Raw genomic sequence first — 41,630 nt, 5'->3', positions numbered from 1 at the left:
CTTTCTTTTTAAATTCAAAATTATATTTAGTCATAAAAATACCGACCTCCAAAAAGTTAGATTTTTTGGTCTAACTTTTTGGGGTCGGTACAAAATCCCAATTTAATTATGGTGGGAACTAATATTTTAGAAAAAAATACGGAATTTACTGCTCTAAAAATAGTACCTGAAATGACTGCGGAAATTAGAGAATACTCTAAGTTTAGAAATCCCTTTAATAATCCATCAAGTATGATGAGGAAAGACTATATACTAAAAGTAGGTAACTATAGAGAGTTTAGATATTTAGAAGATTACGATTTAACTATGAGACTAATACATGATAATCCAACGAAAGAATTTTTGAATATTCAGGAGCCGTTAGTAGTTATGCAAACAGATGATTCGAGTTATCTTCGTAGAGGTGGGTTGCTTTATGTTAAAACGGAATTTTTCTTACAGGTAGATTTTTATAAACGAGGTTATTTAACAAAATTTGAATTGTGTCGAAATATTTTTGTACGTAATATTGTAAGAGTGATGCCTAATTCTATTAGAAAACTTATTTATCAAAAGAAAATGAGAGAAAGTGTTGAGGTTAAAAGTAGAAAATGAAGAGAGTAATTACTTATGGAACATTTGATCTTTTACATTATGGTCATATCAATCTATTAAAACGAGCAAAATCTTTAGGAGATTATCTTATAGTTGGATTATCTACAGATGAATTTAACGATAAAGAAAAAAACAAAGAATGCTATTTTGATTATGAAAATAGAAAATCACTTTTAGACGCTGTTAGATATGTAGACCTTGTTATCCCAGAAGAAAACTGGGAACAAAAAATTTCTGATATACAAAAATATAATGTTGATGTTTTTGTAATTGGCGATGACTGGAAAGGTAAATTTGACTATTTGAAAGATTTTGGTGTAGAGGTCGTTTATCTTCCGCGAACAAAGGAAATATCTACATCTAAAATAAAAGATGATTTGAATCGTAGGTGATAGAATGAAATATCGTGTTATACATGTGACGGGTGGAGTTAGAAATACTATTAGTGGAGTACAGAGTTTCATAAAAAATCACATTGAAACAGATGATGAAGAATTTGAATATATGGTTGGTGAATCTAATGGTGATTCTCACTTTCCTTTTAATAAATACTTAGATGAAAAAGGAATTAAAAGAATAGTATTCCCTTCTTTGAAAGTCTCTAATATGATGCGTTATGGTAGAGAATGTAGAGAGTTCTATGAAAATAATAGAATTGATGTTCTACATGTACATAACCCTATTACTGCTTTCATTCATAATTATTATGCTAAAAAACATGGTGTTAAGGTACGTATTTATCATAATCATAGTAGTCAATTTTCGGATACTATTCTAAAAAGTGTTCGCAATAGACTTTTAGTTTTTTTAGCCTTAAGAAATGCTACTCATCGTGTATCATGCGGGGAATTAGCTGGAATTAAAATTTTTGGTAATAAAAATTTTCAAATAGTTTCAAATGCGATTGATATTAATAAATATAAATTTTCATTGAAATATAGAGAAGAGATTCGAGAGGAATTTCATATAAAGGGAAATCAAAAAGTAGTAGGAATGATAGGTATATTAAATCGATTTAAGAATCAGAACTTTTTGATTGAACTTGCTAAAAAATTACCTAAAGTAACCTTCTTGTTTGTTGGAGAGGGACCTGATCGAGTGTTACTGGAAGAGAATAGTAAAGAATTGACTAATGTTATCTTTACAGGGAAAAGAGATGATGCATATAAGTTTTATTCAGCTTTTGACATTTTCGCATTTCCATCTCTTTACGAAGGATTTCCGATGGTTTTGATTGAAGCACAATGCTCAGGTGTTAATATTATAATGAATGAAACTATTGATTCAACAACTCAGATTGTTAATAATATTTGCACTGCTTTGCCATTAGATAAAAATATATGGATAGATTATATTGAAAATGCGCAAGTAGTAAATAATAAAAGAGAGTTTGATGAACGATTAAAGGCTTTTGATATCAATGAAAATATAATTAATCTGAAAGAAATTTATCAGAAAGGTTTGAAGAAGTAATATGAATAAAAATTTAAAAACATTATTTTTCAAAATAAGTGATGTTACTTCTAAATTAAATACATTAATTCCTAAAAAAAGAAATAGAATAGTTATATATTCAAACTGGGGCTTTAGAGATAATATTAGAACATTGTATCAATATTTAATTGATAATGGCTACCAAGATAAATATGAAATAGTATGTGCTTCAAATAATTTTTATCATTTACAGAAGGATAGTGGGGTGAAGTTTATTTCTATTTACCGTGGAGTATACTATTTTTTAACTTCGAAATACTTCTTTTATTCTTTTGGGAAATACCCAATTAAACCTTCGAATAAACAGATGGTGGTAAATTTATGGCATGGAATGCCTTTGAAAAAAATTGGTAATCTTGAAGCTGGATTGGAAAATATTGATTATAATTTTTTTACAAAACTAGTATCATCTTCTGATTTATTTACTCCGATTATGAAAGCAGCATTTAATGCTAAGGATAAGCAAATGTTGCTAGTAGGGAATATTAGGAATGATGAGTTATTTGAAGAAAAAAAAGATAAGAATATTATTTGGATGCCAACTTATCGTAATTCAAAGAATTATCATGATAGTCAGGATGCAATTATTTTCTCGCTTGATGATTTAGAATTTAATAGAATGAATAATCTACTGGCAGGATACGAATATCATCTTTATATTAAATTGCATCCGTTAGAAGAATCTCATTTTAAATTTAAAAACAATTATTCAAATATACATATGTTGTCAGAAGACATTATTAGTCAAAATTACGGTACTTTGTATAAGTTTCTTGGAACGACCAGTGCGTTGATTACAGATTATTCCTCTGTATTTCTAGATTATTATTTATTGAACAGACCTGTTGCTTTTACCATAAACGATTATGAAGAATATAAAGAAAAAAGAGGATTTGTCTTCGAGGATGTAAAGAGTTTAATGGTAGGTCCAACTATTAGTAATTTTGATGAATTATTGAAGTTTCTTCTTAGTCTTATGAAGTCCGAAGATGAGTTCTATATTGAAAGAAATAAGGTCAATTCAGTAGTAAACTCAATCCAAAAGGATTTCACTAAGACACTTTTAGAAAATATTGGAATAGAAAAATAGTTTATTTTAGATAAATTTAGTTTTGAAAGGATATAATATATGATTAGTGTGATAGTTCCCGTTTATAATGTGGAAAAATATTTAGAAGAATGTCTAGATAGTATCCAAAATCAAACGTATAGTGATATTGAAGTTATATTAGTTAATGATGGCTCAACAGATAAATCAAAAGTAATATGCGATAGATACTGTGAAGATGATAATCGTTTCCAATTATTGAATCAAGAAAATCAAGGATTGAGCGCTGCACGAAATAGTGGTGTAGCAGCTTCAACTGGAGAATTTATTGCATTTGTGGATAGCGATGACATTATTTTACCGAACTATTTAGAAACCTTATTGCACTATATGCGGGAAGACGTAGATATTGTGGAAAGCCAATTTACCGTATCTAAAGAGGAATTTCTTGCTGAAAGTTATAAAGAACTAACAATTTTATTCGAAGGAAACTCTCAAGAAGCAGTAAAAATTTTCCCTAAACATGTTTTAAATGTTAATGCAGTTACAAAACTTTATAGAAGATCAATTGTTGAAGCTGTTCCTTATATAGATGGGGTAATCTTTGAAGATGTTTATTGTGGAATTGGAATGTTAAAATATATTCGAAAAATCATTAAGATAGATTATAAAGGTTATTATTATAGACAACGTCAAGCTAGTATCATGCACCGAACCTTTACTCCTAAAAATTTAGATATCTTTACAGTAAGTGACAAACTAATAGAGATGTATTCTGATAGGGAAGAACTCCTTCCTTATATCGGAAGCTATTTAGTTCATGTGACAACTATGCATTATCAAGACTATATTCGAAAAGGTAATCCATATGCAAAAGTCTATAATCAAAAATTAGCAGAGTATGTAGCTATAACGAAGAAAAATCGAGAATTATCAAGAAAATCACGTATGATTCGCCTCTATAATATTTGTCCAAAATATTATAACTCGATTATTTTCCCTGTTTATCATTTTGTGTGGAAGTTGAAGAATGGTATTAAAGAGGTTACTGTCGATGATTAATACAATAAAAGAAGAAAAAACTATGATGATTAGTGTAATCGTGCCTGTCTATAATGTTGAAGAATATTTAGAAGAGTGTTTAGAGAATATTCAAAATCAAACATTTAACGATATTGAAGTTATATTAGTTAATGATGGATCCATTGACGGCTCTAAAGAAATTTGTGAACGATTCTGCCTGCAAGATAGTCGTTTCAAATTAATCAATCAAGAAAATCAAGGACAAAGTGTCGCAAGAAATCGTGGCTTTAAAGAATCTAGAGGGCAATATATTATGTTTGTAGATAGTGATGATGTTGTTAAAGAGGATTTAGTAGAGGTATTATTTTCCTATATGAAGGCGGATGTGGATATAGTAGAATGTAAATTAACTCAAAATATAGAAGAATTAAAGAAGAATAAACCGATTCGAGTTATTTTCGAAGGTAATTCAACTGAAGCGATTATAAAGTGCATAGCCATTAAGGAAGTTAAGTTTTGTCCAGTTGCAAAACTATATAGAAGAGAACTTGTTGAAAAAGTCCCATTTTTAGAAGGTGTTATTTACGAGGATGTTTATACTGGAATAAATTTATTAAAAAATATTCGAAAAATGATAGTAGTTGATTTAAATGGTTATTATTATCGTGTTCATCCAAATAGTGTTATGACGACATCATTTAATAAGAAGAATTTAGATATTTTTTCTGTAGGAGAAAAATTAATAGAATCTTTTCAGGATAACGAATACTTACTACCATATATTGGATACTTTATGTTTTATTTAGGTCTTAGTCATTATCAAAGAGATGGTATTACTAAGGTGAGTCCTTATGTTAATCGGTATGAGAATTTTATTCGAGAGTGTGCTTTTTTGGCAAAACAATCTAAAGAAGTTGTTCGTAAATATCGTTTACTAAGACTATATTTAATAGCGCCGAGATATTTTACAACAATAACTCATCCGTTCTATAAGTTTATTTATAAAAGATGGAGCAATTTTAGAATACTTTTGAGAAAACAATAAAATCAAGAATTGTAATCGAAATTTTATCTATCAAGATAAAATTTTGAACGAATGGAAGAAGGTGATGAACAAAGATGATCAGTGTAATTGTACCAGTTTATAATGTAGAAAAGTATCTTGAAGAGTGCTTAGATAGTATTAAAAATCAAACATTTAACGATATTGAAGTTATATTAGTTAATGATGGCTCTACAGATAATTCACTAGAAATTTGTGAGAGATATTGTAGCCAAGATCCTCGTTTTCACTTAATAAATCAAGAAAATAAAGGACAAAGTATCGCAAGAAATATAGGAGTTGCTGAGTCTAGGGGAGAATTAATCGTTTTTATCGATAGTGATGATATTGTAAAGATTGATTTGTTAGAAAAACTAATTAATTATATCTCTGATGGAATAGATATTGTAGAGTGTAATAAAACAGAGAATTTTGAATGTTTAAATGAAGAAGAAAAAGAAATTAAAATTAAAGACTTTGAGTCGAATGAAGCGTTATATCAATGCTTTAATTATAAGATAAGTTGGAGTCCTGTAGCAAAATTGTATCGTCGTGAAATAGTAGAAAAAGTTCCATTTTTAGAGAATTTGATTTATGAAGATTTTTATACTGGAATAGTCTCTTTAAAATATATTAATAAAATTCGAAAAATTGATTATATTGGTTATTATTATCGATATCATACTTCTAGTACGATGAATCAGAAATATTCAGAAAAGAATCTTGATATTTTTAAAGTTGGAGAAAAACTATTAGAGGACTTTAGAGAAGATAATTGGTTACCTTATGTAGGGAATATGTTATTTTTAGTCGGTATTGGTCATTTTAAAAAGTATCAGATAAAAGTTGAACATCAGTATTATCAGTTGTATATTGATGCAATTAATAAATATGTTGAAATAGCTAAAAAATCACCAGATATTTATAATTCTAGTAAACTATTGAGATGGTATAGTTTTTCACCGAAATATTTTTTTAGTTTATTTTATCCTTTATATTTAAAATATTTATATATTAGAAAAAAATGGAAACTTTAAATAGGAGGTTATCTATGATCAGTGTAATTGTACCTGTTTACAATGTTGAAGAGTATCTTGAAGAATGTTTAGATAGTATTCAATGTCAAACTTATAAAAATATAGAAGTTATATTAGTCAATGATGGTTCAACAGATTCATCTAAAGATATTTGTGAGAAATATTGTGAAAAAGATAATCGCTTCAAGTTGTTTTGTCAACCAAATAAAGGATTAAGTGCTACTCGTAATCGTGGTATGAATGAATCTAAAGGAGAATTTATCTCATTTGTTGATAGTGATGATATTCTTAAAGAAGACATGTTGGAACAATTGATGAAGCAAATGAGTGTTGAAGAAGTTGATATTGTAGAGTGTTGGTATACGAATGATAAAAAAGAATTAGATTTACCTTCCCCAAAAGATGCAGAGATAATTTTTAAAGGGAATTCTAAAGAAGCTTTAGTCTCTTTATGTAAAAATAATATGGTTCGTTTGAATGCTGTTGCAAAACTATATCGAAGACAATTAATTATCAGTTTTCCATTTTTAGAAGGTTTATTTTATGAAGATGTTTATGGTGGAATTGGAATTTTAAAACATATAAATAAAATGGTGAAAATTAACTATATAGGTTATTATTATCGTGTACGCTCTGGGAGTATAATGAATCGAGAATTCAATACAAAGAATTTAGATTTATTTACTATTTGTGACAAAGTAGAGAAACTTTACAATGATGATAAAAAAGCTCTAAGTTACGTATATCGTCGTTTATTCAATCTAGTTTTAATGCACGTAATTGACTACAAAATTTTTGAAGGTAATCCTTATAAAGAAAAATATAGCATTTATTTAAATAGATATGCAAAAAACTCTAGAAAATCTTTATTAATTTATGCTTATTTACTATTTCCTAAACACATCGTTACTATTTCACGTATTCTTGGAGGATTACAATGGCGCTGGGAAAAATATGTCGTTAAAAAATATCGAAAGGGGTAAAATAAAGTGAAGTATTTTTTAAAAGAAACATATGTTAAAGCAAATCATGCAGGACCAAAAGCAAGAATGGATGCTGAAGCAATAATGGTAGATGTTGGTTTTGAAGAATATTATTTATCAGAAAGTAGAAAAAACAATGTTTTAAACAAAGATGATATTATTATTCTTCAATTTCCATTATTGTGGAAATCACTAAAAAAACAAATACGTATGGGGTTTTTAAAGAAAAAAAACTTTAAAGCATATTTGCTCATTCATGATATAGAATCACTTAGAAAAAATAAAATTAGAACTTTTTCTGATTTTAAGCACTCTATCATACATTTTTTACAAAATAAAACAGTTTTAGAAAGAGTAGATGGAATTATTGCACATAATAATAAAATGAAATTTGAATTAGTAAAAATGGGCATTAATTCAGAGAAAATTGTAACATTAGAGATATTTGACTATTTAATTCCAGATCTTGACGAGAATAAAATTTATGATAAAAATAAAATCTTATTGGCAGGAAATTTTGATATTCGTAAAACAAAATATGCTAGAAGTTTACCTAAAAAACCTGAATTTGAAATTTATGGAATTAATTTTGAACATGATAATCTCCCAAATAATGTTCACTATAAGGGGGCGTTTTCGCCGGAGGATATTCCTAATCATTTGCAAGGTGGTTTTGGATTAGTTTGGGATGGTGATAGTAGCGATACTTGTAGCGGTATGTACGGGGAGTATTTAAAAATTAACAATCCTCATAAAGCCTCTTTATACTTGGCGTCTAACTTTCCAATTATTGTGTGGAGGCAGTCGGCTCTTGCTGATTTTGTAATAAGAAATAATTGTGGAATTATCATTGATTCATTGTATGAAATTGCTGGCATTTTAGAATCTATGAATGAAGAAAAGTACCAACAGTTGATAGATAACTGTAAAAAAATTGGAGAAAAAATTCGTCAAGGAGATTATCTAAAAAAAGCCTTGGAAGAATGTGAAAGGAAATTGTAGAAAATATGAAACTACAATTATTAAAAGAAAAAATAAAGAGATATATTAAAATTTTAAAACACTATGGTTTTAAATTAACTATAATTTATTATCTAGGTCAACAATCTGAAGAAAAATATTTTAACTTTAGAAAAAAAATGATTTTAAATTTTGTAAATAATTTACGGAAAAAAGCTGATATTAATAATATTACAGATAAGGATGATATGGTTGAAAGGGATTTCCCTAAAATTGTTTGGACAATGTGGCAACAAGGAGAAGCACAAATGCCTGAGACAGTTAAAGCGTCTATTAAAACGATAAAAGCTTTTGCCGAAAGAAATGAGTGTGAATTTTATTTATTAACAGATGAAACTCTTGCGGAGTTTATAAATATTCCAATAGACATAACAGAAAAATACAAGAAAAAAGAATTATCAGCTGCGCATTATTCAGATATTGTTCGTTTTTATTTATTATATAGATATGGTGGAATATGGATGGATGCAACACTCTTTGTATCACCTTATACTACTATAGATGAGCTTGAAGGTGATTTTTTTACTTTAAATCATCCACCATTACAGGAAGGTGGCATGGGATATACTGTTGGTGATTTTAAATGGTCTGGTTTCTTTTTAGCTGGAAAAAAAGGAAAATCATATTTTAAAAACATTCGAGATTTATATGTGTACTACGTAAGGAAATATCCTATTTTTATAAATTATTTAATAATGGATTATTTTATTTTATCAGAGTATAATGTTAATAGATATTTTAGAGAATTAGTAGATAAGATTCCTACACTAGAGTCTGCTGAAAATTTATGGTTTTTAAGAGATCATGCTAATGATATTTTTGATCAACAAGAATGGGATAATGTGTTAAGAACGACTCCTATAATGAAAACAACTTATAAGATTAATGAAAAAGAGCTAATTCCTCAAACTTATCTATATAAATTATATCATGATGAACTAAATGAGTAGAGGGATTACATGAAAAAAAGTAGAACAGATTATGCAACTTTAAATACAAGTATCGCGCTTGCAATCCAACCTTTCCAAGCACTTATTGGATTTGTAAGCCGGACAATATTTTTAAATATTCTTGGAGTAACTTATTTAGGTTTAAATAATTATTTATCTAGCTTAGTATCAATGTTATCCTTAGCTGAATTGGGGATAGGTGGTGCTATGACCTATGCTTTATATGGACCACTGGCTAGAGAAGAGCATGCTAAGATTAATGCTTTTATGACTTTATTTAAAAAGTTATATAGGATGATCGGGATTGGTATTTTCATAATTGGAGCTATTTTAGCATTATTTTTACCGTATATAATTAAGGATTATCCGATAAATCGCGAAGTATATATTATTTACTTTCTTTTTGTTTTTAACTCTTCTTCGAGTTACTTTTTCTCGTATAAAAGAACATTGTTGTATGTGGATCAACGTAATTACATCATGACTTCGATTGATTTTAGTCTTTATGTTCTTCGTATTCTTCTACAGATTGGAGTCCTAATCTATACTAAGAATTTTGTTATATATCTTTTAGTAGGCATATTCATGAATATAATTGGTAATTTTATTATGTCTAGCATTGTTGATAGAATGTATGATTATTTGTTTAATGAAGAAGTCACTTCTATTACTCAAGAAGAAAAGGAAAGATTTGTTAAAAATATAAAAGGTAATATTGTAGGGCGTATTGGAGAAACTATTGTTTTTCAAACTGATAGCCTTCTAATGGGGGCTTATATTAGTTTAACTGCTATAGGTCTATATGGGAATTATATTTTTGTACTTGGATTTTTATCTCTATTAGCAAGTACAACAATTAATCCAGTTATATCCTCAATAGGTAATTTAATTCATTCTGAAGATACTACACTTATATCTAAACTAGACTTTATAAAAAAATTTCAGTTTATTGTCTTTAGTATGGTTTATCTTTTTAGTATGGGATTCTTAATCTTTATTAATCCATTTATAACGATTTGGTTGGGTAAAGATTTCCTATTTAATATAGAAGTTGTAGTTCTTATAGTTGTTAATTTTTTCTTAACAAATTATAGAAGGCCTGCGCTTATTTTAATATCAGTATATGGACTAAGTTATGAACAAAATTATAAAACTATTTCAGAAATTATATTAAATATAGTTTTTTCGCTTTATTATCTTGTTGTCTTAGATTTAGGTGTAGCTGGTATTTTATTAGGTACTATTTGTTCAACGGTGGTAACTTGTATATGGTATGAGCCGTATAGCGCGTTTAAGTATGGGATCAAATCTTCAGCAAAAGAATATTTCAAAAACATGATTAAACATTTTGCAGTATTTACGATAAGTATTGTCTGTATTATCTTATTAGATGTTTTTGTATTTTCTAAGCAGGAGCTTATTATTTCTATAGTGATGAAAATAATCTTATATCTTGGATTATTTAGTATATATATTTATATATATAGAAATCATGAAGCAGGAAAATTAATTGTACGTATGATGCGAAAAATATTGTTTTTAAAGAGATTAAGGAGAAAATAAATGAAAAGAGTATTAGTTTGTGGGTTAGTTCCCGATATTGGGGGATTAGAAAAGATTGTTGTAGATTTTTACAATAATGTAAATACAGATGAATTTGAATTTGAATTTTTACTTCAAGGTCCAGAAAATGTTGAATTTAGTGATCATTTTAAAAAATTGTGCAAAAATCCTATAATCGTTCATAGAATACCTAAGTTAAGACCAAATATAAAACTAGCATTGAAAGAGTGGGATAAGTTCTTTAGAAATAATGCCCATCGATATGATATTTTGTGGTCTAATCAAAATGGATTGACTCATCTTGAATTTTTAAAACTTGCTAAAAAGTATGGTATTAAAAAGAGAATTGTTCATGGTCATTGTGCAACTGCTGATAAATTTTATCGTTTTATTCATCCTGTTAATAGGCTTTTTGTTGGGAAATATGCAACAGATTTTTGGGCGTGTGGAGTAGAAGCGGCTAATCATTTTTATCACGGCAAGGAAAGAAAAAAGGCACTAGTTATTAATAATGCAATAGAAGTAGAACAATTTTTATATAACGAAGAAGTTCGTGACAAATTGCGAGAAGAATATTGTATTCCAGAAAATTGCCTTGTAGTTGGACAAGTCTCACGTTTGTATGAAAAACAAAAAAATCAAAGTTTTTGTGTTAAAGTATTTTCCGAATTAGTGAAGAAAGAACCGAATTCAAGATTAGTGTTCATTGGACGAGGCGATACAACATTTTTAACAAATCTTGCTAAAGAATATAATGTTGAAGATAAGGTGGTTTTCACTGGATTAAAAAGCAATGTTGGAGAAATGTTAAATCTATTAGACGTATTTTTCTTCCCATCTAATTTTGAAGGATTACCAATCGTTTTAGTAGAAGCACAGGCGAATGGATTACCAGTTGTAACAGCGAGTCACTTACCAGATGCTGGCATCTTAGAAAATTATAATAACAGTTTATCATTAAAAGATGAATGGAGGCTTTGGGCAGACAAGATTCTTTCTGTTAGAAATTCGCGTGTATTAAATAATGAATATATTTATAAAAAAATTAGTGAACATGGTTATGAAATTAAATCTGCAACAAGACAGTTAGAAAATTTATTTAATGAGTAATTAGTAAATTGATTATAAGATATACTTGAATCCGAATTATTATTTTGATGAAAGTTAATTTTATAATCTTTTTATTTTCTGTCTAATTACGGTTGATATAGAAAAATCATTAGATGTATGGTAATATTATAAGTGAAATATAATAAATAAATTATATATAGAAAACGTATCATGAAGTATAGGAGTTTAGTTATGGGTAATAATAATAATCAAAGATATAATAATAACGAATCTAACAGTGGTTATAAAGATCAAGATCAAAATTATTATGATAATTATCAAAACCAGGACTTTTTGGATTATAATGAATCTAATTATGACCAAAGTCAAATTTATAATGAAAATTATCAAAATCAAAATATGTATAACGATCAATATAATCAAAATACTAATTTTAATGACAACTTTCAAAATCAAGATATGCAGGGATATAACGATTATTTTAATCAGGGAACAAATGATTACGATATAAATTATCAAGATCAAAACATGAATTATAATACTCAGCAATATCAAGAAAGTTATAATGTTTATAATGATAACAATCAATTTGCTACAAATAACCAAGAATATTACGAACAAAATGATAATAATTTTAATCAAGTATATGAAGAATATGCTGAACCTAAGAAAAGAACAGGCATAATACTTTTAGTTAGTTTTCTAATCGTTGGACTTATAGCTATCTCTGGTTATTTTGCTTATAATAAATATGTAGTAAATAAAAAGGCAGTAGTTGATCTTAATCAATATGAAATAGAATTTAAACCGTATGGAACTGATGGGGATGGAACTGCAGCAGCAGATATTAAGAAGGTCCCAACAGTAGAAAATGCAGATGGAAGTGTAACACAATTTTTACAAGAACCTACGATTACTTATAGTAAATCAAATAATTTAAAAAATGGAGAAAAGGTTGAAGTTACAATAAGTCTTAGCAAATCTTCTGCTGATGCTAAAAAACTTGAGCTTAAAGGTGAATTTAAACGCTCTTATACTGTAAGAGGATTAAGTGAAAAATCTAAAGATAACAATAGTAGTAAAGACAGTAAGTCTAATTCAAGTAGTATAGTACTTAGAGAAGATAGTTCGGTAAATACAAAAGAATTGACTGATACACAAGTTGGTAACTGGGCGAGAGCTATGTATATTAAAGATTTTGCTCGTAATTCTTCTGCATCTGATTTTTCATATGATGTTTGGTTAGGTAGTGATCATTTAGCTTATGCTAATTTAAAACGTAATGGAAGTGTTGTTGGGAAGTATAGAGTTAATGCAAGAGGTGAACTTGAACAATATGATAATGGTGGTTGGTCTATAGTTAGTAGTACATATATATCTTAAATATTAATTTAATCAAAATATTTTCATATTCATTTTAAAATTATAAAAACTAATAAAACTGATAACTAAAATATAGATAGCGTATTCTAGTTATCAGTTTTTTTGTAAATTTTTTTATAAAAAAAAATAAATAACTCTTGTAATTAATTATATTTAATGAGATAATATTATATATAATGCAAATAGAGTAAGAGGAGATATATACTTATGACAAAGATACTAGCTATTAACTCAGGAAGTTCATCTTTAAAATTTCAATTATTTGAAATGCCTGAAGAAAAAGTTATTACAAAAGGACTAGTTGAAAGAATCGGTATTGAAAATAGTGTATTCACTATCGAATTCAACGGCGAAAAAAATAAAGAAACATTAGATATTCCAAATCACGATGTAGCAATCGAAATGTTACTTGAAAAATTAACTAAATTAGGAATTGTGAAAGATGTTAAAGAAATCGAAGGAGTTGGACACCGTGTTGTTCATGGTGGAGAATTCTATGATGCTTCTGTATTAGTTAATGATGAAGAGTTAGCTAAAGTAGATTCAATCGAAGACTTAGCGCCTTTACACAACCCAGCTAATATTAAAGGTGTTCGTTCGTTCCAAAAAGAATTACCTGGAGTTCCAAATGTATTAACATTCGATACAGCATTCCACCAAAGTATGCCAAGATCAACTTACATGTATGCTGTACCAAGAGAATTTTATGAGAAATACGGAGTTCGTAAATATGGTGCTCACGGAACTAGCCATAGATACATTGGGGAAAAAGTTGCTGAAGTTTTAGGAAAAGATCCAAAAGAACTAAAAACTATTTCTTGTCACATCGGGAACGGAGCTTCAATTTGTGCTATTAAAAATGGTAAATCATTTGACACTTCTATGGGATTCACTCCACTATCAGGATTAGTAATGGGTACTAGAACTGGTGATATTGATCCAGCTACTATCCCTTACATCGCTCAAAAAACTGGATTATCTCTTGAAGAAATCGTGCGTATTTTCAACTTCGAATCAGGATTAAAAGGAGTTTCAGGATTATCTTCTGATTTACGTGATGTTGAATCTGTAAGAAATACTAACCCACATGCTGCTGAAGCAATCGATGTTTACATCAACAGAATTAAAGAGTATGTTGGAGCTTATGCTGCAGCTATGAACGGAGTAGATGCTATCGTATTTACTGCTGGTGTTGGTGAGAATGCTACATGGGTACGTGAAGAAGTATTAGAAGGATTAACTTTCCTAGGTGTACAAGTTGATAAAGAAAGAAACAATGTACGTGGAAAAGTTGCAGAAATTTCTACAGCAGACTCTAAAGTTAAAGCATTTGTTATTCCAACAGATGAAGAAGTTATGATTGCTAGAGATACTTATAACTTATCTAAATAATATAAGAGATTAAAAGGGCTGGGGTTTCTCCAGTCCTTTACTATTTTGAAAGGATAATATGGAAATAAATAACTTTAAAAAGAAATTTAACAGTGCCATAAATATACTGGAAAAATTCAATGAGGCAGGTTATGAAGCATATTTAGTGGGTGGTTGTGTTAGAGATTACTTACTTAATGATGATTTTTCTGATATAGATATTACTACTAATGCTTTACCTGATGAAGTTAAACAAATCTTTAAAAAAAGTATAGATACAGGAATACAACACGGAACGGTTACAATATTGATAAATGGTGACAGTTTTGAAGTAACAACTTTTAGAACTGAAGATGATTATATTGATCATCGTACTCCAGAAAAGGTGGAGTTTGTTAGTGATTTAAAGGAAGATTTAGATAGACGAGATTTCACAATAAATGCTATGGCTCTTGATAGTAAGGGGAAATTGTATGATTATCATTGTGGAGAGAAAGACTTAAGAAATAAAATAATAAAAACTGTTAATAATCCTAATGAAAGGTTCTTTGAAGATGCCTTAAGAATGTTAAGAGCATTCCGTTTCTCCTCAAAACTTGGCTTTGAAATTGAAGAAAATACCTTAAAGGCTATAAAAAATAATGCGGAGCTTATAAAATTTGTTTCAATTGAGCGTATAGTAAATGAATTTAGAAAACTATTGACTGGAAAAGGCAATAAACGTAGTTTGGAATTATTATTAGATAGTAAATTGAATAATTATATTCCTTTTCTAGATGAAGTTTCTAAAATAATTGATTTTTCAAATTATACTTTTTGTCAAAGTTTATACATCCTATCTAATATTAATGATATTTCTTTTGAAAAGTTAAAAGAACTAAAACTATCTAATAAAGAAATTAAACAGGTTAAAATATATGAAAAAATTAACAAGGACTTTATTAGTAATGTTCCTTTAGAAATAATTTTATATAACTATGATATCGAAGATATTGCTTTTATAGCTAGTTATTCTAAGTATTGTGATATGGAAGATATAAAAAAGATTAAACTACCAATTGAATCTTTTAATGATATAGCTATAACTTCAATGGAAATCATTAGTATAATAGATAAGCCTGCAGGACCGTGGATAAAAGAAATCATTAAGAAACTAGAAGAAGATATTATATTATATAAAATAGATAATACAAGAAAAGACATACTAGATTTTTTAATGAAAATAAGAGATAATAAATAGATATAATGAAAGAGAGGTGAGGGAATATATGAATAAATTATTTTGTGTAGTGGATATTGAATTAACTGAGGAAAAAGAAATAATTCAGTTTTCTGCAACAAAACTGGATCAAAACTTTAAAGAGTTAGAGTCTATTAATTATTATATAAAACCTAAAAAACAAGTCTCACCTTTTGTTACTGAGTTAACTGGTATTAATAATGATATGTTAAGCGAAAAATTATATTTTGAAGATGTTGCCAAAGAATTATATGATTTCATAAAAGAAGATATACTTGTTTGTCACGGCTTACCATCTGATTATGTAATTTTAAAGAAAAGGTTTCATGATGTAGGAATAAGATATCATGCTAAAATGTCTTTAGATACGGTTGAACTAGCTAGATTATTTTTGCCAACTCAGGAAAGTTATAGATTATCTGATTTATCTAATTCTCTTGCTCTATACTCTGGTGATGGATATCATAATGCCGCTATTGATGTACAAGTAACAGTAGAATTACTAAAAGAAATTTCTAAGAGAATAGCAAATATAAATTCAAACAATTTTAAAAAGATTGAAGTACTTTTAGAAAAAATAGATTACAATACTCTTAAATTTGCTAGATATTGCAAAAGAATAATTAGAGGAAAGAAAATAAAAAAAGAAGACTTCATTAATTTTGATGGTGTAGATTTTAAAAAAGTATCATATGAAGTCAATGATAACAATTTTAAAGATAAATTTATAATGTTTTCATCTATTAATGAAAAGAAATATATAGACAACTTTAAAATTAGGAACTATGTTATTTTAAAAGAAAAGAGTAATTATATTCCATTAAATATATTTAAACTATTCCCCAAAAAAGAAGATTTAAATTTAGATAAATTATTAATAAAATTATATGTATGGATATTAGAAACAAATTCTGGGGACTTTTGTGAATTAAATTTACTTTATCTTGAGAAATTGTATATTGATAATATAAGAAATGGTATTTTAATAAGCTCTAAATCTTATTATTTTGATGAAAAGAATAGGGTTGCCGATAGTTGTAAAAATATTGTTACAAATTATAATTCAATCGAATATTTATTGGAAAATAACAACTTAAAAAATCATACTTTTATTTTTGAAAATAAAAAGATTTTAGGACGTGAACTTGATTCAAAAAATACAAAAGATTATTTCTATAAAAATGTTATTATTGAGTTAAATGTTGCTGTATCGAAAAATCTTAAAGACAAAAACATTAAAATGTTAAGAAATAATATAGATGGTCTTGTAAAATTCTTACATGAAATGTATATATCAGAAAGTTTATTCTTATATAATGACAGTTTGAGTTTTATTCTTCAAGATGTAGAGGCTATATTAAATGATATAAAATCTTATAAAGATATATTACCAGTTTCTTACAAATTTATGAAAAAATTAAAAGATGTACTTACAAATTCTAAAAATGCATATAAATTCGTTGTCCTTAATCAAGAAAATAGTTTGAAATTAACAGTTGTTGACGATAAGAAAGTGAAGGGATTAATTAATATAATTCATTCAAGACACCATAAATATTTAAATCTAAAAGCTAAAGCACATTATATTTATAGTAATGGTGATGAGGAATTATTGAATTCAAAAGCTACAGGTTCAATATTATATGTATTTGAAAGTAATAAATATAAGGATTTATATTTTAATAAAAGAGAAAAAAGAAGTTATATAAAATATTACAATTTCTCAATAAAGGATAATTTTAACGAATTATATAATGAAGTTATAAAAAATAATAAAATATCATACAGATGTTACGCGACGAAGGATATTCTGGAGTATCGTTACTATCTTAAAGATATATTTGAAAGTATTATAGTTTTTCGAGATTTAGAACATTAGATGAGAAAAATAAAAACACATAATTAAAAAAATAGTAAATTTATGTTATAATATAAATAGTTTTCATATATAATATATTACAATTTAAAATTGAACAAAACATTAATTAAAATTAGGAGGGACTGTAAGTTGAACATTAACAATTTAAAAGAACAACTAGGTCAAAAAGTAACTCTTGGTGCATGGATTGCTAACAAGAGAAGCAGTGGTAAAATTGCATTTTTCCAATTAAGATATGGAGCTGGATTTATTCAAGCTATCGCTTTAAAAGAATCTTTAGGTGAAGAAAGATATCAACAATTACGTCACTTACCACAAGAAACTTCATTAAAAGTAACAGGGTTAATTAAAGAAAATGAAAGAGAACTTTCTGGAATTGAGTTAGAGATTGAAGATTTTGAAGTAATTTCTGAAGCAGTCGATTATCCTATCACTCCAAAAGAACATGGAGTAGAATTTTTAGCGGATAACCGTCACATTTGGATTCGTTCTAAAAAACAACACGCTATTTTAACAATTAGAAATCAAATCATTAAATCAACTTATGATTTCTTTGAAAAAGAAGGTTTCTTAAAAACTGATCCACCAATTTTAACTTCATCAGCTCCAGAAGGAACAACAGAATTATTCAACACTAAATACTTTGACGAAGAAGCTTACCTTTCTCAGTCAGGTCAATTATACTTAGAAGCTACTGCAATGGCATTTGGTAAAGTATTCTCATTTGGTCCTACATTTAGAGCTGAAAAATCTAAAACTCGTCGTCACTTAATCGAGTTCTGGATGATTGAAGCTGAAATGGCATTCTGTAATCATGATGAAAGTTTAGCTTTACAAGAAGCTTTTGTTAATCACTTATTAACTGATGTATTAGAAAAATGTCAAGAACAGCTTAAAGTTTTAGGTCGTGATATTGAAGCATTGGAAAATGCTAGAGGAGAATTCCCTCGTATTAAATATAAAGATGCAATCAAGTTATTAAAAGAAAATGGATTTGACGATATTGAATATGGAGATGATTTTGGATCACCACATGAAACATTTATAGCTAATAGTTATAATAAACCTGTGTTTATTACTCACTGGCCATTAGATATTAAACCATTCTATATGATTGAAGATCCGAACGAACCTGGTGTTGTATTATGTGCTGATTTAATTGCTCCTGAAGGATACGGGGAAATTATTGGTGGTTCTCAACGTATAGACGATTATGATAAACTATTAGACAATATTAAGAAACACGATTTAAATCTTGATGCTTATGGTTGGTATTTAGATTTACGTAAATATGGTTCTGTTGAACATGCAGGATTTGGTTTAGGATTGGAAAGAACAGTTGCTTGGATTACAGGTAACGGACACGTTCGTGAAACTGTTCCATTCCCACGTTTATTAAACAGACTAACACCATAGGAGTTTAATATGATCAATATCAATATAAAAGGTCTTTTAGTTGATGCTGATTTTTTAATGAATTATACTTCTCATAACTTATCTGGAGAGGAAGCAATGTTTCTTCTTCAGATAAGTTATTTGACAAAGCAAGGGAAGATACCTTTTTCAATGGAAGTTTTCAAGGAAAAATTAAGTTATTCTGAAGATCAGATTTTTTCTCTCTTAGATATTTTGATTAAGAAAGAATTAATAGTACTTTTACCGGATAGTAGGATAGACTTTATAGTGTTAAATAATAAAGATGATTACTATACATTACGTGAACTTTTAAGATTAGTTGAGAAAGTCACAGGGAAAATATTAACTTCAAAAGAGATGGATATAGTGTCTTCATGGTTTGAAAGAAAATATACAAAAACTGAGATCGACGAGGCATTAACTATCTCGAAAAATATTAGTTATGTTAATGGTATTTTAAACAATAAAGTTAGTAAAGAAATAAAAAAAGAAAGTGGAACTAATTTAGGTTATGACTGGTTTAACAAATAGACAAAAAAAGATTAAAGCAAAAAAAGTAATGGATTATTTGGATAAAGTATTTCCTAATGTTGAATGTGAATTAGATTTTTCTAATAATTTAGAATTGATTATTGCTGTTCTGTTGTCTGCCCAATGTAAAGATGAGTATGTTAATAGAGCTACAGTAGAATTATTCAAAAATTATAAAACTATTGATGACTATGCTGATGCTAAAGTAGAAGACATTGAAAAATATATTCGTACATTAGGTCTTTATAAAGCTAAGTCAAAAAATATTGTTGGAATGGCTAATATGCTTAGAGATGTTTATGACTATAAAATTCCACAAACTAGAGAGGAATTAGAAACTTTACCCGGTGTAGGTAGAAAGACAGCGAATGTTGTTCTTTCTGTTGGTTTTAATATACCTGCTATAGCAGTTGATACTCATGTAGAAAGGGTTGCAAAAATGTTTGGTCTTGCGGATATAAATGATAGTCCGCTTCAAGTCGAAAAAAATCTGATGAGTGTTTTTCCTATGGAAAGTTGGGGTAAAATACATCATCAATTAATTCATTTAGGTCGTTATAAACTCCCTGCAAGAGGTGAGCGTTCTATTGACCCTGAATTAGAAAAATTATTAGTATTAAAATAAGAGGAGAAGGACTATGCTAATTATATTTATACTGGCATGTTTTCTAATATTGCTAGATCAACTTAGTAAAAATTTTATAGTTAATCATTTTACATTAGGAGAAAGTAAGGAAGTTATTGCTAATTTCTTTAGTATTTCATCCCATAGAAATAGAGGAGCCGCATGGGGAATTTTACAAGATAGCCGTATATTTTTTATAGTTATTACGATAATTTTTATTGCTATTTTAACATATTATTTAGTTAAACAAAGAAATATATTATCAAGTTTTGATAAAGCTATTTTTTCTCTAATTTATGGAGGAGCAATTGGAAATTTTATTGATAGAATAACTAGGCATGAAGTTGTCGATTTCTTAGATTTTAGAATTTTTGGATATGATTTTCCTATATTCAACTTAGCGGATTGCTTTATTTGTGTAGGAGTTGTATTCTTATTATTTAAAATTTATAAGGAAGAAGATAAATAATAATAAACTGAGAGATGATTTTTTAATCATACTCTCTTTTTTTGACACTACAAGTAAACAGGTAGAAGTGGGATAGTGAATCACACATGATACAGCAGGAAAAGTTGACAAATTATGAAGTATATATTAAAATTGATATTGAGATTAAAAGGAATGGAAAATTTCTCCTTCTCGTCTCGTTATTAACCATACTATAGGTTAAACTAGTCGACGACATAGTAGGAACACACTATGTTCCCTGGCAGAGGGTTTATGTCTGTTCACCGATCTCTACTCGAGATGTCTTCGGGTACGTGTTCAATAAAAGATGTTCAATAAGGCATCTTTTTTTATTTTTAAAGATAATGAAATGATTGTAAGTTGAAACTTTTAGAAATTTTAAAAGATTACGAAGAAAATTTTTGTAATAAAATATGTTGTATAGAGACTTCATATAAAGAAATGAATTTTATCCATGTTTATTTTTCTAAAACAGACTTACATCATTTGTTAGATTTGCATAAAGTTATATCAGGCAGAGCAACTAATTCCATTAAATCTATTGAAAGTGGATATTTAACATTAAATCATATAAGGAAACACAAAAATTTTGGAATTATCCGTCCTAGAATAGATAGTTATCCATTTATTCATGAAATTTTAAAAAAAAAAGATGTAGAATTATGTATTGTGGAAAAAGATATTGACCCTAATACAATGTATCTAAATTTAATTATCTATAAAAATAAAGGACATGAGGTAATTGTTCTAGGTCTTAAGAAAAATAATAAGAATTCTATTTATTATCTTGCAACATTACATAAAACCTATGAAAATAAATATCAAAATGCTCGTAAAACAAAAATTAGAAATATTATATGGTTAGACTAAGCTTGTTCTTAGTCTTTTTATAATATAAAAAGTTATATATTAAAATATATGTTGTTTTGATATATGGAAGGTAATTAATTAATAGAAATATCGTATAAGCGAATAAATTTAAGAAGATAATCAATAGTTAGGTGAAAGTAAATTTTTTTACTAGTTTATAAAAAATTAAAGGAGTTTTAAATGTATTATTGCACATATAAGAGTAAGATAGGTCTTCTATATTTAATTTCTGATGGTATGCATCTATGTGGTTGTTATTTAGAGGGTCAAAAGTATTTTCCTGATGAGATTAATAAATATTCATTTGATGAAGAATTAGAAGTGTTTAACTTGGGAAAGTTGTGGTTAGATAGCTATTTTAAAAATGAAAAACCCAGTTTGGAAAATATACCTATAAAAATGATAGGAACTGATTTTAGAAAAAACATCTGGTCGTTACTTAAAGATATTCCATATGGCGAAGTAGTTACTTATAAGTATCTTTCTAAGAAAGTTGCTGAATTACAGGGGATTAATGGTATGTCATCTCAAGCTGTAGGTGGAGCAGTTGGGCATAATCCATTTTTGATATTTATTCCTTGTCATAGAGTTATAGGTACTGATGGATCTTTAACAGGTTATGCTGCAGGATTAGAAAATAAGAGGTTCTTATTAAATTTTGAATCTGATAATAATAATTATTAACTAGAGCGCTAAAAACCGATGAATAATAGAAGAATATAAGAAAATATGATATAATTAATAAGATTAAATTCTTTATTAGGAGAAATAAATGAACAATAAAAAAATAGTATTTATGGGGACTCCAAAATTTGCTGTTCCTGTTTTAGAAATGTTAATTGAAAATTATGGGGTAGATTTAGTAATTACCCAACCAGATAAAAAAGTTGGTAGAAAAAAGGTGTTAACACCACCGCCAGTAAAAGTTGTCGCATTAGAGAATAATATTAAGGTATTACAACCTGAAAAAATATCAACAGATGAAGAGACATATAATACATTAAAAGATTTAAACCCTGATATAATTATTACAGCTGCATATGGACAGCTTGTACCAGACAAAATCTTAGAAATCCCAGAACATAAATGTATAAACGTTCACGGGTCATTATTACCTAAATTACGTGGTGGTGCACCTATTCAATATTCGATATTAGAAGACCATAAGAAAACAGGTATTACTATTATGTATATGGTTAAAAAACTAGATGCAGGAGATATGATTTCAAAAGTAGAAGTTGATATTTTAGATAGTGATAACTATGAAACATTACATGATAAACTTTCAGTAGCTGGTCGTGATTTACTAAATGAAACTTTACCGAAAATTTTTAGTGGTGACATTGCACCTGAAAAACAAGATGACGAGCAAGCTACATTTGCAAGAAATATCTTAAGAGAAGATGAGAAGATAGATTGGAATACATCAGCAAGAAAAGTGTTTAATAAAGTTCGCGCATTGGATCCTACGCCAGGTGCATTTACTTACTTAGATGGTAATGTGTTAAAAATCTGGTCTAGTGAAGTTGTTGAGTTAGAAGAACAATCTAGTTATAGTAAAGTAGGAACTATAATTAAGCAAGATAAGAAAAATATCTATGTTTTATGTGGAAATGGTACAGTTCTAAAAGTACATGAACTTCAAGTATCTGGTAAAAAGCGTATGCCTGTAGTTAATTTCTTATCTAATAAGAAAGATTATGTAGGGACAATTTTAGGTGAAGAAAATGAGTAGCATTAATGCTAGACATATTGCTTATGAAGTACTTTATACAATTATTCAAGAAGATGGTTATAGCAACATTACGTTAAATAAGTACTTTAATCAGCATAAGGTTCAAGAACAAGATAAAAGATTTATTAGTGAAGTAGTGTACGGCACTATAAAGAATAAAATATATCTTGAACATATTCTTAAAAGCTATTCAAAAGGTAGGGTTAAGCCAAAGGTTAAAGTTATCCTATTAATGAGTATTTATCAATTACTGTATATGGATAAAACTCCAAATTTCGCAATTATTGATGAAGCTGTTAAACTAAGTAAGAAAGTTGCAGGTAATATCACAGGAAAATTCGTAAATGGTATTCTTAGAAATATTGAACGACATGCTAGTAATTTAGATCTTAAGTATAAAAATAAAGCCGAGCAATTCTGTATAGAAAATAGTTGTCCTAACGAATTATACAATATACTTAAAGAACAATACGGAGTAGAAAAAGCTCAAAAAATTGTTTTATCTTTTAATGAGAAGAGTAAAAATAGTATTAGATATAATCCTTTAAAAATCACTAAGAAAGAGCTAATAGAAAAATTAGGTGATGCGGTTAGCGAGAGTGAAATCTGTGAAGATAGTCTTATTTTAAATAAATTAAACTTAGATAGTAACTTATTTACTAAAGGATATTATATTATACAAGATGAGGCAAGTGCGTTAGTGGCATCATCAATTGGTTTGTCACTAGATAAAGAATATAAAATACTAGATACTTGTGCTGCTCCTGGTGGAAAAAGTCTACATATAGCTAGTAAATATTTTAATTCTACTTTAATTTCATGTGATAAATATATACATAAGCTTAAGTTAATCGAAGATAACAAAGAAAAACTTGATATAACAAATATTCAAGTTAAAGAACAAGATGCAACAGTAAATAATGATTCATTTATTGAAAATTTTGATATAGTTGTATGTGATGTTCCATGTTCAGGGATAGGGGTTATTAAAAACAAACCCGAGATAAAATATAAAATTACTAATGCTTATATTGAAGATATTGCGAAACTTCAATATCAAATTTTAGAAAATAGCAAAAATTATGTTAAACAAGGTGGAACACTTATGTATTCTACTTGTACAATAGATAAGAGAGAAAATATAAAAAATATCGAGAAGTTTTTAAAAGAGAACAAAGATTTTAGTTTAGAGAATATAACTTTAAACAATAGTATAGTTAAATCGAGAGAAAATGGTGTATTAGAAATATTACCAGATGAATATAGTTGCGATGGTTTTTTTATCGCAAAACTTAAAAAAATGGAGGCAAAATGTTAATTTCAGATTTTAAAGGTTATAAAAAGTCTAGATGGTTAAAAGATTTCGATAAAATGTCAATATATTCTATAAGATTAGATCAATTAGAAGAGTATATTGTTAGTATTGGTGAAAAGAAATTTAGAGCTAAGCAGATTTATGATTGGTTATATAAAAAGAGGGTTACAGACTTTTCAGAAATGAAAAATGTACCTAAATCATTACAAGAAAAACTTGCTGAAGAGTTCGAAATTACAACTTTAAAAACAATAATTAAACAAGAATCAGCTGATGGTACTATGAAGTTCTTATTTGAGCTACAAGATAAATATACAATTGAGAGTGTACTTATGAAAAATAAATACGGAAATTCTCTTTGTGTAACAACACAAGTAGGATGTCGTATCGGCTGTACTTTCTGTGCTTCAACACTTGGTGGTTTAAAACGTAATTTAGAAGCGGGTGAGATAGTTTCTCAAGTGTTAAAAGTTCAACAAGAATTAGATAAAAAAGGTGAACGTATCTCTAGTATCGTAATTATGGGTATTGGTGAACCATTTGAAAACTACGATGAGATGATGGATTTCATCAGAATAGTAAATAGTGATGAAAGTTTTAATATTGGAGCTAGACACATTACTGTTTCAACTTCTGGAATAGTTCCAAAAATATATGATTTTGCGAATGAAAAAGTTCAAATTAACTTCGCGGTTTCTTTACATGCACCTACTAATGAATTAAGAAGTAAAATCATGCCAGTAAACAGAGCTTATAATATTGATAAGCTTATGGAAGCTTTAAAATATTATCAAGAAACTACTAATCGTCGTATTACTTTTGAATATGGTCTAATGGGTAAAGTAAACGACCAAAAAGAACATGCAGAGAAATTATCGGAGATTATTAAAGGTCTAAACTGTCATGTTAACTTAATTCCTATTAACTATGTTCCTGAACGTAACTACGTTAGAACAAGTAAAAGTGATATATTTGCATTTGAAAAAGTGCTTAAGAAAAATAAAGTTAATGTGACAATTAGAAGAACACAAGGTGATGATATAGATGCAGCTTGTGGACAACTTCGTGCTAAAGAACGTAAGGAAGAGGTAAAAGGAGGAATTCCAGATGCCACTAGTATATTCGTATAATAGTAATAAGGGAAGAAAAGAAAAAAATGAAGATGCAGTTAGTGTTACAAAGAATAAACAAGGAGAAGTCCTTGCAGTTGTTTGTGATGGAGTAGGGAGCCATAGTAATGCAGCATATTCAAGTAATTATATCGTGTCGACTTTAGAAAAAGAATGGCAAGATTTAACGTTTGCCAATTTTAATAATATGAAAAATTGGCTTTGTGATAAAATAGAAAAATTGAACTTAGAATTATTTAATAAATCACAAGAAAAGAATAAAAAAATGGGAACTACTATTGTCACAGTAGCTACATTTGACAATCAAGTTGTTGTTTATAATATTGGTGATAGTAGCGCGTATGGTTTGACTAAAGATAATGAGATGAATGTTGTTACTGTAGAAGATTCATTTGTTGGAGCCTTAATAAGTGCCGGAGCTATAACACAAGAAGAAGCAAAAACTCATCCAGAACGCCATGTACTAACTCAAGCATTAGCTACAAGAGATAATATTAATTTACACACGTTTATTGATGATTTAAGCAACTATGATTATTTTTTACTATGTTCTGACGGTTTAACAAACATGATAGAAAACGAAGAAATTCAAGATATAGTTAGAAACAATGAATTATCAATATCTGTAGAAAAACTAATAGAATTGTGTGTAAATCGCGGAGGAGTAGATAATATATCTGTAGCTATAATAAAAAATCTAGGGGGTGTAAACCATGATAAATAAAATTATATGTAATAGATATAAAATTTTAGATCATCTAGGTACAGGTGGAATGGCCACTGTTTGGTTAGGTTATGATACGATTTTAGATAGACAAGTAGCTATTAAAACATTTAAAATTGATGCTAATGATGAAGATGCTGTAAAAAGATTTAATAGAGAAGCTAAAGCAGTAACTAGTCTTTCTCATCCTAATATAGTATCTATTTATGACGTGGAGAACGAAGGAGAATTTTACTATCTAATACTTGAGTATGTAGAAGGAATGACTTTAAAAGACTACATGATAAAAAATCCACGTATTCCTATCGAAACAATTGTTCATATAGCGAAGCAAATTGCAGCGGGACTAAGTCATGCCCATCAGAATGGTATTATTCATAGAGATATTAAACCTCAGAATATTTTAATGAATGAGAATTTAACATGTAAGATTACAGATTTTGGTATTGCTAGAGCATATGGAGATACTACATTGACTCAAACAAATCAAATGTTAGGGACTGTATATTATTTATCTCCAGAACAAGCTCGCGGAAATGTTGCTACAGCTCAAAGTGATATATATTCTCTTGGTATTCTTATTTTTGAAATGATAACAGGTCAAATACCTTTCAAAGGTGAATCAGCAGTTGCTATCGCTTTAAAACATTTGCAAGAAGAGCTTCCTGATATCGATAAATATAGAGATAATGTACCTCAAAGTGTAAAAAATATAGTACTTCATGCTACAATGAAAAACCCTAATGAACGATATATAAGTTCGAAGGAGTTATTTGAAGATTTAAGTACTGTATTAAATCCAGAACGATTACATGAAAATAAATATACAGGATTCAAAATACCAACAGAACCAGCTCAAAATAACAACTATAATCAAACTCAATATATTGATAGAAATCCTATTGATAATCCTCATGGTTATTCAGATTATAATAATTATAATGAAGAAGATGATTATTACGATTATGAAGAGAATCAACGACAAAATAACAATAACAATAGGGGATATCAGAATAAGCAGTACAAAAATAGTTATAATAGTGTAAGTAAGAAAAATGATAAGGAGCAAACTTCTAAGGCTAAACATATATTCTTAGCAATACTAGCAATTGTAGCAATTATTGTTGGAGCATTTTTCACATATAACTATTTAATAGGTGCTAATAGTGTCTCTGCACCTGATGTTCGTAATAAGACTTTAGAGGAAGCAAAAGTTACTATTGTTAAAGCTGGCTTAGAAGTTGGAGATATTACTGAAGTTGCTAGTGATGATGTAAAAGAAAAAACAGTTATTGATAGTGATCCTAAGGCTGGTAAAAAAGTCAGAAAAGGATCAAAAGTTGATTTACGTGTTTCATCTGGTAAGAAAACTGTTGATATGCCTAACTTTGTTGGTATGAATGAAGATAATGTAAAAAGAAACGCATCGAAACTAGGATTTAAGAATATTACTGTTGAAAAAGTTGAAAGCGACAGATTTGATACAGGTAAAGTAGTTTCTCAAAATATCCCAGCGGGTACAGAAATAGTTCCGAAAGAGAAAGAACTAATTATTCAAGTTTCAAGTGGTAAGAAAAAAGTTTCTATGCCTAATTTAGTCGGTGAAGATAGTAGTAGAGCTGAAAGTGTAATTGCTTCTTATGGATTTAAAAATGTTTCTTATAAAGAAGAATACTCAGATAAAGAAGCTGGTACAGTAATTTCTCAAAGTATAAGAAGTGGGTCTAGTATAATCCCTAGTGAGGAATCACTTGAAATTATAATTTCTAAAGGAAAAGAGAAGAAAACTTCAAAAGAAGATTCTGATACTGATGCTAGAACAAATAATGATAATAACTCTAATAATTCATCTTCAAGAAATACAAACTCTTCAACTAATATAAATAATAATGACAGAAGAGATAATAGCTAAATAATGATAATGAAAGGTGCTGACTCGAAAGTACTAGATTTTAAAAATAGTTTACATGAGAACTCATAGACGCAGTGGTTTATTGATATCTAAATTCGCTTTGGGTAAGCTTTTTAGATATCTAATAAACTGTGCGGGGGTGACTCGACAAAATCGATTTCTATGAAATCACGATTTTTGAGTCACTCCCTTTTTTAAAAAGTTAATATACAATTAAATGGTGATAATAATGAATTTAACATTACAAAAAAAATTAGAATTACTTCCAGATAATCCTGGTTGTTATCTATATAAAGATAACATTGGAGAAATAATTTATGTAGGTAAGGCTAAAAATTTAAAGAATAGAGTAAAAAGTTACTTTACTGGGACTCACAATAAAAAAACACAAACTTTAGTTTCAAAAATTGAAGATCTTGAATACATTATAGTAAACTCAGAGAAGGAAGCATTATTACTTGAGAACAACTTAATAAAAAAATATAGACCGTACTTTAATATTCGATTAAAAGATGATAAGAGTTACCCTTATTTGATGATTACTAAGGAAGAACATCCTCGGTTATTAATGACAAGAAAATATAAAAAGAGTAATAAAAATATTTATTTTGGGCCGTATGTTGATATCAAATCTGCGATGGAAGTAAAAAAGATTCTCGATAAAATATACCCACTTAGAAAGTGTAATCCTGTAGAAAAACGTCCATGTATGTATTATCAAATAGGTGAATGTATAGGACCATGTGCTAAAAAGATTACACCTGACGAATATAAAACTCAGATTAATAAAATAAAATCATTTCTAACAGGTAATACTAAAGAAATTTTAGAAGACTTAAATAATAAAATGCAAGACCATGTTAAAAATCTTGAATTTGAAGCTGCAGGTCAGATTCATAGTTATATAAAATCTATTGAGGTTTCAGTACAGAATCAAGTTGTTGCAGATAGCAATAATATAGATCGCGACTACATAGGGTATAGTTTTAATAATGATTATATCTGTATTCAAATATTTTTATCTAGATTAGGTAATATTATTGAACGTAAAGTTGAATATTTTAATCTATACGATAGTCCAGATCAGATTTTATATTCTTATTTAATTCAATACTATGCCATGAATAAATTACCTAAAGAAATCTATATTGATGAAGTTGATGATAATTTATTATCAACTGTAGTTGATTGTAAGATTATAATTCCAAAAAGAGGAAATCATAGGAAGATATTAGATACAGTAAAAGAAAATGCTAGATATTATTTAGATAATAATTTAGCAATTGAAGAATTAAAAGAACGTAAATTACAAGTAACATTAAATAACATAGCTGAGAAACTAGGCATTAAATCAATAGATAGTATTGATGCATTTGATAACTCGAATATTATGGGGGTAGATGCCGTATCGGTAAAAGTAAATTTTACAAATGGTAAAAAAAATACATATAACTATAGAAAATTTAAAATCGATGAATCTATGGGAATAAATGATGTTCAGACGATGAAAGAAGTTTTGTATAGAAACTATAAAGATAAGAAAACTAATACAGAATTATTAATTGTCGATGGTGGAAAAAACCATCTTAATGCTGCGATAGAGATTGTTCATGAAACGCTTGGATTAACACAAATTAAAATTATTGGTTTAGCAAAAAATGATAAACATATAACAGAGTATATTATTACTGATGACTACGAAATAATTGAATTTCCAAAAACTTCAGCAGAATATCTGTTTTTAAAACAAATACAAGACGAAGTACATAGATTTGCTATTACTTATCATAGAGCAATTAAAACTAAAAATATGTATAATTCTAGTTTGGACAATATTCAAGGTATTGGAAAAGTGAGAAAGAATCTCTTACTTAAAACATTTTCTTCAATTGAAGAAATTAAAGAAGCATCTGAAGAAAGACTGTTAAAATTAGGTATTCCAAAAGATGTAATAAACAATTTGAAAAATAATTTATAAATTATTAAGTTATCCTTATTTTATATAAATAAATATACGGATAACTTAATTTTTTTGAATTATTCTATAGTAATATTACTAAAAGTATGGTATAATAACTTAAAGAAATTATAACAGTCGAGGAGGCAACTATGAAATTTTTATCATTCAGTTATAACGATAATGAATTATATGGAGTTAAAGTAAAACGTGAAGAAAGTGCATGGAATCTAATTAAAGTACTAGAAGATTTTGATAATACTGATAAAATACCTGCGACTCTAAGAGAAGCAATTGAAGTATATGGAGTTTCTTTCATTGAAAAAATTAGAAAAGTACTAAAATTAGTTGAAGAAAGTGGTAAAGCTGAAAGTTATAAAGTACCATTTGATAAAATAATTTGGCGTTCACCTATTACAAGAACACCAAAAAATATTCTTTGTGTTGGACACAATTATGAGGCTCATGTTAATGAACTTGGAGATGAGCTTGCTAAAACTCCTAAGGATGTTCTTATCTTTACGAAAGCAACAACAGCTCTAGCTGGAAATAATGAAGTAGTTCCATCTCATAAAAATATTACAGATAGCTTAGACTTCGGAGGAGAACTTGCTGTAGTAATAGCTAAACCAGGTAAAAACATACTAAGACCATTAGTTTTAGATTATATTTTTGGTTACACAATCATGAATGACATTACAGCTACAGACTTACAATACAAACATGGACAATTTTTCCTAGGAAAATCATTAGAAAAATCTGCAGTTGTAGGTCCTTATCTAGTAACTAAAGATGAAGTTAGTTCACCGGAATCAATGAGTATCGTAACAAAAATTAATGGAGAAATTAAACAAAATGCTATGACATCAGAAATGTTATTTAGAGTTGATGATGTATTGGCGGAAATTAGTAAAATTGTTCCACTAGAAGCTGGTGACATCATTGCTACTGGTACACCTGCAGGAGTAGGTGCAGCGCAAAACCCACCAAGATTCTTACAAACAGGTGATGAAATTAAAATCACTGTTGAAGGTATTGGAACTTTAACTACAGTAATTGGAGAATAAGCAGAAAGGAAAAACAATGGCAAAAAAATCAAAAGATAAACAAGTCACTCATATAGAAAAAGACGATTTAAAAGCACGTCAAGCCGCTATTAATGAAGCCATAAAAGTAATTGAAAAAGAATATGGTAAAGGTGCTATTATGGATATTTCATCTGAAAATCCGATTAAAGTTGAAGCTGTATCATCAGGTTCATTAGCGATTGACTCAGCTTTAGGAATTGGAGGGTATCCAAAAGGTCGTATTGTTGAAGTTTATGGTCCAGAATCATCTGGGAAAACTACAATAGCTTTACATGCAATTGCAGAAGTTCAAAAAACAGGTGGTATTGCTGCATTTATAGATGCTGAAAATGCACTTGATATCGAATATGCAAAAGCTCTAGGTGTTGATTTCACACCAGGTAAATTTTTCCTATCTCAGCCTGATAGCGGAGAACAAGCGCTTGATATTGCTGAAAAATTAATTTTATCAGGAGCTATTGATATTATCGTTATCGACTCAGTTGCAGCATTAGTACCAAAAGCTGAAATCGATGGAGTTATGGGGGCTAACCATATTGGTTTACAAGCTCGTCTTATGTCACAAGCTTTACGTAAATTAACTGGTCAAATTAATAAAGCTAATACTATTGCGTTATTTATTAACCAACTTCGTGAAAAAGTAGGTGTAATGTTTGGTAGCCCAGAAGTAACAACTGGTGGACGTGCACTGAAATTCTATTCTACAGTTCGTATTGACGTACGTAAAGGTGAAGCAATTAAGGGTGCTGATAGTGAAATTTTAGGTAACAGAACAAAAATTAAAATTGTTAAAAATAAAGTAGCTCCACCATTTAAAATTGCAGAAGTAGATATTATGTTTGGTGAAGGAATTTCTAAAATTGGAGAAACTCTTGATTTTGCAGTTGATTTAGATATTATTAATAAATCTGGATCATGGTTCTCTTATAATGGAGAGCGTTTAGGACAAGGTCGTGAAAATGTGAAAAAAGTTTTCGAGGAAAATGAAGAACTTTACAATGAAATTTATGGTCTTGTTAGGGAAGAAATGATGAATAAAACTGGGAAAAAAACTGACTCAGTTGTAGAAAATGCTGAAGATGATGACATCGATGAACTTGACTTAGGGATTGAAACATTAGGTGAGGTAGAATAATATATATGAATAAAAAATTATTTAAAATTGTATTATGGTTAATGATTTTTATTATATTAGCTAGTGGATTTATCTCTGCTATAGCAATATTCTTATAATCTATATACAAACTAAATAAAAATAGAGGGACTGACTCAATAAAATCGATTTTCCAAAAATCAAGATTTTTGAGTCACTCCCTTTTATTTTGAAAGTATGATAAAATATAATTAGAGAAAAAATAGGAGAAATAACTGTGAATTTTGTACAAAATATGAATGACAATCAGCTAAAAGCTATTTTAAAAACTGATGGTGCAGTAATGGTTATAGCTGGTGCTGGTAGTGGGAAAACACGTGTATTAACTAATAGAATTGCATACTTAATCGCTGAGAAAAATGTATTAGAAAGTAATATACTAGCGATAACATTCACTAATAAAGCAGCTAAAGAAATGAAAGAAAGAATTTATGCATTAGTAGGAGAAACTTCTAAATACATTTGGATAAATACCTTCCACTCAATGTGTGTAAGAATTCTACGTCAACACATAGAACTATTAGGATATAATAAAAACTTTACAATTTTGGATACTAGTGAACAAAAAAGTATTATAAAAACAATTGTTAAAAATCTTAATCTTTCAGAAGACTCATATCAACCAGCTAATATACTAAAAATAATTTCAAATGCGAAAAATAGTATGACTACTGTAAAGGCTATGAGAGAACAATCACGTTTTGGATATATGAAAAACGTAGCTGAAATATATGCTCATTACCAAAGATATCTAAAGAAAAATAGTGTACTTGATTTTGATGACCTTATGTTAAAAACTATTATACTATTTAAGAAATTCCCTGAAGTACTAGCTATTTATCAAAATAAATTTGAATATATTCATGTCGATGAGTATCAAGATACTAACGTAATTCAATATAGATTAATTAAAATGTTATCAGAAATCCATAAAAACGTATGTGTTGTTGGGGATGATGATCAAAGTATCTATAGTTGGCGTGGTGCATGTAGTGATAATATTATTAACTTTGAAAAAGATTATAAAGATGTTGAGCTAATTTTCTTAGATCAAAACTATCGTTCTAATTCAACTATTTTAGATGCAGCAAATGCGGTAATTAAAAATAATACTGATAGAAAAGAAAAGGCTCTATGGTCTGAAAACAAAGGTGGAGGTAAGATATCAGTTTACGCTGCTTCAAATGATAAAGATGAAACAGATGATATCGCGAAAAAAATTCTAGAATTGAAAAAAGAAGGTATATCGTATAAGGATATTGCTATTTTATATCGTGCAAACTATCTTTCTCGTCAAATGGAGAATTCTTGTTTATCTTTTGGTATACCATATAAACTTATTGGATCTCTAAAATTCATACAACGTCAAGAGGTGCGTGATTTACTAGCTTATCTTAATGTTATAGTTAATAGAGATGATGAATTTAGTCTAAGAAGAATTATAAATGTTCCTAAACGTGGTATTGGAGCAAGTTCAATGGAAAAAATTGACAACTATGCAACACAATATGGTATATCGTTATTTGATGCTTTGAAAAATATAGAGGCAGTAGGGGTATCTAAGAAAATTACAACTAATGTCCACTTATTAACAAATCTAATAGAAAAATATTCAGAAACTGATAAATACTCAATTGATGAGTTGATTATTGGTATTTATAAAGATTCTGGATATGAAAATATGCTAAAAGAATCAAATGATGCTTATGCTGAAAGTAGAATAGAGAATATTTCTGAATTAGTGTCTTCAGCTAAACAATTCTCAAGTATGAATGATAGTCTTATTGACTTTATTTCTGAAATGTCACTTACATCTGACGCTGATGATGAAAATGAAGAAGATTCTGTTGTGTTATCTACTGTTCATGCCGCAAAAGGATTAGAATATAAAGTAGTCTTTATTATGGGACTTGAAGAAAATCTATTCCCTTCAATTCGTGATGCGGAAAGTAGTGCTGATGAGAAGAATAAGATGGAAGAAGAGAGACGTTTAGCATATGTTGCAATTACACGTGCTAAAGAAAAACTATTTATGTCATATGCTAATAGACGTATGCAATTTGGTTCTATTAAGATGAATAAACGTTCTAGATTTTTAGATGAAGTACCTAATAAGCTTATGCACTTTGAATCATCTTTTGGAACTTCATTTGAGTCTACTAGCTCAAATGTTGAAGAAGCAAATAAATTTATTAGTAGACTTAGTCCAAAAATTAAAATATCAGATAAACCTAAGAATGCTGTAAGTACTAATTATGGAATTGGTGATGCTGTTATTCATAAGAAATTTGGAGAAGGTAAAGTATTAGATATTACAAGCGATAGTGTTAAAGTTGAATTTAGTGAAGTTGGTGTGAAAACATTACTAATCGAGTATGCCAACTTAACTAGAAAGGATTAATTTTTTATGAAACAAGTTCAAGAAGAAATTTCGAAATTAGTTTCTTTATTAAATAAATATTCTTATGATTATTATGTTGAAGATAATCCACAAATATCAGATACAGAATATGATACATTATATAAACAATTAGAAAAACTAGAAGAAAAAAACCCGGAGTATATATTAGAGAACTCACCTACTCAACGAGTAGGTGATAGGGTATTAGATGAATTTGAAAAAATAACACATAAGGTTCCAATGTTAAGTTTATCTAATACATTCTCAACTGAAGATTTAAGGGATTTTGATTCAAGAATTTCAAAATTAGTACCAGATCACAGTGTTGAATATATATGTGAATTAAAAATTGATGGTTTAGCAATTTCAATTAAGTATGAGAATGGAAGATTGGTAAGTGCTGCTACACGTGGAGATGGTAGCGTTGGTGAAGATGTTACTGAAAATATTAAAACCATCTTCTCAATTCCAAAAGTACTAAAAGATAATAGAACATTTGAAGTGAGAGGTGAAGTTTACCTACCAAGAAAATCATTTGAACTATTAAATTCTGAACGTGAGAGTAATAATGAAGTATTATTTGCTAATCCAAGGAATGCAGCGGCTGGTTCATTAAGACAACTCGATTCAAAAATTACTGCGAAAAGAAGATTATCAGCCTTTATTTATTCAATAGTTGGAGATGACAGCATTGTATCACAGGAGAATGCTCTAAATACAGCTAAAGAGTATAATCTGCCAGTTAATCCTAACTTCAAATTATGCAAAAGTATCGATGAGGTTATAGATTATATAAATTATTGGACAGAGCACAAGAAAAATCTACCATATGACATTGATGGAATAGTTATAAAAGTCAATTCATACTCAACACAAGAAGAAGTAGGCTATACTCAAAAAAGTCCAAGATGGGCTACCGCATACAAATTTCCTGAAGAGGAATTAGCCACTAAATTGCTTGATGTAGAACTAAGTGTTGGTAGAACCGGTATTATCACTCCAGTTGCTATTCTTGATCCTATAGTAATTTCTGGTTCTACAGTGTCTAAAGCTTCTTTACACAATAAAGATATTATTGAGGAACTCGATATTCATATAGGTGATATAGTCGTTGTAAAAAAAGCAGGCGAGATAATTCCAAAAGTAGTACGTGTAGTTAGAGAACTAAGAACTGAGGGTTCAACAAAATATACAATGCCTAATACATGTCCATCTTGCGGACAACAAACTTACACAAAAGAAAATGATCCATTTACGAGATGTAAAAATCCAGATTGTCCCGATCAAAATATTAGAAGAATAATACACTTTGCCTCAAGAGATGCTTTAAATATAGAAGGTTTAGGCGATAAAGTTGTTACTACACTTTATGAGAAAGGTATTATTGCTCATACTATTGATTTATTTTCTTTAGAAAGAGAAAAACTAATATCATTAGATAGAATGGGAGAGAAGTCAGTAGATAATCTTTTAAGTGCAATTGAGAATTCTAAACAAAGCACTTTAGACAAGGTCATATTTGCACTAGGTATTCTTAATGTAGGAAAAAAAGCAGGGAAAATATTGGCAGAAAAGTATTTAAATCTTTCTAATTTAATGAATGCTACACTAGATGAACTTGTAAATCTAGATGATGTTGGTCAAATTACTGCTGAATCTATTTTAGATTATTTATCTGATGAAAATAACATAAAATTTATAAATGATTTAATTAAAGTTGGAATGAATCCTCAGTATGAAGTTCAAGAAGTTAATACTGATAATATTTTCGCTGGAAAAACTGTAGTTTTAACTGGTAAACTAGTAGAATTAACTAGAAATGAAGCTAAAGAATATTTAGAAAAATATGGAGCAAAAGTTACAGGAAGTGTGACTTCAAAAACGGATTTAGTAATTGCGGGAGAAAAAGCAGGTTCAAAACTAGCTAAAGCTGAGCAATTAGGAATTAGAGTAATAAACGAAGAAGAATTTGCTAATATGGTTAGAGAGGTGGAATAATGGATAATAAGTTACCTTATAAAGTATTTGGGATAGTCATAGCCTTTGTATCAATAATTACTTTCTTTATAATGAATTATAATTCTGTACCTGTATCATTTATCTTCTTTACGGTTAAATTGCCATTAACGATTCTATTCTTTGTATGTTTCTTTATAGGAATGATACTTGCGAGTCTATATTGGCATCAAAAATATAAAACTTTATCAAAAAAATACGAAAGAACAGAAAAATTATTATTTACTAAAGAACAGTTGGAAGAAGATAAAAAAGAATAAACAAATAAAAATCAAAAGAAGTGAGGTGAAAAAATGGGAATCAAATACAATTGGATATATCCAACATACGACGAAAATTTTATAAAGGAGATAGAATCGTATAATATATCAAAAAACGTTGCGAAAATATTAAATGCCAGGTCTATTACAGATATGTCTTCAGTGAAAAAATATTTTTCAGATGAATACGAAGAAGGTTATGATCCATTTTTAATGTATGATATGCAAAAAGCTGTTGATAGAATTAATGAAGCTATTGAGAATGAAGAAAAAATATTGGTATATGGTGACTATGATGCCGATGGTATTACATCTACAGTACTATTAGTCGAAACACTAATTTCTTTAGGAGCAAATGTCTCATCATACATACCAAATAGATTTGATGAAGGTTATGGACCTAATAAAGAAGCTTTTACAAAAATTATTGAATCTGGAATTACTTTAATTATTACAGTAGATAATGGTATTGCAGGTGTCGAGGAAGTAGATCTTGCTAATGAATTAGGTTGTGATGTCATTATTACAGATCACCATAAAATACAAGATACCATTCCAAATGCATATGCTATCATACATCCCGAACATCCAGAAGGAGAATATCCTTTTAAAAAACTAGCAGGAGTTGGGGTTGCATTTAAACTAGCTCATGCTTTACTTGAAATTTTCCCTGATTTTCTTTTAGACTTAGTTGCAATAGGAACTATAGCTGATATGGTTTCAATTACTGATGAAAATAGGATTTTTGTTAAACAGGGATTGGAATTAATCAATGAAGATCCACGTATAGGATTAAAAATGTTACTTGAATTATCAAATATTGATACTAAAGTAGATGAACAAACAATTGGCTTTTATATAGGTCCAAAATTAAATTCCATTGGTAGAATGGATAGTGCTAAATTAGGACTTTCATTCCTAATGGCTGAAGATGCTGAGACAGCAATAGTATTGGCTGAACAAATTGAAAAATATAATATTGAACGTAAACAAGTTACGGAAGATATTGTTAAAGATGTTATTAGTCAAATAGAGAAGTCTAATAAAAAAGATAATAATGTTCTTATGATATCTGGAAATTATCATGAAGGCGTTCTGGGAATAGTTGCATCTAATATTGTAGAAAAATATCAAAGACCTGTGTTTATTATGAATAATAAAGATGGAGTTTTGAAAGGATCGGCCAGAAGTATCTTTGATTTTAATATCTACACAGCTATGAATAAAATATCGGATTTATTTTTAGCATTTGGTGGACACACCCTTGCTGCTGGTTTCTCATTTGATGAAAATAATCTAGATCAAATACAAGATTTTCTTAATAGTGAATATGAAGAATATAAAAAGAATAATGAATTAAAATCAACTAAAAAAATTGATATTGTTACTAGTTTAGAAGAAATAAGTTATCAATTCCTTAATTCACTAGAAATATTAAAACCATTTGGAATGGGCTTTGAAAAACCAACCGTACTATTAGAAAATGCAATGGTATTAAATAAATCTTATTTCGGATCAGACAAACAGTATCTAAGACTTACAATAGCTGATGAAGTAGGTAATCTAGAATGTATCACTTTTAAAGATAGTGGTGCATTTGAAAAAGTTGAGAAGAATGATATCATTGATCTATTATGTACAATTGATAAAAATAACTTTAACGGTCGTACAAAATTACAAGCTCATATAATAGATATAGATATTAAAGAATTCTTATTTGAAGACTTAAGATTTATTAATTATGATATTTCAAAAATTGATAATAAAGCAATAAAGATTTCTAAAAAAATTGATGACAGGGATAACAATTTTTATTTATATAAAGATATTGAACAACTAGAAGATAATATTGAAGATATCTACTTATTAGACATTCCTACTAGTAAGGAATATATCAAAAAATTAATTAAGTTAAATCCTAAGAAAATATATTTAATTTGTGAAGAAAAGCAAATATTATCTGATGTTTATTTAATTGACAAAGATAGATTGATTAAACTTTTTAATATAATTTTATCTACGACTAATAAACAAATTAATATTGCACAGCAATTAGATAAATTGTTAACAACATTAAAAACAAATGTGGATAGTTTGAAAATCATGATTCAAATTTTTAAAGAATTAAATCTTATAACTTTTGAGAATAATACCATTAAATTGAATGAAAACTATAAAAAAGTTGATTTAAAACAATCAGCAAGTTTTGTTAGAATGGAAAGTATATTCGAAGTTGAGAAGATTTTACTAAAAGAGAATATAACGAATATTAACAAAGCTTTTGATAAAAATTAATGTAATAAAAGGAGAAAAAAATGAAAATATTATATTTTTGGGACGCATACTGTGGTTGGTGCTATGGTTTTGATAAATTATTTACTGAGTTCTATAAGAATCATACGGACATAGAAATTGATATTATCTCTGGCGGATTATTTATTGGAGAAAACAGTAAAAAAATAGGAGAGTACGCATATATAGCTGAAGGCAATAAAAAAATTTCAGAAATGTATAATGTTGAGTTTGGAGAAGGATATAAGAAGGTGCTTGAAGAAGGTGAAATGGTATTAAATTCACTTCATCCTGCGATTGCTTTTAATACAGTAAAAGAACTTATACCAAATTCAAAGTTATTAGATTATGCATATGATATGCAATGTAAGTTTTTTGTTGAGGGTAAAAGTTTAAGTGATATTACAACATACTTAGAACTATGCGACAAATATGAAATCGATAGTTCTGATTTGGCATTAAAACTTACAATTGCTTTTAAAAATACAAATCCGTTTCATCCAGATTTTCTAAGAACACTTAACTTAGGTATAGAATCTTATCCTACTGCAGTATTAGAAAAAGATGGAGAATATTATGATTTACGTGGTTATGCTACAGAACCAGAGGATATCGAAATACACTATAATTTGATAACTAAAAGATTCTAATAATTAATATTAATTATTTTTTCATTGTGGCAAAAATATGGACATTATTTTATAGAGTATAAGCTTATGAAATCAGCTTTTTATGAACTGATTTTATAAAATTATGCTCTAATTTTTTTTTATTTTGATGTTTTTACTTGTATCTTATTACCTGTTGTAGTATAATGTAGCTATAATTAATCGATATTGATTATCATTGTTTTTATGGAGGAATGTCATGAACAAAAAATATAATAATAAATTAATAATTGGATTAGCAGTACCTATCTGTTTAAGTATAGGTTCAGTTGATTTCAATTATTCTAAACTAAATCTTGATTCTAATGTAGTTTATGCACAAGATCAACAGAGCACAGGTTTTAAAGTCTACGAACCAGAGATTGGAACAAGTGGATCACTAGAGATTGCAGTTGAGGGTCAAGATACTTCAGATACTTTATTTAAGAGATACTGGAATAAAATTGATAAATTATTAATAGATGGAAAAGACTTCGGATTTAATAGTGAAGCATCTTCTTCAAAAAACTATTCTTTATTTGATAGTGTTATTTATGTTAATAATAGTGAAATAACTAATCATTATAATAAACAAGATAAACACAAAATAGAATTTATTTTTAAAGATGGATCAAAAGCTGTATATGAAGATAAAGGGTATGTAGATCCAACTGCTAAACCAAAATTAATTAGCGAAGGTCTAAAAATTTTAGAACCACAAATAGATAACGATTCTCTAATCTTCTTCTTAGAAGGTTCTGATCTTTATAAAAACTACTGGTCAAAAGTAACTAAACTTACAGTAGATGGAAAAGATTTCGGATTCGATAAACAAAATACAAATAGTAAATTTTATAAATTATATAATGGAGAAGTAACTGCTGCAGATAAAGCTATTACTGAACATTACAAAAAACATGATAAACACAAAATTGAGTTTACATTTGAGGATGGTTCTAAAACAACATATGAAGATGCTGGTTATGTAGAGCCAAGTAATGAAACGACTACACCATCAAGAGATAGTGAAAGTAGTTCTAATAAACCTGCTTCAAATGCTAAATATACAATTTCTAAATTAGATCAAGGTAAAAACTGGAAAGATGAAAAACACTTAACTTTAGAATTATCTGATACTTCTGTTTATGATAATTTTGTTGATGAAATTTCAAGTGTAACTTTAAATGGAACTACTGTGAATAAAGATGTATTCAAAGATAAAGTAGAAACATCAAAATATCTTGGAATTAGAATTTTTAACGAAGATTTAGTAAAAGCGTTAAAAGACTCAGACAATAAACTAGAGGTTAAACTTGTTGATGGAACTATAATTTCATACCCAACGGCAACTGATAAAAAAGAAGATGCGAAGCCCACAGAACCAAAACAGG

At 28.2% G+C, this 41,630-nt stretch carries 36 protein-coding genes (1 of these 36 only partly in view); all 36 read left to right on the top strand.

Annotated features, from left to right (window positions below; translation table 11 throughout):
- The first annotated feature begins 171 nt into the window (after nucleotides 1–171).
- A complete protein-coding gene (locus PNO30_RS04900; protein ID WP_271987368.1) occupies nucleotides 172–594 on the top strand; it encodes a hypothetical protein in 423 nt (140 codons plus the stop codon).
- Nucleotides 591–986 (top strand): glycerol-3-phosphate cytidylyltransferase, encoded by a 396-nt coding sequence (gene tagD, locus PNO30_RS04895; protein WP_271987367.1) that lies wholly within the window; start codon nucleotides 591–593, stop codon nucleotides 984–986. Before PNO30_RS04900 ends, tagD begins: the two co-directional genes overlap by 4 nt.
- A 4-nt stretch (nucleotides 987–990) precedes the next feature.
- Nucleotides 991–2,067 carry a glycosyltransferase gene (locus PNO30_RS04890; RefSeq protein ID WP_271987366.1) on the top strand — a complete coding sequence of 359 codons (1,077 nt, stop codon included), beginning with the start codon at nucleotides 991–993 and terminating at the stop codon, nucleotides 2,065–2,067.
- Nucleotide 2,068: 1 nt separating this feature from the next.
- Complete coding sequence (locus tag PNO30_RS04885; protein WP_271987365.1) at nucleotides 2,069–3,178, top strand: CDP-glycerol glycerophosphotransferase family protein; 1,110 nt, start codon at nucleotides 2,069–2,071, stop codon at nucleotides 3,176–3,178.
- A gap of 39 nt (nucleotides 3,179–3,217) precedes the next feature.
- Nucleotides 3,218–4,198 (top strand): glycosyltransferase family 2 protein, encoded by a 981-nt coding sequence (locus PNO30_RS04880; RefSeq protein ID WP_271987363.1) that lies wholly within the window; start codon nucleotides 3,218–3,220, stop codon nucleotides 4,196–4,198.
- Entirely contained in the window at nucleotides 4,191–5,204 is a 1,014-nt protein-coding gene (locus PNO30_RS04875; RefSeq protein WP_271987362.1) for a glycosyltransferase family 2 protein, read from the top strand. Before PNO30_RS04880 ends, PNO30_RS04875 begins: the two co-directional genes overlap by 8 nt.
- Nucleotides 5,205–5,278: 74 nt before the next feature.
- On the top strand, nucleotides 5,279–6,238 hold the full coding sequence (locus PNO30_RS04870; RefSeq protein WP_271987361.1) for a glycosyltransferase family 2 protein: 960 nt from the start codon (nucleotides 5,279–5,281) through the stop codon (nucleotides 6,236–6,238).
- A 14-nt stretch (nucleotides 6,239–6,252) separates the two neighbouring features.
- Nucleotides 6,253–7,221 (top strand): glycosyltransferase family 2 protein, encoded by a 969-nt coding sequence (locus tag PNO30_RS04865; RefSeq protein ID WP_271987360.1) that lies wholly within the window; start codon nucleotides 6,253–6,255, stop codon nucleotides 7,219–7,221.
- A 6-nt stretch (nucleotides 7,222–7,227) separates the two neighbouring features.
- The gene (locus tag PNO30_RS04860) at nucleotides 7,228–8,223 is read left to right on the top strand and encodes a hypothetical protein (RefSeq protein ID WP_271987359.1); all 996 of its coding nucleotides are present in this window, start codon (nucleotides 7,228–7,230) and stop codon (nucleotides 8,221–8,223) included.
- 5 nt (nucleotides 8,224–8,228) lie between these two features.
- Nucleotides 8,229–9,191, top strand: a complete 963-nt coding sequence (locus PNO30_RS04855) for a capsular polysaccharide synthesis protein (RefSeq protein ID WP_271987358.1) — start codon at nucleotides 8,229–8,231, stop codon at nucleotides 9,189–9,191.
- 9 nt (nucleotides 9,192–9,200) lie between these two features.
- A complete protein-coding gene (locus PNO30_RS04850; protein WP_271987357.1) occupies nucleotides 9,201–10,754 on the top strand; it encodes a lipopolysaccharide biosynthesis protein in 1,554 nt (517 codons plus the stop codon).
- Entirely contained in the window at nucleotides 10,755–11,864 is a 1,110-nt protein-coding gene (locus PNO30_RS04845) for a glycosyltransferase (RefSeq protein ID WP_271987356.1), read from the top strand. It abuts the gene before it with no gap.
- Nucleotides 11,865–12,056: 192 nt separating this feature from the next.
- On the top strand, nucleotides 12,057–13,208 hold the full coding sequence (locus tag PNO30_RS04840) for a hypothetical protein (RefSeq protein WP_271987355.1): 1,152 nt from the start codon (nucleotides 12,057–12,059) through the stop codon (nucleotides 13,206–13,208).
- Between the two features lie 207 nt (nucleotides 13,209–13,415).
- Nucleotides 13,416–14,600, top strand: a complete 1,185-nt coding sequence (locus PNO30_RS04835) for an acetate/propionate family kinase (RefSeq protein WP_271987354.1) — start codon at nucleotides 13,416–13,418, stop codon at nucleotides 14,598–14,600.
- A gap of 58 nt (nucleotides 14,601–14,658) precedes the next feature.
- Nucleotides 14,659–15,819, top strand: coding sequence for a CCA tRNA nucleotidyltransferase (locus PNO30_RS04830; protein ID WP_271987353.1), 1,161 nt, complete (start codon nucleotides 14,659–14,661; stop codon nucleotides 15,817–15,819).
- A 28-nt stretch (nucleotides 15,820–15,847) separates the two neighbouring features.
- A complete protein-coding gene (locus PNO30_RS04825; protein ID WP_271987352.1) occupies nucleotides 15,848–17,698 on the top strand; it encodes an exonuclease domain-containing protein in 1,851 nt (616 codons plus the stop codon).
- A gap of 129 nt (nucleotides 17,699–17,827) precedes the next feature.
- A complete protein-coding gene (asnS, locus tag PNO30_RS04820) occupies nucleotides 17,828–19,114 on the top strand; it encodes an asparagine--tRNA ligase (RefSeq protein ID WP_271987351.1) in 1,287 nt (428 codons plus the stop codon).
- A 9-nt stretch (nucleotides 19,115–19,123) separates the two neighbouring features.
- Nucleotides 19,124–19,645, top strand: a complete 522-nt coding sequence (locus PNO30_RS04815; RefSeq protein ID WP_271987350.1) for a DnaD domain protein — start codon at nucleotides 19,124–19,126, stop codon at nucleotides 19,643–19,645.
- On the top strand, nucleotides 19,626–20,270 hold the full coding sequence (gene nth / locus PNO30_RS04810; protein ID WP_271987349.1) for an endonuclease III: 645 nt from the start codon (nucleotides 19,626–19,628) through the stop codon (nucleotides 20,268–20,270). Before PNO30_RS04815 ends, nth begins: the two co-directional genes overlap by 20 nt.
- Nucleotides 20,271–20,283: 13 nt before the next feature.
- Nucleotides 20,284–20,739, top strand: coding sequence for a signal peptidase II (lspA, locus tag PNO30_RS04805; protein WP_271987348.1), 456 nt, complete (start codon nucleotides 20,284–20,286; stop codon nucleotides 20,737–20,739).
- Between the two features lie 360 nt (nucleotides 20,740–21,099).
- Complete coding sequence (locus tag PNO30_RS04800) at nucleotides 21,100–21,609, top strand: PBECR4 domain-containing protein (RefSeq protein WP_271987347.1); 510 nt, start codon at nucleotides 21,100–21,102, stop codon at nucleotides 21,607–21,609.
- 180 nt (nucleotides 21,610–21,789) lie between these two features.
- Nucleotides 21,790–22,293 (top strand): methylated-DNA--[protein]-cysteine S-methyltransferase, encoded by a 504-nt coding sequence (locus PNO30_RS04795; protein WP_271987346.1) that lies wholly within the window; start codon nucleotides 21,790–21,792, stop codon nucleotides 22,291–22,293.
- Between the two features lie 88 nt (nucleotides 22,294–22,381).
- Nucleotides 22,382–23,344 (top strand): methionyl-tRNA formyltransferase, encoded by a 963-nt coding sequence (gene fmt, locus PNO30_RS04790; RefSeq protein WP_271987345.1) that lies wholly within the window; start codon nucleotides 22,382–22,384, stop codon nucleotides 23,342–23,344.
- Nucleotides 23,337–24,662: a 16S rRNA (cytosine(967)-C(5))-methyltransferase RsmB gene (gene rsmB / locus PNO30_RS04785; RefSeq protein WP_271965370.1), complete on the top strand. Its 1,326-nt coding sequence runs from the start codon at nucleotides 23,337–23,339 to the stop codon at nucleotides 24,660–24,662. The genes fmt and rsmB overlap by 8 nt, the downstream gene beginning before the upstream one ends.
- Nucleotides 24,656–25,789 carry a 23S rRNA (adenine(2503)-C(2))-methyltransferase RlmN gene (gene rlmN / locus PNO30_RS04780; protein ID WP_271987343.1) on the top strand — a complete coding sequence of 378 codons (1,134 nt, stop codon included), beginning with the start codon at nucleotides 24,656–24,658 and terminating at the stop codon, nucleotides 25,787–25,789. The genes rsmB and rlmN overlap by 7 nt, the downstream gene beginning before the upstream one ends.
- A complete protein-coding gene (locus tag PNO30_RS04775) occupies nucleotides 25,767–26,513 on the top strand; it encodes a protein phosphatase 2C domain-containing protein (protein ID WP_271987342.1) in 747 nt (248 codons plus the stop codon). The genes rlmN and PNO30_RS04775 overlap by 23 nt, the downstream gene beginning before the upstream one ends.
- Entirely contained in the window at nucleotides 26,503–28,425 is a 1,923-nt protein-coding gene (gene pknB / locus PNO30_RS04770) for a Stk1 family PASTA domain-containing Ser/Thr kinase (protein WP_271987341.1), read from the top strand. The genes PNO30_RS04775 and pknB overlap by 11 nt, the downstream gene beginning before the upstream one ends.
- Before the next feature lie 229 nt (nucleotides 28,426–28,654).
- Nucleotides 28,655–30,403: an excinuclease ABC subunit UvrC gene (uvrC, locus tag PNO30_RS04765; protein ID WP_271987340.1), complete on the top strand. Its 1,749-nt coding sequence runs from the start codon at nucleotides 28,655–28,657 to the stop codon at nucleotides 30,401–30,403.
- A 131-nt stretch (nucleotides 30,404–30,534) separates the two neighbouring features.
- A complete protein-coding gene (locus PNO30_RS04760; protein ID WP_003146075.1) occupies nucleotides 30,535–31,449 on the top strand; it encodes a fumarylacetoacetate hydrolase family protein in 915 nt (304 codons plus the stop codon).
- 16 nt (nucleotides 31,450–31,465) lie between these two features.
- Entirely contained in the window at nucleotides 31,466–32,605 is a 1,140-nt protein-coding gene (gene recA, locus PNO30_RS04755) for a recombinase RecA (RefSeq protein WP_271987339.1), read from the top strand.
- A 235-nt stretch (nucleotides 32,606–32,840) separates the two neighbouring features.
- Nucleotides 32,841–35,024 (top strand): ATP-dependent helicase, encoded by a 2,184-nt coding sequence (locus PNO30_RS04750; protein ID WP_271987338.1) that lies wholly within the window; start codon nucleotides 32,841–32,843, stop codon nucleotides 35,022–35,024.
- A 6-nt stretch (nucleotides 35,025–35,030) separates the two neighbouring features.
- Complete coding sequence (ligA, locus tag PNO30_RS04745; RefSeq protein WP_271987337.1) at nucleotides 35,031–37,022, top strand: NAD-dependent DNA ligase LigA; 1,992 nt, start codon at nucleotides 35,031–35,033, stop codon at nucleotides 37,020–37,022.
- Nucleotides 37,022–37,300, top strand: coding sequence for a LapA family protein (locus PNO30_RS04740; RefSeq protein ID WP_271987336.1), 279 nt, complete (start codon nucleotides 37,022–37,024; stop codon nucleotides 37,298–37,300). The genes ligA and PNO30_RS04740 overlap by 1 nt, the downstream gene beginning before the upstream one ends.
- A 33-nt stretch (nucleotides 37,301–37,333) precedes the next feature.
- Entirely contained in the window at nucleotides 37,334–39,595 is a 2,262-nt protein-coding gene (gene recJ / locus PNO30_RS04735) for a single-stranded-DNA-specific exonuclease RecJ (RefSeq protein WP_271987335.1), read from the top strand.
- 20 nt (nucleotides 39,596–39,615) lie between these two features.
- Nucleotides 39,616–40,242 carry a DsbA family protein gene (locus tag PNO30_RS04730; RefSeq protein ID WP_271987334.1) on the top strand — a complete coding sequence of 209 codons (627 nt, stop codon included), beginning with the start codon at nucleotides 39,616–39,618 and terminating at the stop codon, nucleotides 40,240–40,242.
- 217 nt (nucleotides 40,243–40,459) lie between these two features.
- Nucleotides 40,460–41,630, top strand: the 5' end (the start) of a protein-coding gene (locus PNO30_RS04725) for an NEAT domain-containing protein (RefSeq protein ID WP_271987333.1). The gene runs 3,062 nt beyond the window's last position; the window shows 1,171 of its 4,233 coding nt (coding positions 1–1,171); its start codon is at nucleotides 40,460–40,462; its stop codon lies off the right edge, out of view.

It is taken from the genome of Gemella haemolysans (assembly GCF_028308085.1).
Classification (GTDB): Bacteria; Bacillota; Bacilli; order Staphylococcales; family Gemellaceae; genus Gemella; species Gemella haemolysans_D.
This window is presented reverse-complemented; position numbering and strand designations above follow the sequence as displayed.

Excerpts from the sequence above, each read along its gene's own strand:
- PNO30_RS04900 (WP_271987368.1), top strand. The coding sequence starts at position 172 with ATGACTGCGGAAATTAGAGAATACTCTAAGTTTAGAAATCCCTTTAAT.
- tagD (WP_271987367.1), top strand. The coding sequence starts at position 591 with ATGAAGAGAGTAATTACTTATGGAACATTTGATCTTTTACATTATGGT.
- PNO30_RS04890 (WP_271987366.1), top strand. The coding sequence starts at position 991 with ATGAAATATCGTGTTATACATGTGACGGGTGGAGTTAGAAATACTATT.
- PNO30_RS04885 (WP_271987365.1), top strand. The coding sequence starts at position 2,069 with ATGAATAAAAATTTAAAAACATTATTTTTCAAAATAAGTGATGTTACT.
- PNO30_RS04880 (WP_271987363.1), top strand. The coding sequence starts at position 3,218 with ATGATTAGTGTGATAGTTCCCGTTTATAATGTGGAAAAATATTTAGAA.
- PNO30_RS04875 (WP_271987362.1), top strand. The coding sequence starts at position 4,191 with ATGATTAATACAATAAAAGAAGAAAAAACTATGATGATTAGTGTAATC.
- PNO30_RS04870 (WP_271987361.1), top strand. The coding sequence starts at position 5,279 with ATGATCAGTGTAATTGTACCAGTTTATAATGTAGAAAAGTATCTTGAA.
- PNO30_RS04865 (WP_271987360.1), top strand. The coding sequence starts at position 6,253 with ATGATCAGTGTAATTGTACCTGTTTACAATGTTGAAGAGTATCTTGAA.
- PNO30_RS04855 (WP_271987358.1), top strand. The coding sequence starts at position 8,229 with ATGAAACTACAATTATTAAAAGAAAAAATAAAGAGATATATTAAAATT.
- PNO30_RS04850 (WP_271987357.1), top strand. The coding sequence starts at position 9,201 with ATGAAAAAAAGTAGAACAGATTATGCAACTTTAAATACAAGTATCGCG.
- PNO30_RS04845 (WP_271987356.1), top strand. The coding sequence starts at position 10,755 with ATGAAAAGAGTATTAGTTTGTGGGTTAGTTCCCGATATTGGGGGATTA.
- PNO30_RS04840 (WP_271987355.1), top strand. The coding sequence starts at position 12,057 with ATGGGTAATAATAATAATCAAAGATATAATAATAACGAATCTAACAGT.
- PNO30_RS04835 (WP_271987354.1), top strand. The coding sequence starts at position 13,416 with ATGACAAAGATACTAGCTATTAACTCAGGAAGTTCATCTTTAAAATTT.
- PNO30_RS04830 (WP_271987353.1), top strand. The coding sequence starts at position 14,659 with ATGGAAATAAATAACTTTAAAAAGAAATTTAACAGTGCCATAAATATA.
- PNO30_RS04825 (WP_271987352.1), top strand. The coding sequence starts at position 15,848 with ATGAATAAATTATTTTGTGTAGTGGATATTGAATTAACTGAGGAAAAA.
- PNO30_RS04815 (WP_271987350.1), top strand. The coding sequence starts at position 19,124 with ATGATCAATATCAATATAAAAGGTCTTTTAGTTGATGCTGATTTTTTA.
- nth (WP_271987349.1), top strand. The coding sequence starts at position 19,626 with ATGACTGGTTTAACAAATAGACAAAAAAAGATTAAAGCAAAAAAAGTA.
- lspA (WP_271987348.1), top strand. The coding sequence starts at position 20,284 with ATGCTAATTATATTTATACTGGCATGTTTTCTAATATTGCTAGATCAA.
- PNO30_RS04795 (WP_271987346.1), top strand. The coding sequence starts at position 21,790 with ATGTATTATTGCACATATAAGAGTAAGATAGGTCTTCTATATTTAATT.
- fmt (WP_271987345.1), top strand. The coding sequence starts at position 22,382 with ATGAACAATAAAAAAATAGTATTTATGGGGACTCCAAAATTTGCTGTT.
- rsmB (WP_271965370.1), top strand. The coding sequence starts at position 23,337 with ATGAGTAGCATTAATGCTAGACATATTGCTTATGAAGTACTTTATACA.
- rlmN (WP_271987343.1), top strand. The coding sequence starts at position 24,656 with ATGTTAATTTCAGATTTTAAAGGTTATAAAAAGTCTAGATGGTTAAAA.
- PNO30_RS04775 (WP_271987342.1), top strand. The coding sequence starts at position 25,767 with ATGCCACTAGTATATTCGTATAATAGTAATAAGGGAAGAAAAGAAAAA.
- pknB (WP_271987341.1), top strand. The coding sequence starts at position 26,503 with ATGATAAATAAAATTATATGTAATAGATATAAAATTTTAGATCATCTA.
- uvrC (WP_271987340.1), top strand. The coding sequence starts at position 28,655 with ATGAATTTAACATTACAAAAAAAATTAGAATTACTTCCAGATAATCCT.
- PNO30_RS04760 (WP_003146075.1), top strand. The coding sequence starts at position 30,535 with ATGAAATTTTTATCATTCAGTTATAACGATAATGAATTATATGGAGTT.
- recA (WP_271987339.1), top strand. The coding sequence starts at position 31,466 with ATGGCAAAAAAATCAAAAGATAAACAAGTCACTCATATAGAAAAAGAC.
- ligA (WP_271987337.1), top strand. The coding sequence starts at position 35,031 with ATGAAACAAGTTCAAGAAGAAATTTCGAAATTAGTTTCTTTATTAAAT.
- PNO30_RS04740 (WP_271987336.1), top strand. The coding sequence starts at position 37,022 with ATGGATAATAAGTTACCTTATAAAGTATTTGGGATAGTCATAGCCTTT.
- recJ (WP_271987335.1), top strand. The coding sequence starts at position 37,334 with ATGGGAATCAAATACAATTGGATATATCCAACATACGACGAAAATTTT.
- PNO30_RS04730 (WP_271987334.1), top strand. The coding sequence starts at position 39,616 with ATGAAAATATTATATTTTTGGGACGCATACTGTGGTTGGTGCTATGGT.